The organism is Pseudomonas sp. P5_B3 (assembly GCF_056400405.1).
This window is the reverse complement of sequence record NZ_JBFULI010000036.1, coordinates 1-56,345: the sequence shown is the minus strand read 5'-3', so window position 1 is coordinate 56,345 and position 56,345 is coordinate 1. Positions and strand designations below refer to the sequence as shown.

Annotated in this window: 55 protein-coding genes, 1 tRNA gene and 2 pseudogenes (1 of these 58 running past the window's edge); 37 read left to right on the top strand and 21 right to left on the bottom strand. The window is 61.2% G+C overall.

The genetic code is table 11. The annotated features are described in order from the left end of the window. Nucleotides 1-514, top strand: the 3' portion of a protein-coding gene (locus AC1DRN_RS20475) for an OprD family porin (RefSeq protein WP_223462809.1). It extends 809 nt beyond the left edge of the window; 514 of the gene's 1,323 nt are visible here — the last part of the coding sequence; the start codon falls outside the window, past its left edge; it ends in the stop codon at nt 512-514. Nucleotides 515-575: 61 nt separating this feature from the next. Here the strand turns inward: AC1DRN_RS20475 and AC1DRN_RS20470 are convergent, their stop codons facing one another. Further along, nucleotides 576-1,064: a MarR family transcriptional regulator gene (locus AC1DRN_RS20470; protein WP_223462810.1), complete on the bottom strand. Its 489-nt coding sequence runs from the start codon at nt 1,062-1,064 to the stop codon at nt 576-578. Between the two features lie 214 nt (nt 1,065-1,278). Here AC1DRN_RS20470 and AC1DRN_RS20465 point away from each other — a divergent pair, with 214 nt between their 5' ends. The 5 genes from AC1DRN_RS20465 to AC1DRN_RS20445 all read left to right on the top strand — a co-directional run bounded on the left by AC1DRN_RS20465 (nt 1,279) and on the right by AC1DRN_RS20445 (nt 7,439). Beyond that, nucleotides 1,279-2,109 carry a p-hydroxycinnamoyl CoA hydratase/lyase gene (locus tag AC1DRN_RS20465; RefSeq protein WP_056722899.1) on the top strand — a complete coding sequence of 277 codons (831 nt, stop codon included), beginning with the start codon at nt 1,279-1,281 and terminating at the stop codon, nt 2,107-2,109. 83 nt (nt 2,110-2,192) lie between these two features. Further along, the gene (locus AC1DRN_RS20460; RefSeq protein ID WP_223462811.1) at nt 2,193-3,641 is read left to right on the top strand and encodes an aldehyde dehydrogenase; all 1,449 of its coding nucleotides are present in this window, start codon (nt 2,193-2,195) and stop codon (nt 3,639-3,641) included. A 90-nt stretch (nt 3,642-3,731) separates the two neighbouring features. After that, nucleotides 3,732-5,627 (top strand): feruloyl-CoA synthase, encoded by a 1,896-nt coding sequence (locus tag AC1DRN_RS20455; protein WP_223462812.1) that lies wholly within the window; start codon nt 3,732-3,734, stop codon nt 5,625-5,627. After that, the gene (locus tag AC1DRN_RS20450) at nt 5,624-6,865 is read left to right on the top strand and encodes a thiolase family protein (RefSeq protein ID WP_223462861.1); all 1,242 of its coding nucleotides are present in this window, start codon (nt 5,624-5,626) and stop codon (nt 6,863-6,865) included. The genes AC1DRN_RS20455 and AC1DRN_RS20450 overlap by 4 nt, the downstream gene beginning before the upstream one ends. 121 nt (nt 6,866-6,986) lie before the next feature. Then, on the top strand, nt 6,987-7,439 hold the full coding sequence (locus AC1DRN_RS20445) for a VOC family protein (RefSeq protein WP_223462813.1): 453 nt from the start codon (nt 6,987-6,989) through the stop codon (nt 7,437-7,439). A 50-nt stretch (nt 7,440-7,489) separates the two neighbouring features. Here the strand turns inward: AC1DRN_RS20445 and AC1DRN_RS20440 are convergent, their stop codons facing one another. Next, the gene (locus AC1DRN_RS20440; RefSeq protein ID WP_223462862.1) at nt 7,490-7,681 is read right to left on the bottom strand and encodes a helix-turn-helix transcriptional regulator; all 192 of its coding nucleotides are present in this window, start codon (nt 7,679-7,681) and stop codon (nt 7,490-7,492) included. A 170-nt stretch (nt 7,682-7,851) separates the two neighbouring features. On the opposite strand from AC1DRN_RS20440, the gene AC1DRN_RS20435 reads away from it, so the two are divergent. Next, complete coding sequence (locus AC1DRN_RS20435; RefSeq protein ID WP_263289858.1) at nt 7,852-7,980, top strand: hypothetical protein; 129 nt, start codon at nt 7,852-7,854, stop codon at nt 7,978-7,980. A 63-nt stretch (nt 7,981-8,043) separates the two neighbouring features. On the opposite strand, the gene AC1DRN_RS20430 is transcribed toward AC1DRN_RS20435, so the two are convergent. Beyond that, nucleotides 8,044-8,442, bottom strand: coding sequence for a hypothetical protein (locus tag AC1DRN_RS20430; RefSeq protein WP_223462814.1), 399 nt, complete (start codon nt 8,440-8,442; stop codon nt 8,044-8,046). Nucleotides 8,443-8,737: 295 nt separating this feature from the next. Between AC1DRN_RS20430 and AC1DRN_RS20425 the strand changes: the two are divergent. Next, a pseudogene (locus AC1DRN_RS20425) lies at nt 8,738-8,836 on the top strand (DUF6124 family protein); the annotation flags it as partial. A 166-nt stretch (nt 8,837-9,002) separates the two neighbouring features. Here the strand turns inward: AC1DRN_RS20425 and AC1DRN_RS20420 are convergent. From AC1DRN_RS20420 to AC1DRN_RS20405, 4 genes and pseudogenes are all read right to left on the bottom strand, one after another. Continuing rightward, on the bottom strand, nt 9,003-10,742 hold the full coding sequence (locus AC1DRN_RS20420) for a dipeptidase (RefSeq protein ID WP_458237156.1): 1,740 nt from the start codon (nt 10,740-10,742) through the stop codon (nt 9,003-9,005). Nucleotides 10,743-10,902: 160 nt separating this feature from the next. Then, nucleotides 10,903-11,202, bottom strand: a complete 300-nt coding sequence (locus AC1DRN_RS20415) for a hypothetical protein (protein WP_457266274.1) — start codon at nt 11,200-11,202, stop codon at nt 10,903-10,905. A 240-nt stretch (nt 11,203-11,442) separates the two neighbouring features. Further along, nucleotides 11,443-12,003, bottom strand: coding sequence for a lipid-binding SYLF domain-containing protein (locus AC1DRN_RS20410; RefSeq protein WP_457266273.1), 561 nt, complete (start codon nt 12,001-12,003; stop codon nt 11,443-11,445). A gap of 948 nt (nt 12,004-12,951) precedes the next feature. Continuing rightward, a pseudogene (locus AC1DRN_RS20405) lies at nt 12,952-13,287 on the bottom strand (helix-turn-helix domain-containing protein); the annotation flags it as partial. Between the two features lie 194 nt (nt 13,288-13,481). Between AC1DRN_RS20405 and AC1DRN_RS20400 the strand changes: the two are divergent. Next, on the top strand, nt 13,482-14,210 hold the full coding sequence (locus AC1DRN_RS20400; protein WP_223462818.1) for a helix-turn-helix transcriptional regulator: 729 nt from the start codon (nt 13,482-13,484) through the stop codon (nt 14,208-14,210). Nucleotides 14,211-14,232: 22 nt separating this feature from the next. On the opposite strand, the gene AC1DRN_RS20395 is transcribed toward AC1DRN_RS20400, so the two are convergent. Beyond that, on the bottom strand, nt 14,233-15,075 hold the full coding sequence (locus AC1DRN_RS20395) for an acyl-homoserine-lactone synthase (RefSeq protein WP_223462819.1): 843 nt from the start codon (nt 15,073-15,075) through the stop codon (nt 14,233-14,235). Nucleotides 15,076-15,337: 262 nt separating this feature from the next. On the opposite strand from AC1DRN_RS20395, the gene AC1DRN_RS20390 reads away from it, so the two are divergent. From AC1DRN_RS20390 to AC1DRN_RS20340, 11 genes are all read left to right on the top strand, one after another. Continuing rightward, nucleotides 15,338-16,606, top strand: coding sequence for a beta-ketoacyl-[acyl-carrier-protein] synthase family protein (locus AC1DRN_RS20390; protein ID WP_477786787.1), 1,269 nt, complete (start codon nt 15,338-15,340; stop codon nt 16,604-16,606). A gap of 2 nt (nt 16,607-16,608) precedes the next feature. Then, nucleotides 16,609-17,415 (top strand): MaoC family dehydratase, encoded by an 807-nt coding sequence (locus AC1DRN_RS20385; protein ID WP_223462820.1) that lies wholly within the window; start codon nt 16,609-16,611, stop codon nt 17,413-17,415. After that, complete coding sequence (locus tag AC1DRN_RS20380; protein WP_223462821.1) at nt 17,412-17,678, top strand: acyl carrier protein; 267 nt, start codon at nt 17,412-17,414, stop codon at nt 17,676-17,678. Before AC1DRN_RS20385 ends, AC1DRN_RS20380 begins: the two co-directional genes overlap by 4 nt. 35 nt (nt 17,679-17,713) lie before the next feature. Further along, a complete protein-coding gene (locus tag AC1DRN_RS20375; protein ID WP_223462822.1) occupies nt 17,714-18,613 on the top strand; it encodes a diiron oxygenase in 900 nt (299 codons plus the stop codon). Further along, entirely contained in the window at nt 18,610-20,133 is a 1,524-nt protein-coding gene (locus tag AC1DRN_RS20370) for a phytoene desaturase family protein (protein ID WP_223462823.1), read from the top strand. The genes AC1DRN_RS20375 and AC1DRN_RS20370 overlap by 4 nt, the downstream gene beginning before the upstream one ends. After that, nucleotides 20,130-20,969: an alpha/beta hydrolase gene (locus AC1DRN_RS20365; protein WP_108217407.1), complete on the top strand. Its 840-nt coding sequence runs from the start codon at nt 20,130-20,132 to the stop codon at nt 20,967-20,969. The genes AC1DRN_RS20370 and AC1DRN_RS20365 overlap by 4 nt, the downstream gene beginning before the upstream one ends. 36 nt (nt 20,970-21,005) lie before the next feature. Continuing rightward, the gene (locus AC1DRN_RS20360; protein ID WP_457266272.1) at nt 21,006-21,761 is read left to right on the top strand and encodes an SDR family NAD(P)-dependent oxidoreductase; all 756 of its coding nucleotides are present in this window, start codon (nt 21,006-21,008) and stop codon (nt 21,759-21,761) included. Between the two features lie 39 nt (nt 21,762-21,800). Beyond that, the gene (locus tag AC1DRN_RS20355; protein WP_477786786.1) at nt 21,801-23,306 is read left to right on the top strand and encodes a phytoene desaturase family protein; all 1,506 of its coding nucleotides are present in this window, start codon (nt 21,801-21,803) and stop codon (nt 23,304-23,306) included. A 42-nt stretch (nt 23,307-23,348) separates the two neighbouring features. Beyond that, the gene (fdxA, locus tag AC1DRN_RS20350) at nt 23,349-23,720 is read left to right on the top strand and encodes a ferredoxin FdxA (protein ID WP_457266270.1); all 372 of its coding nucleotides are present in this window, start codon (nt 23,349-23,351) and stop codon (nt 23,718-23,720) included. 21 nt (nt 23,721-23,741) lie between these two features. Then, nucleotides 23,742-25,379: a phytoene desaturase family protein gene (locus AC1DRN_RS20345; RefSeq protein ID WP_457266269.1), complete on the top strand. Its 1,638-nt coding sequence runs from the start codon at nt 23,742-23,744 to the stop codon at nt 25,377-25,379. A gap of 83 nt (nt 25,380-25,462) precedes the next feature. After that, a complete protein-coding gene (locus AC1DRN_RS20340) occupies nt 25,463-25,921 on the top strand; it encodes a hypothetical protein (RefSeq protein ID WP_457266268.1) in 459 nt (152 codons plus the stop codon). 329 nt (nt 25,922-26,250) lie between these two features. Here AC1DRN_RS20340 and AC1DRN_RS20335 read toward each other — a convergent pair. Beyond that, nucleotides 26,251-26,338, bottom strand: a tRNA-Ser gene (locus tag AC1DRN_RS20335). A 123-nt stretch (nt 26,339-26,461) separates the two neighbouring features. Here AC1DRN_RS20335 and AC1DRN_RS20330 point away from each other — a divergent pair. Then, nucleotides 26,462-27,133, top strand: a complete 672-nt coding sequence (locus AC1DRN_RS20330; RefSeq protein ID WP_108219910.1) for a Bax inhibitor-1/YccA family protein — start codon at nt 26,462-26,464, stop codon at nt 27,131-27,133. Nucleotides 27,134-27,192: 59 nt separating this feature from the next. Here the strand turns inward: AC1DRN_RS20330 and AC1DRN_RS20325 are convergent, their stop codons facing one another. Together AC1DRN_RS20325 and AC1DRN_RS20320 are read right to left on the bottom strand one after the other, a co-directional pair. Continuing rightward, nucleotides 27,193-27,522: a YceK/YidQ family lipoprotein gene (locus AC1DRN_RS20325; protein WP_457266267.1), complete on the bottom strand. Its 330-nt coding sequence runs from the start codon at nt 27,520-27,522 to the stop codon at nt 27,193-27,195. Between the two features lie 56 nt (nt 27,523-27,578). Continuing rightward, nucleotides 27,579-28,016 carry an Lrp/AsnC family transcriptional regulator gene (locus AC1DRN_RS20320; RefSeq protein ID WP_007987480.1) on the bottom strand — a complete coding sequence of 146 codons (438 nt, stop codon included), beginning with the start codon at nt 28,014-28,016 and terminating at the stop codon, nt 27,579-27,581. Between the two features lie 136 nt (nt 28,017-28,152). Here AC1DRN_RS20320 and AC1DRN_RS20315 point away from each other — a divergent pair, with 136 nt between their 5' ends. Further along, nucleotides 28,153-29,046, top strand: coding sequence for a DMT family transporter (locus AC1DRN_RS20315; protein ID WP_223462830.1), 894 nt, complete (start codon nt 28,153-28,155; stop codon nt 29,044-29,046). A 15-nt stretch (nt 29,047-29,061) separates the two neighbouring features. On the opposite strand, the gene AC1DRN_RS20310 is transcribed toward AC1DRN_RS20315, so the two are convergent. Continuing rightward, on the bottom strand, nt 29,062-30,102 hold the full coding sequence (locus tag AC1DRN_RS20310; protein ID WP_223462863.1) for an FUSC family protein: 1,041 nt from the start codon (nt 30,100-30,102) through the stop codon (nt 29,062-29,064). Between the two features lie 44 nt (nt 30,103-30,146). After that, nucleotides 30,147-31,772 (bottom strand): NADP-dependent glyceraldehyde-3-phosphate dehydrogenase, encoded by a 1,626-nt coding sequence (locus AC1DRN_RS20305; protein WP_223462831.1) that lies wholly within the window; start codon nt 31,770-31,772, stop codon nt 30,147-30,149. Nucleotides 31,773-32,262: 490 nt separating this feature from the next. Here AC1DRN_RS20305 and AC1DRN_RS20300 point away from each other — a divergent pair, with 490 nt between their 5' ends. The 14 genes from AC1DRN_RS20300 (at nt 32,263) to AC1DRN_RS20235 (ending at nt 47,728) form a co-directional block, all read left to right on the top strand. Continuing rightward, a complete protein-coding gene (locus AC1DRN_RS20300) occupies nt 32,263-33,150 on the top strand; it encodes a Dyp-type peroxidase (protein ID WP_223462832.1) in 888 nt (295 codons plus the stop codon). A gap of 16 nt (nt 33,151-33,166) precedes the next feature. Continuing rightward, nucleotides 33,167-34,135 carry a Gfo/Idh/MocA family protein gene (locus AC1DRN_RS20295; protein ID WP_223462833.1) on the top strand — a complete coding sequence of 323 codons (969 nt, stop codon included), beginning with the start codon at nt 33,167-33,169 and terminating at the stop codon, nt 34,133-34,135. A gap of 220 nt (nt 34,136-34,355) precedes the next feature. After that, complete coding sequence (locus AC1DRN_RS20290) at nt 34,356-35,108, top strand: GntR family transcriptional regulator (protein ID WP_223462834.1); 753 nt, start codon at nt 34,356-34,358, stop codon at nt 35,106-35,108. Then, complete coding sequence (locus tag AC1DRN_RS20285) at nt 35,105-36,835, top strand: fumarate reductase/succinate dehydrogenase flavoprotein subunit (RefSeq protein ID WP_477786785.1); 1,731 nt, start codon at nt 35,105-35,107, stop codon at nt 36,833-36,835. The genes AC1DRN_RS20290 and AC1DRN_RS20285 overlap by 4 nt, the downstream gene beginning before the upstream one ends. A 26-nt stretch (nt 36,836-36,861) precedes the next feature. Then, on the top strand, nt 36,862-37,107 hold the full coding sequence (locus tag AC1DRN_RS20280) for a 4Fe-4S dicluster domain-containing protein (protein ID WP_003180418.1): 246 nt from the start codon (nt 36,862-36,864) through the stop codon (nt 37,105-37,107). A 347-nt stretch (nt 37,108-37,454) separates the two neighbouring features. Then, nucleotides 37,455-38,861, top strand: coding sequence for an ABC transporter substrate-binding protein (locus AC1DRN_RS20275; protein WP_223462836.1), 1,407 nt, complete (start codon nt 37,455-37,457; stop codon nt 38,859-38,861). A 137-nt stretch (nt 38,862-38,998) separates the two neighbouring features. Next, on the top strand, nt 38,999-39,781 hold the full coding sequence (locus AC1DRN_RS20270; RefSeq protein WP_223462837.1) for an ABC transporter permease: 783 nt from the start codon (nt 38,999-39,001) through the stop codon (nt 39,779-39,781). After that, nucleotides 39,781-40,629 (top strand): ABC transporter ATP-binding protein, encoded by an 849-nt coding sequence (locus AC1DRN_RS20265; protein WP_223462838.1) that lies wholly within the window; start codon nt 39,781-39,783, stop codon nt 40,627-40,629. The genes AC1DRN_RS20270 and AC1DRN_RS20265 overlap by 1 nt, the downstream gene beginning before the upstream one ends. Further along, a complete protein-coding gene (locus AC1DRN_RS20260) occupies nt 40,626-41,588 on the top strand; it encodes a HEAT repeat domain-containing protein (RefSeq protein WP_223462839.1) in 963 nt (320 codons plus the stop codon). The genes AC1DRN_RS20265 and AC1DRN_RS20260 overlap by 4 nt, the downstream gene beginning before the upstream one ends. Beyond that, nucleotides 41,585-41,893: a DUF971 domain-containing protein gene (locus AC1DRN_RS20255; protein ID WP_223462840.1), complete on the top strand. Its 309-nt coding sequence runs from the start codon at nt 41,585-41,587 to the stop codon at nt 41,891-41,893. The genes AC1DRN_RS20260 and AC1DRN_RS20255 overlap by 4 nt, the downstream gene beginning before the upstream one ends. A gap of 103 nt (nt 41,894-41,996) precedes the next feature. After that, a complete protein-coding gene (gene lexA, locus AC1DRN_RS20250; protein ID WP_223462841.1) occupies nt 41,997-42,614 on the top strand; it encodes a transcriptional repressor LexA in 618 nt (205 codons plus the stop codon). Further along, a complete protein-coding gene (gene imuA / locus AC1DRN_RS20245) occupies nt 42,614-43,231 on the top strand; it encodes a translesion DNA synthesis-associated protein ImuA (RefSeq protein WP_223462842.1) in 618 nt (205 codons plus the stop codon). The genes lexA and imuA overlap by 1 nt, the downstream gene beginning before the upstream one ends. Nucleotides 43,232-43,238: 7 nt before the next feature. Further along, entirely contained in the window at nt 43,239-44,654 is a 1,416-nt protein-coding gene (locus AC1DRN_RS20240) for a Y-family DNA polymerase (RefSeq protein ID WP_457266266.1), read from the top strand. Then, a complete protein-coding gene (locus AC1DRN_RS20235) occupies nt 44,630-47,728 on the top strand; it encodes an error-prone DNA polymerase (RefSeq protein WP_457266265.1) in 3,099 nt (1,032 codons plus the stop codon). Before AC1DRN_RS20240 ends, AC1DRN_RS20235 begins: the two co-directional genes overlap by 25 nt. 133 nt (nt 47,729-47,861) lie before the next feature. Here the strand turns inward: AC1DRN_RS20235 and AC1DRN_RS20230 are convergent, their stop codons facing one another. From AC1DRN_RS20230 to AC1DRN_RS20200, 7 genes are all read right to left on the bottom strand, one after another. Continuing rightward, nucleotides 47,862-48,524, bottom strand: a complete 663-nt coding sequence (locus AC1DRN_RS20230) for a flavin reductase family protein (RefSeq protein ID WP_150673375.1) — start codon at nt 48,522-48,524, stop codon at nt 47,862-47,864. 12 nt (nt 48,525-48,536) lie between these two features. Next, nucleotides 48,537-50,024, bottom strand: coding sequence for an amidohydrolase family protein (locus AC1DRN_RS20225; protein ID WP_457266264.1), 1,488 nt, complete (start codon nt 50,022-50,024; stop codon nt 48,537-48,539). Beyond that, nucleotides 50,021-51,217, bottom strand: a complete 1,197-nt coding sequence (locus AC1DRN_RS20220; RefSeq protein WP_223462846.1) for an amidohydrolase family protein — start codon at nt 51,215-51,217, stop codon at nt 50,021-50,023. Before AC1DRN_RS20220 ends, AC1DRN_RS20225 begins: the two co-directional genes overlap by 4 nt. Nucleotides 51,218-51,356: 139 nt before the next feature. Then, nucleotides 51,357-52,409 carry an extracellular solute-binding protein gene (locus AC1DRN_RS20215; protein WP_457266263.1) on the bottom strand — a complete coding sequence of 351 codons (1,053 nt, stop codon included), beginning with the start codon at nt 52,407-52,409 and terminating at the stop codon, nt 51,357-51,359. 16 nt (nt 52,410-52,425) lie between these two features. Next, complete coding sequence (locus AC1DRN_RS20210) at nt 52,426-53,214, bottom strand: ABC transporter permease (protein ID WP_007995935.1); 789 nt, start codon at nt 53,212-53,214, stop codon at nt 52,426-52,428. Continuing rightward, entirely contained in the window at nt 53,211-54,128 is a 918-nt protein-coding gene (locus AC1DRN_RS20205; protein ID WP_457266262.1) for an ABC transporter permease, read from the bottom strand. Before AC1DRN_RS20205 ends, AC1DRN_RS20210 begins: the two co-directional genes overlap by 4 nt. Before the next feature lies 1 nt (nt 54,129). Further along, nucleotides 54,130-55,215 carry an ABC transporter ATP-binding protein gene (locus AC1DRN_RS20200; protein ID WP_223462849.1) on the bottom strand — a complete coding sequence of 362 codons (1,086 nt, stop codon included), beginning with the start codon at nt 55,213-55,215 and terminating at the stop codon, nt 54,130-54,132. 140 nt (nt 55,216-55,355) lie between these two features. Between AC1DRN_RS20200 and AC1DRN_RS20195 the strand changes: the two genes are divergently transcribed. Next, nucleotides 55,356-56,045, top strand: coding sequence for a GntR family transcriptional regulator (locus AC1DRN_RS20195; RefSeq protein ID WP_477786784.1), 690 nt, complete (start codon nt 55,356-55,358; stop codon nt 56,043-56,045). 71 nt (nt 56,046-56,116) lie between these two features. Here AC1DRN_RS20195 and AC1DRN_RS20190 read toward each other — a convergent pair. Then, nucleotides 56,117-56,345: integrase core domain-containing protein (locus AC1DRN_RS20190; protein ID WP_477786783.1), on the bottom strand; the 229-nt coding region annotated here is incomplete at its 5' end.

Below are 56,345 nucleotides of genomic sequence, written 5' to 3'. Positions count from 1 at the left end.
GCGCAGTTTTTTCAGCCGCGAGGATGGCCGCGCCAAGGCGGGTGAGGTGGACAACCGCAATCTCTCGGCATTGTTCGGCTACCGCTTTGGCGGGCACCGAGTGAGCCTTGGCTACATGTATTCCAGTGGCGACACGGCAACGCCGTACATCTCCGGCACCGAGCTGATGGGCATGAGCGAACTGACGATGAGTTCGGACTTTCTCAATGCCAGGGAGCGCACCTGGCAGGCCATCTACGACTACGACTTCGTCGCATCCGGCGTGCCTGGGCTGAAGGGGCGGTTGCGTTATGTGCGCGGCGACAACATCGAGTTGGCCGCCTTCAACGCCGATGACCGCAAGGAACGCGAATTCCAGATGGAGCTGGGTTATGTGATTCAGAGCGGCCCGCTGAAAAACCTCGGTCTGTTGGCGCGCAAGTCGATCTACCGCAATGACTTCCCGGCCGGCGCGGCATTCCGCGATGAAAACCAGACCCGCTTCCTGGTGCTCTATACCTCGCCGATCTGGTAAGCCCGGGTCCTTCGATGTTCTCCGCCGGCCGTCTCTTCTGGAGCGTGCCGGCAGCGCGCGTTCAGTCCTGGTAAACCTTTCTCAGCAAGCGCAGCAGCTCCTCGCGTTCCTCGCCGGTCAGCGATGAAGTGGAGTCGAAATCGCTTTGCGCGGCGATCTGCTTGAGCTCCTTGAGCAAGGTTTCGCCGGTCTTGCTCAGGAAGATTCCGTAGGAGCGTTTGTCCGGCTTGCAACGCACCCGCACCGCCAGCGCGCGGCTTTCCAGTTTATTGAGCAGCGGCACCACCTGCGGCGGCTCGATGGCCAGGGCCCGGGCCAGGTCGGCCTGCATCAGTCCCGGATTCTGCTCGATGATTGCCAGGGCCGAGAACTGCGCGGGGCGCAGGTCATGGGCTGACAGGCGACCGATCAGGTTCTGGAACAGCTTGAGTTGGGCGCGCCGCATCGCGTAGCCGATCAGGTCATCCAGTGCCGAATCCAGCGGTGCCTGCAGCTCGGCGGTGGCGGACGGGGACTCGCTCGGGGCGGCGAGGGGAGAAGGCTTGGCCATTGCGGGTGAATCCTGAACAGGTGGAGGTTAACAAGCGTATCCAGTTTGCCGGGGTTGGCCGCTGATAGCTATGCCCGCCGTTCATGGTGATGGGTTCGGAGGATATTTTCGGGTAGATAAAAAAATGGTTAATTCGATTAATAGTTAATTGACATAACTATATAGGTCCTTTAATTTCCAGTCATCTTCAAGCCAAGAACAAGAGAGCATCGCCATGAGCAACTACGAAGGTCGCTGGACAACCGTCAAGGTCGAAATCGAAGAAGGCATCGCCTGGGTCATTCTCAATCGCCCGGAAAAACGCAACGCCATGAGCCCGACACTCAACCGGGAAATGATCGATGTACTGGAAACCCTGGAGCAGGACCCCGCGGCCGGCGTGCTGGTGCTGACCGGTGCCGGCGATGCCTGGACCGCGGGCATGGACCTCAAGGAATACTTTCGCGAAGTGGACGCGGGCCCGGAGATCCTCCAGGAAAAAATCCGCCGCGAAGCCTCGCAATGGCAATGGAAACTGCTGCGCATGTACGCCAAGCCGACCATCGCCATGGTCAACGGCTGGTGCTTCGGTGGCGGCTTCAGCCCGCTGGTGGCCTGTGACCTGGCGATCTGCGCCGACGAAGCGACGTTCGGCCTCTCGGAAATCAACTGGGGCATCCCGCCGGGCAACCTGGTGAGCAAGGCCATGGCCGACACCGTGGGCCATCGTCAGTCGCTGTACTACATCATGACCGGCAAGACCTTCGGTGGGCAGAAAGCTGCCGAGATGGGTCTGGTCAACGAAAGCGTACCCCTGGCGCAACTGCGTGAAGTCACGGTGGATCTGGCGCGCAACCTGCTGGAGAAAAACCCGGTGGTGCTGCGTGCGGCCAAGCATGGCTTCAAGCGCTGCCGCGAGCTGACCTGGGAGCAGAACGAGGACTACCTGTACGCCAAGCTCGACCAGTCGCGCCTGCTCGACACCGAAGGTGGCCGCGAGCAGGGCATGAAGCAGTTCCTCGACGACAAGAGCATCAAGCCCGGTCTGCAGGCCTACAAGCGCTGAGACTGATCGCCGGGTGCATGTCCGCCCCGGCGCGCTCTATCGCTCGAATGCATTCCCGATAAAGACAATAAAGAGGAATCACCATGCTGGACGTGCCCCTGCTGATTGGCGGCCAGTCGCTGCCTGCCCGCGACGGTCGGACCTTCGAACGCCGCAACCCGGTGACCGGTGAACTGGTATCGAGGGTAGCCGCCGCGACCCTGGAAGATGCCGACGCCGCGGTGGCTGCCGCTCAGTCGGCGTTTCCCGCCTGGGCCGCCCTGGCGCCCAATGAACGTCGCAGCCGTTTGCTCAAGGCCGCCGAGCAGTTGCAGGCGCGCAGTGAAGAGTTCATTGCCGCGGCCGGTGAAACCGGGGCCATGGCCAACTGGTACGGTTTCAACGTGCGGCTGGCGGCCAACATGCTGCGTGAAGCGGCGTCGATGACCACCCAGATCAATGGCGAAGTCATCCCCTCGGATGTGCCGGGCAGTTTTGCCATGGCCCTGCGTCAACCCTGCGGTGTGGTGCTGGGGATCGCCCCGTGGAACGCCCCGGTGATTCTCGCCACCCGCGCCATCGCCATGCCGTTGGCGTGCGGCAATACCGTGGTGCTTAAGGCTTCCGAATTGAGTCCGGCGGTGCATCGGTTGATCGGCCAGGTCTTGCAGGATGCCGGGTTGGGTGATGGCGTGGTCAACGTCATCAGCAATGCCCCGGCGGATGCCCCGGCGATTGTCGAGCGGCTGATCGCCAACCCGGCGGTGCGGCGGGTCAACTTCACAGGTTCAACCCATGTCGGGCGCATTGTCGGCGAGCTTTCGGCGCGCCACCTCAAGCCGGCCTTGCTGGAGCTGGGCGGCAAGGCGCCGTTGCTGGTGCTCGATGATGCTGACCTGGATGCGGCGGTGGAGGCAGCTGCCTTCGGCGCCTACTTCAATCAGGGACAGATCTGCATGTCCACCGAACGCCTGATCGTCGATGCCAAGGTCGCCGACGCCTTTGTCGCCAGGCTGGCGGCCAAGGTCGAGACCCTGCGCGCCGGTGATCCTGCGGCGGCAGATTCGGTGCTCGGTTCGCTGGTCGATGCCAGTGCCGGTACGCGCATCAAGGGGTTGATCGACGATGCCTTGGCCAAGGGCGCGCGGCTGGTGGTCGGCGGGCAACTGGACGGCAGCATTTTGCAGCCGACCCTGATCGATGGCGTCAACGAGACCATGCGTCTGTATCGCGAAGAGTCCTTCGGCCCGGTGGCGGTGTTGCTGCGCGGGGAGGGCGATGAAGCGTTGCTGCATCTGGCCAACGATTCCGAGTTTGGTTTGTCGGCGGCGATTTTCAGTCGCGATACCGGGCGCGCCCTGGCGCTGGCCCAACGGGTCGAGTCGGGCATCTGCCATATCAATGGCCCGACCGTGCACGACGAAGCGCAAATGCCCTTCGGCGGGGTCAAGTCCAGCGGCTACGGCAGCTTTGGCGGCAAGGCGTCCATCGAGCATTTCACCCAGTTGCGCTGGGTCACCTTGCAGCATGGACCGCGGCATTACCCGATCTGAACAGCAGAAATAACAATAAAAAAGGCTGCAGCCACCACCATGCCCATTCGTGCGGCTTGGTGGTAGCGTGCCTTGATGGAGAACAAGCACGTGAGTTCCGAATTCAGATCGCAACCCCACACCCAGGCCGGCGCGTCGCGCTACCGTCACGTGTCCATCGGTCGCGCAGCGGTCGAGGTGACAGAACAGCAGGGCGCATTGCACATGCGCTCCCAAGAGCCATTGGCCGAGTATCCACCGCGACTGCTCGACCGTCTGGTGCATTGGGCCCGGGTGCGTCCCGAGCAGACCTTTATCGCCGCTCGCCAGGCCGACGGTGAGTGGCGTCGGGTCAGTTACGCGCAGATGCTCGACAGTGTCCGGGCCATCGCCCAAAGCCTGTTGAGCTACGACCTGTCGGCGGACAAACCGCTGGTGCTGCTCTCTGGCAATGACATCGAGCATTTGCAGCTCGCCTTCGGCGCCCTGTACGCGGGCATTCCCTACTGCCCGGTGTCGCCGGCCTATTCGCTGCTGTCCCAGGATTTCGCCAAGCTGCGTCACGTCTGCGACCTGCTTCAACCCGGCCTGGTGTTTGTCAGTGATGCCGCGGCCTACCAGCGTGCCATCGAGGCGGTGCTACCCGCTGAAACGCCCATGATTACCGTCCGGGGCGAAGTCGCGGGGCGTCGTCAGGTCAGCTTTGCCAGCCTGCTCGAGCAGCAGGGCTGGGCCGAGGCCGAAGCCGCGTTTGCCAGCACGGGGCCGGACAGCATCGCCAAGTTCCTGTTCACCTCCGGCTCGACCAAGCTACCCAAGGCGGTGATCACCACACAACGCATGCTGTGCGCCAACCAACAGATGCTGTTGCAGACGTTTCCGGTGTTCGGCGAAGAACCGCCGGTGCTGGTGGATTGGCTGCCGTGGAACCATACCTTCGGCGGCAGCCATAACGTCGGCATTGTGCTCTACAACGGTGGCAGCTTTTACCTGGACGACGGCAAGCCGACGGCGCAGGGTTTCGCGCAGACCCTGCGTAACCTCAAGGAAGTGTCGCCCACCGCCTACCTGACCGTACCCAAGGGTTGGGAAGAACTGGTCTCGGCACTGGAGCAGGACGCGGAACTGCGGGAGATCTTTTTCAAGCGCATCAGCCTGTTCTTCTTTGCCGCAGCCGGTCTGTCGCAAAGTGTCTGGGACCGCCTCGACCGGATCAGCGAACAGCATTGCGGTGAGCGTATTCGCATGATGGCCGGGCTCGGCATGACCGAGGCTTCGCCGTCCTGCACCTTCACCACCGGGCCGTTGTCCATGGCCGGTTACGTCGGCCTGCCGGCGCCCGGTTGCGAGGTGCGCCTGGTGCCGGTGGACGGCAAACTGGAAGGGCGTTTTCGTGGGCCGCATATCATGCCCGGCTACTGGCGGTCAGCGCAGCAGACCTTGGAAGCGTTCGACCCCCAGGGCTTCTACTGTTCCGGCGATGCACTCAAGCTCGCCGACCCGAGGGATCCGCAATTGGGGCTGATGTTCGACGGGCGCATCGCCGAAGATTTCAAGTTGTCATCCGGGGTGTTCGTCAGTGTCGGACCTTTGCGCAGCCGCGCGGTGCTCGAAGGATCGCCCTATGTCCAGGACCTGGTGGTGACCGCGCCGGATCGTGAATGCCTGGGCGCGCTGGTCTTTGCGCGGATGTTTGAATGTCGACGACTGTCAGGGCTGGCGGCCAGTGCCAGCGACGCCGAGGTGCTGGCCAGCGCACCGGTGCGCGAGTGGTTTGCCGGCTGGTTGCAGCGACTCAATCGCGAGGCCACGGGCAATGCCAGTCGCCTGGAGTGGATCGCCTTGCTCGACGAGCCGGCGTCCATCGACCGGGGTGAAATCACCGACAAGGGTTCGATCAATCAGCGTGCGGTATTGCAGTGGCGCGCGGAGCAGGTCGAGGCGCTCTATCGCGGGCTCGATCCGGCCATCCTGCGCGCCGGGGCGAAATCGGGAGCGAAGTCCTGAACACAGGCGGGCAGTACTCGGCCTTTGCCGATGCGGCGATTTTCGATGCGCTGCGCACGCCGTGGGTGGACCTCGGTGGTGCACTGGCCGAGGTTTCACCGATCGACCTGGGCATCAAGGTCGGGCGCGAAGTACTGGCTCGCGCGCAAGTCGACCCACTGGCGGTAGACAGCGTGCTGGCGGGCTCCATGGCCCAGGCCAGCTTCGATGCCTACATGCTGCCACGGCACATCGGCCTCTACAGCGGCGTGGCGCAATCGGTTCCGGCACTGGGGGTGCAACGCATCTGCGCCACCGGTTTCGAACTGCTGCGCCAGGCCGCCAGGCAACTGGATGACGGCGTGCAATTGGCCCTGTGCGTGGCCACCGAATCGATGTCGCGCAATCCGATTGCGGCCTATACCCATCGAGGCGGATTCCGCCTTGGTACAGAAGTGCAGTTCAAGGATTTTCTCTGGGAAGCCTTGTACGACCCGGCTCCCGGGGTGGACATGATCACCACCGCCGACAACCTGGCGCGGCGTTATGGGCTGAGTCGCGAAGCGGTGGACGCCTACGCCTGTACCAGTCACCACCGGGCGTTTGCGGCACACCAGGCTGGCTGGCTTGCACCCGAGATCGTTGCCGTGGGGCATCAGGTGTTTGAACTGCAAGGCTATCAGCCACGCAGCATCCGCCTGTCACGCGGTGTCGCCACGGTGAGTGAGGACAGCCACCCACGGCCCGGAGACATCGCGGCGTTGGCCCGGTTGCGCACTGTGCACGAAGGCGGGGTGCAAACCGCCGGCAACAGTTGTGCGGTGGTCGATGGCGCGGCAGCGGCCCTGGTCGGGCGCGCTTCGGCCTGTCGGGATACACCGCTGGCCTTGTTGCGGGCCAGCGCGGTGGTCGGGGTGGCGCCAGAGTTCATGGGCATCGGTCCGGCACCGGCGATTCGCCTGCTGTTGCAGCGCAGCGGCTTGAGCCTGGAGCAGATCGACCGCTTTGAAATCAACGAAGCCCAGGCCGCCCAGGTCCTGGCGGTGGCTCAGGAACTGGAGCTGGATCCTTCGCGTCTGAACGTTAAGGGCGGTTCGTTGGCACTCGGCCACCCCTTGGCCGCCAGTGGCTTGCGCCTGGTGCTGACCCTGTCCCGACAACTGCGTGAGCACAATCTGCGTTATGGCGTCGCCGCGGCCTGTGTTGGCGGCGGGCAGGGCATGGCGCTACTGATCGAGAATCCCGCCTGGCGTGCCTGAGGCAACATCGGTTGAGCGGGGGGATCCGCTGGTCTGTTTATTTTGTCGTCTTGCCCGGGAATGCCAAGCTAGGTGTTCGGCTACTACGTTGGACGGCTAAGTTGGACAGCAAGGAGACATCATGACGGTCAAGCGCATGGACAACATCGGCATCGTTGTAGAAGACATCGACGCTGCCATCGAATTCTTCACCGAACTTGGCCTCGAGTTCGAGGGGCGCGCACCCATCGAAGGCGACTGGGCAGATGGCGTCACTGGATTGCGCGACATGCGCGTCGAGATTGCCATGATGCGTACGCCGGACGGTCACAGCCGGCTCGAGTTATCCCGATTCCTCGCACCACCTGTGATCGCCGATCACCGCAACGCCCCGGTGAACGCCCTCGGTTACCTGCGTGTCATGTTCACCGTGGAAGACATCGCCGACACGCTTGCCAGGCTCTACAAACGCGGCGCGAAGCTCGTCGGCAAAGTGGCCCGGTACGAAGATATGTATCTGCTCTGCTACATACGGGGGCCCGAAGGCATTCTCATCGGGCTTGCCCAGGAACTCGGGCAGCACGCTGCTCGATGAGTTCATCGCTGGATGCTTGCCTCTCTGCCCAAAACATCAGCGGCAGTCGACTACCCCAATGACGCCACGCTATTGAGCAAAGTCTTGACCAGTTGCGCCTTGCGCGTGGCGCCGGTCTTGGCGAACACTCCGCGCAAGTGGGCGCGCACGGTGTTGCGCGAAACCCCGAGCGCCTCGGCCGTCTTATCGAGGGGCTGGCCGTCCATGACCAGCATGGCCACTTCGGTTTCCGTGCGGGTCAGTTGGAACAGGCTGCGCAGCAGGTCGCGGGAGGCTTGTGGCGAGTCGGCGGTTCAGCGGCGTGTTGGCCAACCAGTTGGCGGCCCGTGCGCCGCGCAAGGCGATCGGCTTGCTCAGCGCCAGGGCGGACGGCGACTAGGCGTTCAGCCTGCGGGTACCGGAAGAGGCCGGGATGACGGCGGATGCCTTCTGCCGGCAGTTTCCAACGGGGGGAGGGCGCAAGCGTGCTGCCGGGATCAATCGTCTGGCGGAGGAGCAGTTGAAGGAAGTCGCCGCACGCCTGCTCGATTGCTATCGCTGAGAAAAGAGCAACGTCCCGAACGGATGGCTCGGGGCGTTGCGCTGCATGGCGAGGGCGTTAGCACTAGCGCCGATAGTAGCGGCGATCGTCCTCGTAGCGGTACCGCATGGCCCGATCCTGGTGGCGTTCCCAATCACGGCGGCGTTCTGCTTCTCGGTAGGCTTGCTCTCTGCGCCAGTTATCCCTACGCCAGTCGTCCCGGCGCCAATCGTCTCTGTGAGAGTGCCAGCGGCCGTCATGCCAGTATCGGTCGTCATGGGCAAGCAACGGCCCTGGCTGCTTGCCGGCCATACTGGCCAGGGTCGGCCAAGGGTTGCCGGCAGCCTGGACCGGAACCTGAACGGCTGTGACTTCAGGTGCGAAAACAGGGGTTGAGGTCTTCATCTGTGTTGCTGATGCCGAGCCCACTGCCGCGAACGCGAACAGGCCGAAGAGCACCATCCGTGGGTCATGGAATTTCATGAATGAAGACAACCTCTGATTGATTTCTGGGCGTGTGGCCAACCGGTTGCGGGTTCGCGCTTAGCGAGCGGATGTGCCTATGCACATAGACCGATAAACAGGAAAAAGTTCTAGGGAGCCGCTGTTTAAATAGTTAACGGCGTCAGTGTGCGGCCCCTTTGAGGTTTGCTCTCTCGATGTCTGGTCTTGGCTGATTCTGTTGAAAAAGTCGGTCTGCTCAAACTGCCTGACCATTGACTGGTGAAAACGCCTTTTTTGCCCGCTTCTACGTGAAATCCGAGTCCGGAAGCCTCTGCTGGACGGTGGGTCGTGCAATGCGCTGCTGGGCATTTCCAACAGTGTGATGCTGGCGGAGATCACGGCGAACCGAGTGCTGGATCAAATCGATCCGTAGGAGCGAGCTTGCTCGCGATGGAGGCCAACGAGGACGCGGGAAACCAGACTTACCGCGGCGTCCTCTGGTTTTTCGCGAGCAGGCTCGCTCCTACAAGGGCCGGCATGTGACTTGGGAATGGGAGTGAAAGCAAAGGACCCGCCAGGGCGACGGGTCCGAAGGGGGATCAGAGTTTCGGCAATTGCCCGATGCGGCCCATCATCTCGGTCACGATCTGCAGGTCCAGCAGGAACTGCGCGGTGGTCTTGAACTCGTTGTCGTTGTGACCGGTGTATTTGACCTCCGGCATGGCCAGGCCGAACTGCACGCCGTTGGGCAGTTCATGCACGGACGTGGCGCCGGCGGAGGTGCCGAACTTGTGTTCCATGCCGAGGTTTTCGCTGGCCACCGCGAGCAGGGCCTTGACCCATTCACCCTCGGGGTTGCGGAACATCGGTTCGGCAATCGACAGGTCAAAGGTTGGTGCGATGCTGGTCTTCTTGCTCCAGGCGTCCAGTTTTCCGGCGATTTCGGATTTGAGCACTTCCGGCGTCTTGCCCTTCGGCACGCGCAGGTTGACCGCGAGTTTGAAGGCTTTGTCGTCCATCCCGACATAGGTCAGGGACGTGGTCAGCGGGCCCATGAATTCATCGGCAAAACCGACCCCCAACTTGCCACCCAGGTAGTCCAGCCCCCAGTTGTCGGCGGCGTAGCGGGCGGCGTCAGTGATCTGGTTGTGCTTGAGCGCGACCTTGCCGTCGAGGCTATTGATGAAGTCGAGCATCCTCGCCACCGGGTTGACGCCGGACTCGGGCTCGGAGGAGTGGGCGGACACACCGGTGACCGTCAGTTTGACGTCCTTGCCGTCGACTTTGGCGGCGACCTCGAAGTTGCCGCCATTGCGCTTGGCATAGTCGGTGCCGGCCTTTTGCAGGCTGACGGCCAGTTCGGCGGGCTTGTCGGTCACCAGGGTCGCGACCGATGTCGACGGAATCTGGTTGGTGGCCAGGCCGCCGGTCATCGAGGTGATTTGCGCACCTTTGCCTTGAGCCTTGCGTTTGGCGAAGCTGGCCATGACCGTGCCGTAGCCTTTCTCGGCGATCACTACCGGGTAGCCGCCATCCAGCGCCAGGTTGTAGTTGGGGGTCGGGTTGCGTTCGAAGTAGTAGGGGATGGCGTCGCCCGTTGTCTCTTCGGTGGTGTCGACCAGCAACTTGAAGTTGCGGGCCAGCGGCAGCTGCTCTTCCTTGATGATCTTCATGGCGTAGAGCGCCACCACGATGCCGTTCTTGTCATCCTCGGTGCCGCGGCCATACATGCGATCACCGATCAGGGTGACCTTGAACGGATCGAGGCGGGTGCCGTCCTGCAGCACCCAGTTTTCCGGCGTCACCGGCACCACATCGGCATGGGCGTGAATGCCCACGACTTCATCGCCAGCGCCTTCCAGGGAGATTTCATAGACGCGGTTATCGATGTTGCGAAAGTTCAGGTTGAACGCCCGGGCGAGGCCCTTGATCTTCTCGGCAATCTTGAGAAATTCAGGATTGTCGTGCTGGTCAACACCTTCCACGCGCACGGTTGGAATGGCCACCAGCTCCTTCAAGGTTTCGGTGGCCGCGCTGCCGTATTTCACACGGGCATAGAGGCCAAGCAGGCGATGGATTTCGTTTTGCTGCCCGGCGCTAAGCGTCTTGTTATCGAGGAATGCACGGATGGCCGGGCCGAGGTTGTCGGTTTTGGCGATATCGCTCTTGGACAAGTCGTCCAGGAACTGTCTGAAATCCTTGACCGATGCATCACTGAAGGTCTTGAGGATGATCGCGCTCTGTTGCGGCGTGTTGTTGGCGTGGGCAGCGGTGGTGAACGATGAAAGGCTGGCGAGCATAAGGCTGGTCGCAGCCAGGTGCTTGAGGGAAAAATCCATTGCTGGGGGCATTCCTTTGCAGGTGGTTTGTAAGAAATATCTGATCGTTTGATCAGAAACATTTGCAAACTACCACCACGAGCGTGTGAAACGGGAGCCCCTGAAGTGGGATCTGTCGCACAGAAATGCAAAAGCGGCGCAGAAATGAAAAAACGCTCTATCAATGCTTACATTCTGCCATCACCACTTGGCAGGTATTCGGCGTGCCGCCGGATCGGCCCGCATAGCGGATGCAATTATCCAGGGATTTCTGGCGAGCCATGTCCAGGGTCTCCGCCCAGGCGAGGCCGCCTTCGCCGACAGTCGGGAGGGCTTTTGCATAGCAGGTTGAACCCGTGTTTGGGGCGGGATAGCGAGCCGTGGCGGCTTTGCCTGAACATCCCGCTGTCAGTGCCAGGTCGATGGCGAGCAGGAAAAGCAGGATCCATGGCGAGCATTGGTGCGCAGTTTTCCCCGTCATCTCGGTTCCCCTGTAGCAAGAGGCGTATTTGAGATCGTACCTGGCCAGATCAGGGCTGAGGCACACTCTTTCTTTGAGCCTATCCTTGCGGCATCGATCCTGCTGCTCCTTTCGTCTGCTTCCCGATCATCAGCTACGTCCGTGCGCCAGGCGTGAGGACAGCCTGGCCTGAACGGGAAAACCCATCCGGGTTGGCATAGGCCGCCATTACGCTCCCGATGGTCAATCAAACGGCTGACGCTAGCGCTTGATCTGAGAAATCTTCGTTCCCTCGATGCTGACCCCCGCCATCAACCCTTGCTGGTCGAAGATGAACGCGTAGGCGTCGTCTTTGAGCGTCGAGCTGGACAGGTTCTTCGCAACCCCTGCATTCACTAAAACAACCGTTGGTCCTACACCGATTTCCCAGCCCTTGGTGTCGGCTACATATTTCACGGCTTTATCGGTCATCAGGAAAACCACATAGCCATACGATTGGGCGCCGATCTGCAGCCCCCATGAACCGCTGACGGAGTTGTAGTAACTCTCGACTTTCGAGCCTTTCATCAGTACGCCTTCGCCATAGCTGCCGCCGAACACAAGACCGGCCTTTATGATGTTCGGGAAAACAAGCACCGCTTTGGCGTTGTGCGAGATGGTTTCGGAAAAAGGATTAGTCTTGTAGAGCGTTTGCAACGCTTGTCGAGAGTCGGCATTCAGATCCACGGCGGTGGCCGCTCCTGCGGTGTTCAGGAGACCGGCCGATGCCAATGATGCCGTCACGAGGAAGATCAACAGGAAGAACCGCATTGATTGAGTCATTTGCCTACTCCGCTGAGGGAGCATTGGATGAGAGCAGTGGCAAGCGCCTGCGTCAGGCAGGAACCGAATCCGCTGAGGTTATCCGGCGCACCCTGAAGTGTGTGAATTGCAGGCATCGCTCTTGAATGAAGTTGGTTTGCGACCTTGGTCTGCGGCCACTGAACATTTGCGCTGCCATCATCTGTTGTGACCACAGCGTAATGGCCGGGTTCGCTGTCAGTTCTGCTTCTGGCCGCCAGTTTCATCTTGTGAAGGATTGAAATTGGTTCCTCACGCGCTCAATCCAGGCAGCAAAAGGCCCGCTCAATGGCGGGCCTTCTGTTTGGGGTCAAATCCTTTTGTTCATCCAATCTGCGCTCCATCTTGTGAGCGTTTCGTGAAAAACATGTCGTAGCAATGAAAAAGCCCGGCGTCGGCCGGGCTCTCTGTAGATGGGCCAAATCCTTTTGGCTGATGCCATTGTGCTGGGTGGATGTGACGACGATATGACAGGGCTGACACGAAGAGCTGATCGCTGTCGGGCTGGTCAATTTAGCGGAAGCTATAATTTTCTTGAGCAAATTATGGAACGCTTGTCGAGCGGCGAGATTTTCGCCAAACACCGGAAACGACAAAGCCCTGAATAATCAGKGCTTTGTTGTATAAAGATGGCGGAGGCGATGTCCGCTATTTTGACGTATTTTGAGTTCTATTGCTGTCTGATTGCTTGATAAAAAATCCTTATAAAGCATGTGGATACTTGATTTTTGTCTTTTGTATTCCAACTGATGTTACCGGAAGCCATCATCCAGGGTGTGGGCTGGAGTGTGGGCTGGAGCTGATTTGGATCAGGTCATCATCCTTAAAAAGATGATCTCTTGGAGGAGTCACCGATCACTTACGAAGAACTGCTTCGGCATGACGAGGTGATCGCTCAACTGCTCGATCTGGGCTGTAGCAAGTTGAGTGAATGTCGTTGGCGGCCCATATCCGCTGGACGCTGGCCGGTGAAATGCCGGCGACTCGAGCCATGCTTCGACAGCTCCAGCGAGGCTGACCGATACGCGGCTGAGTGACTTGCTCAAGGGTTCGTTTCAACGCTTCGGCCGGCAAGGATGGCTTGCGACCTTGTCCGGGCAGATCCACCAGGCCTTGCAGACGCAGCTCTTGAAAACGCTTGCACCAGCGCGTGACTGACACAACGCAGAGACCGGTCAACCGGGCAATCTCGTTGCGCGAACGGCCTTGAGCCGCCAGTAAAATCACCCGCGCCCGACGACCGTCGCGCTGACTGATCGTGGCCGAGCTGGATGGCGACGCGTTCTTCAACGCGGAGTTTGCCTTAGGTCATAGTCGAATATAGCCCGCCAGCGTACCGGAATTAACCGCCTTGTATGTCAGTGCTACGCACTCACGCGCCAGGTATAATGAAAAATCTTGCATTGTCTTCGCCGTTTCCGCAGAGTCGAGGTAATCCTGGAGGATAATGAGCTCATAACATGGATAGTCAATTCAAATACTCTGATTTCGTCCCGGCCGACGAGAGTCATTCAAGCGTCTGTTTACAATCCGAACTTGAAAACCTGTTGGGGGACCTTCAGGGATTAAGCTATGCCTACTTTGCTGTTCCTCGAAATCGTGAAGCGGCTCCCCTTATTGTTTCAAATTATCCATCGCCCTGGCTGAAAGCCTATAAGGGAGCCAACTATCATTTGATCGATCCGATCATTCATCACGGTCTTAAAAGTTGCGCGCCATTTTCTTGGAGTGATGCGCTCCAGGCCGTTTCCTGTGACAAGAGTCGGGAGTTGTTTCGACGTTCCAGCCAATACCGGATCTGCTCCGGCGCCACCTTTATCCTGCATGACCCCTGTGGAGTGTTCAGTTCGTTGAGTCTTTGCAACGGCGGGCAGCAAGCCGACTTCGATCGCCGCATGGCCGACCAGCAGGGGCAGATACAGATGGCACTGATCCGCTTTCATAGCCGACTGTTGAGCCTGCGGACGGTGGATGAACTGTTTTCCAAACTTCAGAGTGGGCCACTTTCGGGCAAGGAGATGGAGGTGCTCAAGTGGGTGATGATGGGCAAGTCCTACCGGGAAATCGCGCTGATCTGCGCGATTTCCGAGCGTACGGTCAAATTTCACATGTCCAACATTTCCGGAAAACTGCAGGTCTGCAATGCCAAGCAGGCGGTTTATGAGGCTCAGCGCCAAGGCATCCTCTGATTCAGGCGCTGATCCGCTTGGGCTAACCGAGCGGTGTGTCGCGGATGTGCAGACGATGCGGCCACTGGCTTGCCTGCGTGGATGACAAGGGTTGCTTGCGCGCAATACTGGACATCAGCCGCTGACGATTGAACTCGGTTACCGGCATGTTCAGCAGCAGCACCTTTTCCCCCGGAGAGGCTTCGCCGGTATCCAGCACTTCATAGTGCCAGCCGGCGTTGCGTACGACCCGTCCCATGGCATTGCTGACCACGGTGATGATCGATTCCAGGCCACTGCCTGCGGCATAGTTGTGCATGCAAAAAAGCAGCATTTCGGTCAGCGGTACCTGGGCCAGGCCGTGTTGGCGTGATCGGACCTTGTCGACGAAGAAGCGACTGGACTCGGCCATCAGCGCGTGCTTGGGCGGCTCGCAGCGGAAAAAATCACGGAACGGCCCTTCGACCATATAGGGATCCAGAGTGCTGATCAGGCGCAGGCCGGCCAAGGGGACACCCTCCCAGGTACCGATCAGGTAGGTCGTCCGCTCGCTGTCGTATTCATCGAACTCGATGCCGTTATTTATATTGACCTTCCAACTTAAACGATCAGCGAATACTTCCTTGCGCAGGCGATACAAGTCGGCGACCCAAGCGTGGGGCGTCGCACTATAGTCAAGCGCGTGAAACTCGATAGCTTTCATGTTATTAACGTTCTTCCATGGGAACTGGTACTTAAGTACTAAGTGGTGCGGCTCGTACAGGTCGCGGGGAATGAACTTCCGGGTACGAAAAATCAATCGCGCGACCATTGTTAGTTTATCAATGTCCGCCCAGCGGCAACCTGTACTTAGGTGCAGTTGCAGGTTGCATAATTTGATTTTCATCGCGCTATCTGTACCTAGATACAGTTGTTCTCTCTGGGTAACTACGGCAACTTATGCCGGGCAGTGGTTAAGCCCCCTATGACGCCGCAGCGCTGAACATTCTCAATGTTGGACAAATGTTCCAGCCAAGGCGTCATGGCTTGTACTTGCGAGTGCTCCACTTGCCTATATCGCCGAACATGCCAATGACAGTCTGAGCGTCTGGATCAGGCTTCTTCACGCTGTGCGGCATTCCAGTCAAGACATCGAAACAGGGAAGATCATGGAAAAGTCCGCTTCTTCAGAACCGCGCCGGGTCGTTGTAACCGGTTATGGCGCCATCTGCTCGCTCGGCGAGAATGTCGACGCTATCTGGGACGCAATGATGGATTACCAGGTCGGTTACCGTCAGCACAGGTTCGACGATCCGAGCATCCATGCGCGTTACTTTGGCTTTATCGATGACTTCGGTCGTGAAGCGATGCGTCCGTTTTCGAAGAAAATCTCCAAGATGTTGCCGTTGTTCGCCAAATACAGCCTGGTGGCCACCCACGAGGCGATCCGCATGGCGTTCGGTGATACGCCCCTGGATGAGATCGTCTCGCCCTTTGATCGCGGCGTGATCCTGGGCACCGGTTGGGGTGGGCTCRACACCGCCAACTGCAATAACAACGAATACCGTAAGCACGGCATCTCCACTTCCTTCGCCACCGTCATGTCGATGTGCAATGCCGCAACCGCCGGTATCACCATGAACTGGAACATGCGTGGTATCCAGAACAGCCCGGTTGCAGCCTGCGCCACGGGCACCATCGCCATTGGTGAGGCTTACGAGGCGATTCGCAGCGGCCGCGCCAAGGTGATGATCGCTGGTGGCAGTGAGTCCTTGAAAGAGCAGTTCAACGTCTGGTCGGTGGATGTCATCCAGGCCCTGAGCAAAGAGCAGGAAAACACGCGCCTGGCCTGCTGCCCGTTCAGCAAGGGACGCAGCGGCTTCGTGCTCTCCGAGGGCGCGGCTGTGTTATGCCTGGAGGACTATGAGTCGGCCCGGGCACGGGGCGTGAAGATTCTCGGCGAGATCACCGGCTACGCTAACTATTCGGACGCCTACGACATGACAGCCCCGGCCGAAGACATGCAGGCCCGGGTACGGGTGATCAATGACGTCTGCAAGCAGGCAGGCGTGCAGGCATCGCAGATCGACTACGTCAACCTGCACGGCACCTCGACACCGCTCAACGATGTCAACGAAACCCGCTCGATCAAGCTGGCCCTGGGGGACGCCGCATACGGCATTCCGATGTCCAGCACCAAGTCCTACACCGGCCACCTGATCGGTGCCGCCGGTTCCATGGAGGCGGTCTTCTGCCTCAAGGCCATGGCCCGTGGCACCATCCCGGCGACTATCCACATGGATGAGGCCGATCCTGACTGCGACCTCAACTACGTGCCCAACGAGCATCTGCATGGGCAGACCCTGAATAACGTGCTGAACCTGAGCTTCGGCTTCGGTGGTGCCAACGCCGGCATCATGCTGCGCAAGGTGGTCTGATCATGCAGTTGCAATTCGGAGCCGAGCAGATCGAGGCCTGGGCCGGCCTCTCCGGTGATCGCAACCCGATCCACTTCGACCGTGAGGCGGCGCGCCGCATGGACGCAGCCGATGTGGTGGTGCATGGCATGCTCGCGCTACTGCCGGTCAAGCATCGCATGGGGCGCGTCAATCAGGTGCTGCCCCAGGACTGGATGCAGTTCAAGGCGCTGCTCAAGGCTCCGGTGCTGCGCGACAGCCCGGTAGCCCTGTCGACCCGCGAGCGCAGCGACAGCACGGGGTTCAAGTTGCACTCGAGCGGCGGCGACAGTGAACACATGATCGGCCATGTACGTATCGTCGAAGCGCCGGTCTGGTTATCCACAACCCCGGGCTTCCTGCTGGCACGCGAGGAGGTCGCGGCCTGGCTCGCACAGTTTCGTGATGACCTGGGCCGGGGGGTCGATGATTGGGTCGCGCTCGATGCACTGATCTTTTCCCACTTCATTCGTAACCATCTGGGAGTGATCTTCGATTGCCTGTCCCCGCAGTTCCGTCAACGACAGCGGCCGGAGCGGCTTGAGGAACTGTCTGATCACCTGGTGGTGCAGACCAGTCACCAGATCACCTTCTGCACGTCGCTGCGCTCGCTGGGCAAGTTGCAGACCGATATTCGCTGTGAGATCGACAACATCCACCTGATTGAAAGCCCAGGCAAGGCCGTGGGCACCCTCGATCTTGGGGTGCATGTCAGCGATCGCCACGTGATGACCATCACTCTCGGGCTGATGGCAAAGACACTTTCAACCCACCAAGGAGCTGTGCAATGACCACTGTAGAGAAAGTATTTACTGTTGTTCGCGACCTCATTCTGGAACTCAAGGATGTCGACGAAAACGATGTGACCCTCGATACCAACATCGAATCGATGGCGTTCGATAGCCTGGACTTCGTCGAGATGCAGCTGGTGGTGCAGAAGAAGATCGGCGTGGCGCTGGATCCCGATTCGTTCGCCAGCCGCAAGATTTCCACGCTGCGCCAGCTGTGCGAGTTCGTGGTCGAGTTCAAGGAATCGGCCGCCGTCCCTGCCTGACTGGCAGGGCTACCGTTACGGATAGGAGCAAGGGAATGCCCACGCAGACCAATAGTGTATTCACCATTTCAGAAGCAAGGGAATCGAAGGTCCGCAAGCTGAGCGAGGTCTCGCACCACAAGACCATGGACCACGCGACCGTATTGCCCTGGGACCAGGAGGTCGATCGCAGCCTGTACCCGAAGGACCCCGATCATCTGTGGATCAACGGCACTCGTTTCTGTGAAGGCCTGAGCGAGGCACAGAAGCTGGAACTGGCCTGGCTGGAAACCGGCCGTGACATCTCCATGTTCATCTGGCTGGAGCAGACTATTCCGCCGCTGTACATGGGTTATGTCACCCAATTCCACGATCGCATCTCCCAGGACCTGCAGGAGTACCTGATGATCTTCTCCAAGGAGGAGATCGTTCACACCCTGACCTTCAAGCGCTTCATGGGCAAGGCCGGCCTGCAATTGTGGAACCCGCCGGTGGGTCTCTACGAATTGCTGACCGAGACACTGCCGAAAATGGAGCCCGCGGTGGGCGTGCTGTTCACTCTGCTGATCGAGTGGGTCGCGGAAATGGGTGCGATGCACACGTCCCAGGGCCCAGGCATCGAACCTATGACCCGTACCATGTTCCGTGAGCATCATCATGACGAGGCCCGGCACATCGCCTTCGGTCGCTGGATCAGCGAGTCGTTCTTTGAAACGGCCAGCCCGGAGTCCATCGCCCAGGTGAAGGCCATGAGTCGCAGAATCATTCCGGCGTTGATCGACATGTTCACCTATAACCCGGAAATCGCCCGGCACACCTCGTTTGAGTTTCCGATCGCGGTGGATGACAAGGCGAAGATCGAGGAGGTCTGGCGCTCGGCCCACAACGCCCGGCTCAATGCCATGCGCTTTGCCGAGATCTACGCCTGGGTCGACAAGTTGGGGCTGCGCCAATGAGCCAGCCGTCCTGGGATGCGATCTTCGTCGGTGCCGGGATCACCAGCCTGGCCTGTGCGGCCATGCTGGTCAAACGTGACCCCGGGGTGCGCTTGCTGGTAGTCGACAAGCATATTGTTGTCGGCGGGTATGCCTCCACGTTCAGTCGGCCGAAACAGGACGCGGTGTTCGACTGCAGCCTGCATAAGCTCAGTGGCATGGCCGAGGGCGGCAACCTGATCCGTATCCTGCGTAATCTGGAGCTGGAAGAGACACTGGACCTGGTCTATCCCCAGGACTACTTCTGCGCCTACCAGGACGGCATGGCGCTGCCGCTGGCCAATGACGCGGACGGTGTGCAACAGCTGTTGGTCGAGCGCTTTCCCCATCAGGCCGAGGCCATCGCGACCTTCTTCGAGCACGTTCGAACTTACGGGCGCAACGGCTACTACCAGTTCCAGATGCTGGACGGCACCTTTGAGCCGGACATGGCCCAGTTGCGTTTCGCGCATCGCAACCTGAAGCACAAGACCGTGCGTCAGGCGTTGCACGAGCTGTTCGACGATCCGTACCTGATCGAGATCCTGGCGGCACCGGGAATCTACGTCGGTGGCTACTCGGAAGACCTGGGCTACCTGTACTACCTGCATGTGGTGTACGCCACGCTCAACCGTGGCAACGCCTATGTCAAGGGCTCCTCCCAGCACCTGTCCAATCTGCTGGCGCAGCGGATTGAACAGGCCGGTGGGCAGATCCTGCTCAGCACAGGTGTCGATGGGGTGCTCACCGATGGGCAAGGCAATGCCACGGGCGTCAGCACCAATCGTGGCGTATTCCATTCTTCGCGGGTGTACATCAACGCTTCACCGCACTACGCGGTGCAGTCGCTGTTCGCGGCGGATGTGGAGCTGGCGGCCACTCGGGAGAAACTCACCGCGCTGAAACCGGCACGCTCGACCACCACGGTGTACCTGGTGACCGACCTGCCACCGGCGCAACTTGGCCTGTTGCATAGCGAATCGATGCTGTTCGCCGGTGATCCGGCGGCAGGCGCCGAGCTGCGCATGGCCGCCGAACGCAGCGGTTATGAGGCGGCGCTCAGTGAGCGGGCATTCTGGGAGATGTCGCCGATCGAGGTCACCAACTATCACGCCCTGGACCCGGCTGCGGGCCTGGTGGTGTGTATCAACGTGCTCGACTCGATCGCCCATTGGCCGCAGCGCCGCACAGCGCAATACCGCGCCAAGAAACAACGGGCCAGCGACACCCTGGTGGAGCGTCTGTTGAGCCAGGTGCCGGGGCTGCGCGGACATGTGCTGCATACCGAGGTTGCCACGCCCCACACCTATGTGCGCTTCACCAACAACACCGACGGTTCGGGTTATGGGGCGATGGTGGGTACCGATCTCAGCGGCCATGTATTCCATCACGGCTTCCCGGTGCAGGGCGTGCAGTTCCTCAGCGCCTGGGTGGCGGGTCCCAGTTACGAAGCGGCATTCGGTTATGCCGAGATGAAGGCCAGACAATGGAAGCGAGCATGAGCAAAAACGAGCAATCGACCGGTTGGCTGGGTGTCGCCATTTCCAAGCTGTTCATCCGGACAATGTTCCGCCAGGTACAAGGCTGGAAGCGCGACGTGCCAAGTCGTGCGGCAGGCTTTGTCGAAGTCGCACGCGACGGCAGCCGGCTCGAGGGGGCGTCCCTGCGCACCACCGCCATGCACCCTCGGGGCGTGGTGCTCTTGTGCCATCCGTTCCTCAAGTACGGCATGCATTACTTTTTCGAGAACAAACTGGATCAGGCGTTTCTCGACCAGGGTTATCACGTGGTCGCCTTCAACTTCAAAGGCTTCGGCCGCAGCACCATCGGCGGCCACGCGTTTGCCGACGATGTGCTGGCGATTGCCCGGCGAGTGATCCGGGACAACCCCGGCCTGCCCATCCACCTGGTGGGCTGTTCGTTTGGCGGCTATCACCTGTCCCATGCCCTGGCGCGCGATACCACGCCCTTTACCTCGGCGGTGCTGGACAGTGTGCCGGTTTCGGTGCGCAGCTACTTCACCCGCGGACCGCTGCGACTCGCTATGCGCTGGATCAGCGGCAGCCGTCTGGCGGTCCCCACGGGGACCTGTGCCATTGATCACTCGTTGCAGGGCGTGCGCGATCTACCGATCGCCTATTTCTACGGGCTCAACGACCGCTTTATCCCGGCTGCCAGCGTGGCGGGGCTCAGCCTGGATTGCGAGGCGCTACATATGGTCGGTTTCGAGGGCTGTCGTCACTTGGAAAACCACAAGAAGCATCGGGACCGCTACTTCGAGGAAATCTTCGATTTCTTCAATCGTGCAGAAGCTCAAACACCCGTCGTGCCCGCGTAACAACGGCAAGGACCATCAGGCTAAAGGATGTAGATCATGGATGTTCAGCAGTCTTCAAACGGCAAATGGGTGCTGGTCAGTGGCGGCAGTCGTGGCATTGGACGCGCACTGGTCTCGGCCCTGGCACGGGAAGGGTATCAGGTCGCTTTCACCTACCAGTCCTCGGCCGACGCGGCTTTGCAACTGGAGCGGGAAGTGGCGGCCAGCGGTGGCTGGGCCCTTGGGCATGCCTGTGACGGGCGGGACCACGGTTCGGTCGAGGCGGTGTGTGCACAGTTGGTGGAGACCCTCGGCGAGCCCTACGGCTTGATCAACAACATGGGGGTGACCGGCGATCAGCTGTTGCTGAAGTTCGATATCGAGCGTTACCGCGATGTGGTTGCGACCAACCTCGATTCGGCGGTGTATTTCAGTAAATGCCTGGCGCCGGCGATGGCCGCCGAGCGTCGCGGCAAGATCTTGCACATGTCCTCCGTCAGTGGGTTCAAGGGTAACAAGGGACAGTTGAGTTATTCAGCGACCAAGGCGGCGATGATCGGCATTACCAAGACCATGGCCCTGGAATTGGCGCGGTTCAAGATCAACGTCAACGCCATCGCCCCAGGTTTCATTGCCACGGAGATGGTCGAGCAGATCGCCGACCCGGTGCGCAAGTCGATCACTGACACCATCCCCCTCAGGCGCTTCGGTGAAGTGCGTGAAGTGGCGGCCTTGGCCAGCTTTCTGCTGTCGACCCGGGCCGACTACATCACCGGTCAGACATTCGTAATCGACGGCGGCCTGACGGTCTGATTTAGCTGTCCGGATCTGGCCGCAGAGCCTGGAAATGTAATGAATCAAGAATACGATACCGTTTTCGTCGGCGCGGGCCTTGGCGCGCTGGCGAGTGCCAGCCTTATGGCGCAGCGAGGCCAGAAGGTACTGGTGGTGGAAAAGCACAATGTACCCGGCGGTTATGCCAGCAATTTTCGGCGCAAGGATTTCAACTTCGATGTTTCGCTGCATTCGTTCGACGGCGTGGTACGTGGCGCCGAGTCGTTCAATGTCATCGAGGCCTGTGGCGTGGCGGACAAAGTCGAGTTTCTTCATCACCCGACCCTGTATCGCTATCGCTCTCAGGACATCGACATAACGGTTGGACACCGAGACCTGGAAGGTTACAAGCGCGAGTTGTTCCGTTTCTTTCCAGAGGAAGTCGACAACATCAATCGCCTGTTTGCCGAGTCTCAGCGCAACTACAAGGACCTGTGCGGCTTTCTGTATTCGCGCAAACCTTTCTGGATGAGGTTGGTGGCCACGCCCATGATCTATCCGCGGGTGCTCAAGTATGGCCATGAAACGGTGGATCACTACTTCTCGCRTTTCACCTCCAACGAACGCTTGAAGGAAGTGCTGTCGGCGCAATGGAGCTACTACGGTCTACCGGCCAAGGACCTGGCGTTCGGGTACTTTTCCTATCCCTTTATCGACTATCTGGAGAACGGCGGCTATTCGATCAAGGGCGGCTCCCAGGCATTGTCCAATGCCCTGGTCGAAGTGATCGAGCAACATGGCGGCCGGGTCGAGCTGGAGTCAGCGGTCAACCAGATCGTGATTGAACGCGGGCGAATCGGCGGCGTGGTAACGCGCAAGTCGGGCAGGGTCAAGGCGCGCAATGTTGTGGCCAATATTTCGCCCCATGCGGTCGTGGCACTGGCTGGCGAGCAGCATTTCGACGCCAGGTACCGCTCGCGACTGCGCCGGCTCAAGTTGTCGGTGTCCGGGTTTCAAGTCTACCTGGGGCTCGATTGCCCGCTGAGCGAGTTGGGAGTGGGCCCCGAGGAGTACATCCACTTCTTCGCCCCGCAGAAAACCCAGCGCGAACAGTTCGAGCATATCCAGGCCGGGGAGCTGCATGGCGACAACACCAGTTGGTCGATCAACTACTTCTCCAACGTCGATGCGTCGATGGTACCGGCCGGAAAGTCCAGCCTGGGCCTGTTCACGCTGACGGGCGCCAGCGAGTGGCACTCGCTGGGCAAACTCGACTACAGGCGCAAGAAGCTTGAACTCACCGAGCTGCTGATCGCCAACGCCGAACGAGTCATTCCAGGCCTGAGTCGGCACATAGAGGTCTGCGAGAGCGGCTCGCCACGCACCATGACCAAGTTCACCCATAACCCGGAGGGCGCGATCTACGGCTTCGAGCAGAACACCCGACAATCCGGCCTGTTCAACCGTTTCCCGCAGAAATACCCGGTCAAGGGGCTGTACCAGGTCGGGGCCTGGACATTCCCGGGCGCAGGTTTCATCGGGACGATGTTGTCGGCGCGTTTGTTGGTCGACMGCTACTTCTGAGTGGCGACTTTCCCGTCAAACCAGATTTTTACGAGACGCACCATGACCTACGTAGTGACTGACAACTGCATTCAATGCCGCCACACCAGCTGCGTCGATATCTGCCCCGCGGATGCTTTCCACCTGGGGCCCAACTTTATCGCCATCAACCCTCAGGAGTGCGTCGACTGTGGCCTGTGTCTGCCCGAGTGTCCGGAGGAAGCGATTCAGCCGGAGAACCAGCTCGATGACAGCAACCGGCATTTCATCGAACTCAACGCCGAGCTGGTCAAGCACTGGCCGGTGATCCTGCAGCGGATTCCGCCATTGGCGAACCATGAACACTGGAGCCGCAAGCCGAACAAGCTGCCCCACCTGATACGTGAGGCCGAGGCGGTCGATCCGACCCGCGACCACCACCTGGCCCATGCCTGATGCGCGACTGGAACCTTATCCATGCAAAGTTTTGATCGATTCAAGACCCTCGAAAGCGACACCTTTGACGTGATCGTGGTTGGCGCCGGCATCGGTGGCCTGACGGCTGCCGCGACCCTGGCCAATCGCGGCAAGCAGGTACTGGTGCTCGACATGCACTATGAAATGGGCGGCTGTGCCACGGTGTTCCACCGCAAGGGCAACGACTATGAGTTCGACGTCGGCCTGCACTACATCGGTGACTGTGGCAAACACGGTCTGATTCCGCGGATTTTGCGGGGTGCAGGTATCAATGATGGTGAAATCAAATTTATCGAGCAGGACCCGGAGGGGTTCGAAACCCTGTGTTTTCCCGACTTCCAGTTCGCGGTTCCCCGTGGCTATGAACGCTTTCGCGAGAAGCTGCTGGAGGCGTTTCCCAAGGAGCGAGCGGGAATCAACCGCTACTTCAAGATGCTGCAGCAGGTCTGGGATTTCATGGGCATCCACTCGCGGCCGCTGACCGCGCTGTGGGTGCTGCCACGCTCTTGGATGCTGATGCGGCATGCCAAATCGACGGTGGCGCAGTTCCTCGACACCTGTACGCAGAATCAACGCCTTCGGGCCATCCTGACCGGGCAGCTGGGGGTCTATCACCAGCCGCCGAGCCGCGCGACCATGGCTGGCCATGCCGCGGTGGTCAACCACTTCCTGCAGGGTTCCTATTACCCCTCGGGTGGCGGCCAGATGTTCTCCGACAAGTTGGGCGAGGTGGTCGAGCGCAAGGGCGGCAAGATCCTCCTGCGATCCAAGGTCGAACGTATCCTGATCGAGAACGGTCATGCCGTGGGCGTCGAGTTCAGCAACAAGCACTTGGGCAAGCGGGTGGTCAAGGCGGACGCGGTGATCTGCAACGCCGATATCAAGCAGGCCCTGCTTGGCCTGATTGGCCGTGAACACCTCAAGCCACAGACCGTGCGTCGTGCCGAACAGTTCGAGATGTCACCGGCCATGGGCGTGGTCTATCTCGGCATCGACATGGACCTCAAGGCCATGGGTCTGAAGAACACCAACTACCGCATCTACCCTGGCTGCGATTATGAGAAGGCCTACCGCGAGGTGTTCGCCGGAGAGTTTCCCGAGGAGCCCCATCTGTTCATCGGTAACGCAACGATGAAAGACCCGGATAACCCGGCCATCGCCCCGCCAGGCATCTATAACCTGCAGCTTATGTCGGCGGTGCCTTCCACCCCGCAAAGCTGGGGCGTGACCCAGGCCGAACTGACGGATGGTAGCTACCGGAGCAACCCTGTGTACCTGGAGAAGAAAGAGTGGTACGCCCGCCAGCTGATTGCCCTGGCTGAACGGGTGATTCCGGGAATGTCGGGCCACATCGTGTATCAGGAAGTCTCGACCCCTTTTTCAGTGACGCGCTTTATCGGCTCCGAAGGGGGCACGTCCTACGGTCTGGCCTTTACCCCGGAGTACTTCCTGCACAACAGGCCAGGGGCCAAAACTGAAATCCGCAACCTGTACCTGTGCGGCGCATCGACCCGTACCGGGCATGGTATTTTTGGCGCCATGACTGGCGGGGTGGAAGCGGCCGCTGCGGTCTGCGGTCGTCACGTGCGCTACCAGGTGATGGACGTCGGCACCCGCGCCGAAGCGGCAACCAGCTGAGTACGTGGTCAAGGCGGGCCCTGCCGACACGCCACGACGTCTATGGGGCGCACCGTGGCGCATTTGCATCAAGGAGCGATGGAATGGCAAACGAATACAACATGGCGCTGGTGATCGGCGCCGGGCTCAGCCTGCTGGCGGCCCTGATGCATGTCGGGGTGATCATGGGAGGGCCTTCCTGGTATCGCTTGTTTGGCGCTGGCGACCGCTTTGTGCGTGCGGCCCAGGCCGGTCGCCGGTTTCCCGCGGTGGTCACGACGGGGATTGCCCTGGTGCTCGCCGCATGGGCGGCGTATGCACTGTCCGGTGCCGGGGTGATCGATCCCTTGCCCCTGCTGCGCCCGGCATTGTGCGCAATCACCTTGGTCTACCTGCTGCGCGGCCTGTTGGGACCGTTCGCGCTGGCAGGCACTGGGCGTAGTATTCGCTTCATCGTGATCAGCTCGGCGGTCTGCCTGGTCTATGGGCTGGTGCATCTGTTTGGCCTGGTGCAAGTGTGGGATTCCCTTGCCTGGTGTCCTGTCTCGGAAATGAATTTCTAGCCTGAGCCATGCTTCTGTGGTCAGTCAGTGCCTGGAGTGATCACATGAACTCTCAGGACATCGTGCTTAGTGAAGACGAACAAATTGAATTGAGTCGACGCATAAGGTCGGCCACGATCAGTCCTCTTCGCTTTCGGGAATTTTTCCGAGAGCATCAGTTCCTTAGTCGGTGCTTCAGAATTACAGGGACAAGAGACCATTCGAAAAACTAGCCGCTGGTCGAAAAGCAAGACTCCACCCAGGGTGAGGGCTGAAGTGTGGGCTGGCAGGTTTTTCCAAAAGCAAGAAACGACAAAGCCCTGAATAATCAGGGCTTTGTCGTATAAAGATGGCGGAGGCGATGGGATTCGAACTCATGGACCTGTTACAGTCGACGGTTTTCAAGACCGTTGCCTTAAACCACTCGGCCACACCTCCGTTTGCGTTGCGGGCGCCATAATACCTGAATGAAACACACTGTCAAACTCTCTGCGTAGCTTGTTACAGAGCGTCTGCTATGATCTTTGCGACTGAACGTTTCAAACCAACAGGAGTGTCGCCATGCGCGAACAGGATTACGCAGTTAATAACAGCGTGCAGGCTGAGCAGCTAGAGGTTAGCCGCGTCCTGCGCAACACATACGGCTTGCTCGCCCTGACCCTCGCATTCAGTGGTGTGACGGCCTACGTTGCCCAGCAGATGCATGTTGGCTACCCGAACATTTTCGTGGTGCTGATCGGCTTCTACGGTCTTTTCTTCCTCACCAACAAACTCCGTGATTCGGCCTGGGGCCTGGTGTCGGCATTTGCCCTGACCGGTTTCATGGGTTTCCTGCTGGGCCCGATCCTCAATCGTTACCTGGGTATGCAGGGCGGCGCTGAAGTGGTCAGCTCGGCTTTCGCGATGACCGCGCTGGTGTTCGGCGGTCTGTCGGCGTATGTGCTGATCACCCGCAAGGACATGAGCTTCCTCGGCGGCTTCATCACGGCAGGCTTCTTCGTGCTGCTGGGTGCGACGCTGGCGGGCATGTTCTTCCAGATCAGCGGCCTGCAACTGGCGATCAGCGCAGGTTTCGTGCTGTTCTCCTCGGTCTGCATTCTGTTCCAGACCAGCGCCATCATTCATGGCGGCGAGCGTAACTACATCATGGCCACCATCAGCCTGTATGTATCGATCTACAACCTGTTCGTCAGCCTGTTGCAGCTGTTCGGCATCATGGGCCGCGATGATTGATCGTCGGCACTGAATGAAAAACCCGCTCAGGCGGGTTTTTTATTGCCTGGAATTCAGGATTACTCCGAAATGACAATGCTGCCGTCGGCTTGCTGGCGGTAGATGGTGTAGGGCAGCAACAAGGTGTCGAGCGCGCCGGAGATGACCACGTCGATCAGCACAATGGCAGGGGCACTATCATGCACCTGCGCATCGCGGCCTTTTTCCAGGGGGGCATTCAGCGTGCAAAAGTCGTAGGTCACGCCGCTGTAGATTCGCGGTACTGCGCCGCAATAACTCTTATGGTCCTTCAGGCTCTTTGCAGCCACTTCGTCACCGCGCACAACCGTTTGAATCGTGCCGCAACCTGCAAGCAGCATCACCATGAGTAGCATTGCCTGAGCTTTCATACCGTCAATCCTTCGCCGGAAACCGCCAACCTACTTCAGTCTGAAACAAATATCACTCACGCCATGGGCGGCAATCGGCGCTTGACCGGAGTTTTCTTGACGATCGCCGTATTGGTTTCAGCGTGGGTGTTGAGGCGGTCCAGCAGGGTGTCCAGTTGTTCCATCGAGCGCACATGCAGGCGCGCAATGAAACAGTCGTCGCCGGTGACCTTGTCGCACTCGGTGAATTCGGGAATGGCCATGATTTGCCGTTCCACTTCCTGCAATTGCCCCGGCAACGGGCGAATACGCACGATGGCCTGGAGCTGGTAGCCAAAGCATTTCGGGTCGATCTCTACGGTGTAGCCCTTGAGCACGCCACGCTCTTCCAGGCGGCGCAGACGCTCGGCGACGCTGGGGGAGGACAGGCCGCTGATTTGCGCCAGGGCCTTGAGCGAGCGTCGCGAGTCTTCCATCAGCGCCGTGATCAGCACCTGGTCGATGTCATCGGTCATGGCGAAATCCTCTGTTAGGCGTTTTTTCGAAACGGCCTTGATAAAAAAGGCAGATCCCGAGTTTAGCCTGCTTTTTGCTCTGGAGTAGCGCCCAGGTTCATTGGCATACTTTGGCCACAAACACAGGAGTCTGATGATGGACAAAACCCTACGCCGCGGTTCGTTCGAAATGACGGCCGCCATGCTGATCTCCGGCACCATCGGCTGGTTCGTACTGGTTTCCGGGCAACCGGTGCTGGATGTGGTGTTCTGGCGCTGCCTGTTCGGTGCTGGCACCTTGCTGCTGATTTGCGCGGCTTTCGGCTTTCTGCGCCCCGGCATTTTGACCCGCACGACCTTCCTGCTCGCGGTGCTCAGCGGTGTGGCGATTGTCGGCAACTGGGTGCTGTTGTTCGCGTCCTATTCCCGGGCGTCGATTGCCATCGGCACTGCCGTCTATAACGTCCAGCCGTTCATGCTGGTCGGGCTGGCGGCGCTTTTCCTTAACGAAAAGATCACCGCGCAGAAACTGACCTGGCTGGGCGTGTCGTTTCTCGGGATGCTGGCGATTGTCAGTGCCCATGGTAGCCAGGGCGAAAGCGGCAGCGATTACTTGTTGGGCATTGCCCTGGCGTTGGGCGCGGCGTTTCTCTATGCGATTGCCGCGCTGATCATCAAGCGCCTGACCGGAACCCCGCCGCATTTGATCGCGCTGATCCAGGTCAGCACGGGCGTGTTGTTGCTTGCGCCATTCGCACATTTTTCGGCACTGCCTCAGGCGCCGAGCGCGTGGACCAGCCTGGTGACGCTGGGCATGGTGCACACCGGTGTGATGTACGTGCTGCTGTACGGCGCGATTCAAAAGCTGCCGACTGCGCTGACGGGGGCGCTGTCCTTCATCTACCCGATTGCGGCGATTTTCGTCGACTGGTTTGCCTTCGGCCATCGCCTGGAGCCGCTGCAATGGATCGGAGTCGCGGCGATTCTGCTGGCCGCTGCCGGCATGCAACAAGGCTGGTCGCTGAAGTTTCGGCGCACGGTTACGCCGTAACCCGCTAGCCAGGCGTCAGATGTTCCAGCGCGGCGCATTGCTGGCCAGTCGCTGGCGCATCTCGCCGACGTTGGCGGCCAGTTGTTGGGTCAACAAACGATAGCCGTCCAGCGTGTTGTAGACCGGCGCATCGAGGCTGACCAGCGGCATATCCATAGGGCGATTGAGCCGCTGGGCCGCACCGGATTTCAACGCCCGGGCCATACCGATCAATTGCACGCGAATCTGGCGATGCTCGGCTTTCAATGCCGTTTGCATCAGCGACATCGCCTCGAGGTCATTGGCATCCGGTCGGGTATTGCCGAGGATTTCCAGGGTGCTGACGCACATGCGCAGGTTGCGCTGGATGGCATCCAGCTCGGTCATGGAAATCTTCACTTCCTTGGACACCGACGGCATCAGTGAGCGAAGTTGCACCATCACCGCGTTCAGGCGGGTCATGAGCTTGAGGTGTTCGTCGGCGGTGATGGCCTGGCCATCGATGATGCGCCCATAGACTTTCGCGCAATCACGCAGCGCATCGGCCAGGTTGTAGCGCCAGGAATACACCGCGTACAGCGGCAGGGCGAAGGAAAACGCCAGGGCCAGGGCAATGCCGATCAGGATGTCCACTCCGCGCCACAGGCCATCGGTGACCGGGTTGTCGCCGTGCCCCGCAACGATAAACACGGTAATCGCTGACAGCAGCGCGGTGTAACCACCCTTGCCGATGGCGTGATACGAGAAAAACCCGCAGACCACCGACATCGCGAAATAGGTCAGCCAGGGCATCCCGAGCCAGGCCTGTTGTGCCACCAACGCAAGGCCGACGCCGGCGCCGATCAAGGTGCCAATGGCACGCTCGGCGGCTTTCTTGCCGATGTTGCCGTGATGCTGCAAGCCGCCGATCACCACCAGCATCGTCACCGACGCCCACTCACCGTGGGGCAGATGGATGCCGGTGGTCAGCAGGATGGTCGCCAGCAACCCGAGCGACACCCGCACCGCGTGGATCACCCGGGCATGGCGGTAGCGCCGGTACGGGTCCAGTAACGGACGCAGCAGTCGGCGCAGCAGCGGTGGCAGTCGATGGGCTCGGGATGTACTCAGGCTGGCTCTCCTCAGAAGATGTAGTCGGTGGTCAGGAAGCTCGAACTGCGGCCGCTGATGATCTCGCTGATCAGGTCCTTGTTGGTCTCCTGGAACTTGGTGGCCACCAGGGTGCGGATCGAAAACACCCGCAGTGCGTCATGGACCGACAAGGTGCCTTCGGCGGAGTTCTTGCGACCATTGAAGGGATAGGTATCCGGGCCGCGCTGGCATTGGGCATTGAGGTTGATGCGCCCGACCTGGTTGGCAAAAGTGTCCACCAGCCGGCCGACCGCCACCGGGTTGGTGCCGAAGATGCTCAACTGTTGGCCGAAGTCCGACTCCAGCACGTAATCGATCACGGTATCCAGATGGCGGTACGGCACGATGGGGATGACCGGGCCGAATTGTTCTTCCTGATAAACGCGCATCTGCGGCGTGACCGGGTACAGCACCGCCGGGTAGAAGAACGACGCACGAGCCTCACCACCGTTGGGGTTGACCACCTTGGCGCCTTTGCTTTCGGCATCCGCCACCAGAGAGTGCAGATAGTCGACCTTGCCCGATTCCGGCAGTGGCGTCAGGGCCACGCCACTTTCCCAGGGCATGCCGGGTTTGAGGTTGGCGAGCCTGGCATTGAATTTGTCGATGAAGGACTCGACCACGTCCTCGTGCACAAACAGGATCTTCAGCGCGGTGCAGCGCTGGCCATTGAATGACAGCGAACCGGTGACCGCTTCACTGACCGCGTTGTCCAGATCCACTTCCGGCAGGACTATCCCTGGGTTTTTCGCATCCAGGCCCAGCGCCGCGCGCAAGCGGTGGGGTCTCGGATGGAGTTTTTTCAGGTCGCTGGCGGCCTTGTTGGTGCCGATGAAGGCAAAGATGTCGATCTTGCCGCTGGCCATCAGCGCACTGACCGTCTCGCGGCCGCTGCCATAGATGACGTTGATCACCCCGGCCGGGAAGCTGTCGCGGAAGGCTTCCAGCAGCGGGCGAATCAGCAGCACGCCGAGTTTGGCCGGCTTGAACACCACGGTGTTGCCCATGATCAGCGCCGGGATCAGCGTGGTGAAGGTTTCGTTCAACGGATAGTTGTAAGGCCCCATGCACAGGGCGACGCCCATCGGCACGCGGCGGATCTGGCCGAGAGTGTCCTGTTCCAGTTCGAAACGGCTGGAGCGGCGGTCGAGTTCTTTGAGCGCGTTGATGGTGTCGACGATGTAGTCGCAGGTGCGGTCGAACTCCTTTTCCGAGTCCTTGAGGTTCTTGCCGATTTCCCACATCAGCAACTTGACCACGGCGTCGCGCTGCTCGCGCATGCGTCCGAGGAAGGTTTCGACGTGCTGGATGCGCTCGGCCACGCGCATGGTCGGCCACAATCCCTGGCCCCGGTCATAAGCACGGACGGCAGCGTCGAGGGCGGTCAATGCGGTGTCGGCATCGAGCAGCGGCGTGCTGCCGAGGATCACTTGCTCGTCGCCATTGGCGCCGGCCAGGTACACCGGGCTACGGACTTGGGCCAGTGGCCCGTTCCAGGTTCTCAGTACGCCATCGACCAGGTACTCACGCTGCTCGGTCTGGCCGTCGAGGCGGTACTTTTCCGGGATGTCGGCGGGGCTCGGGAACAGGTTCTGGAGACTATTGGCTGTGGTCATGTCGCTACCCCTCTGGATTGGATGATGCGCTGATGAATCGTTTTAGCAGACCTCAGCAACCCTTGTCATGACTCATTTCAGCGTTTTGCCGCACAGCGTGAAGGATCGCGGATTCATCGACTCCCATCAGTCATGGCCTCAGAAGCGCCCCTTGTTGACCCCCCAATGCCCTCAACCCGCCCACACCGGGTGCCTTAGTGTTGACCTCGCCTTGATCACAACAAAAAAGGTGCACCCGGCTGGCCGGGCTACCAATGAGAGTACAGCCATGCGGACAAGCCGATTAACTGAAAAGCCTAGCCTTTGTTTGGCCTTGGTGGGGGGCGTCTTTGCGGCGTTGCTGGCGGGGTGCGGTGAAGAGCCGAAACCCCGCCGACCCGTAGCGAAAGCCCCAGCACGGTCTGACCCTTTGCCACAGGCTCCTGGCCTCTGACGCCACACAAACCCTCGTACTCCGGTTAAACTCCGTGCTCTTTTTCAAGGAGTTCATATGAGCTATTACCAGCCGGGCATTCTCGCCACCCCCGTACCGCCTCAAGCCCGCCATATGTTCTTCGCCCTCGAATCCGTCGAGGCATTGCCGGTCGCGCTCGACAACTTGATGCAACTGGTGGACGGGAAATCGGCTGTCGTCGGCTTCGGTGAATCGCTGGTCAATGCGCTGCACGCTCAGATCGATGGCCTGCGAACCTTTCCGGCGTTGACCGGTGTGGGCGTAGAAAATCCGTCGACCCAGCATGCGCTCTGGTGCTGGCTGCACGGTGAAGACCGTGGTGAGTTGCTCAACCGCAGCAACGTCATCGCCGCCGCATTGGCCCCGGCATTGCGCCTGGTGCAGATGAACGAAACCTTCCGCCACATGACCGGCCATGACCTGACCGGCTACGAAGATGGCACCGAGAATCCCCACGACGAAGCCGCTATCGCCGCCGCGCTGTTGAGCGAAGGCGCTGAAGGCATGGTCGGTGGCAGCTTCGCCGCGATCCAGCAGTGGCAGCATGACTTGAAAGGTTTTCATGGGCTGTCGGCGGATGAGAAAGACAACATCATGGGTCGCCGCTTGAGCGATAACGAAGAGATCGACGACGCGCCGGTTTCCGCCCACGTCAAACGCACCGCCCAGGAAAGCTTTGCACCCGAGGCCTTCGTGGTGCGCCGCTCGATGCCATGGATCGAAGGCGACCGTGCCGGTCTGATGTTCCTGGCCTTCGGTTTTTCCCTCGATGCCTTCGAAGCCCAACTGCGCCGCATGAGTGGCCTGGAAGACGGCATCACCGACGGTTTGTACCGCATCAGCCGTCCGGTCACCGGTGGCTACTACTGGTGCCCGCCGCTCAAGGACGGTCGACTGGACCTGCGCGTATTGCGCATCGGCTGAGCAGCAAGGAGAGCCTATGAACCTGGTGCGTTGGGGCATGATCGGTTGTGGCAGTGTCGCGGAACGCAAAAGCGCGCCGGCCTTCTACAAGGCACCCGGATCGGCGTTGGTGGCGGTGATGGGCCGGCGCCTGGAAGCCGTCACCGACTACGCCGCGCGCCACGGCATCACTCGGGTATACACCGATGCGCAAGCGCTGATCAATGACCCCGAGGTCGACGCGGTGTACATCGCCACGCCGCCCGACAGCCATCATGCCTATGCCTTGCAGGTGGCCGCCGCCGGCAAGCATTGCTGCGTCGAAAAACCGATGGCGCTGAACGCCGGGCAAAGCCGCGAGATGCAGCAGGTGTTTGCCGATGCGGGGCTGCACCTGTTCGTGTCCTATTACCGACGTTCGCTGCCACGTTTCCGGCAAGTGCGGCAATGGCTGGAGGAGGGGCGGATCGGCGAGGTCCGGCACTTGAGCTGGACCCTCACCAAAGCGCCGTCGGCAGCGGACCGGAACGGCAGTGATAACTGGCGCACCGATCCGGCGATTGCCGGTGGAGGTTACTTCGCCGATCTGGCCAGCCATGGCCTGGACCTGTTTCAGTATCTGTTAGGCGATATCGTCGAAGTCGCCGGGTTCACTGCACGGCAGGCCGGGATGTATGCCGCCGAGGATGCCGTCAGCGCCTGTTGGCGGTTCGCGTCGGGAGCGATGGGCATGGGTTGCTGGAACTTTGTTGCAGACCGTCGCGAAGACCGGGTCGAAGTGATTGGCAGCAAAGGCCGGATCACCTTTTCAGTGTTCGACGAACACCCGGTCGAGCTGCACGCTGATCAACACCTCAGCCTGACCATCGAGCATCACGCACACATTCAGTGGCACCACGTATTGGGCATGAATGCGCATATTCGCGGCGAGGCGCAGCACCCGGCCGTGGCCGAGCAGGCGCTGAAGACCGATTGGGTGATGGACCAGATCCTCAAGCGCCACTGACTCCTCAGACCACACAAATCCCCCGTAGGAGCGAGCCTGCTCGCGATAGCGGTTTCACATTCAACATTGAAATCGACTGACCCGCCGCCATCGCGAGCAGGCTCGCTCCTACAGTGTTGGATTGCGTTGCGCATCTAACCTTATGCGCATTCGGTATTTCTCAATCGACATCACGGCTCTCTAAGATCACGTCATAACTCGTTATAACAAGTGATCTGCCATGACCGATAACGTTCTATCCCTGAGCAGCGTTCCGTTGCATACCCAGCTGCGAGACGTGCTGCGTACCCGTATCCTCGACGGCAAATACCCGCAAGACAGTCAGATGCCTTCCGAAAGCGAGCTTGGCACGCTGTTCAAGGTCAGCCGCATCACCGTGCGCCAGGCCTTGGGTGACCTGCAAAAAGAAGGACTGATCTTCAAGATCCACGGCAAGGGCACCTTCGTCGCCAAACCGAAAACCTTCCAGAACGTCAGCACCCTGCAAGGCCTGGCCGAGTCCATGACCGGTCGCGGCTATGAGGTGATCAACCGCCTGCGCAGCTTCAAGTTCATTGCCGCCAACAAGCTCGTCGCCGAGCGTTTACAGGTCGCCGAAGGCGAGGTCGTGGCGCAGATCAAACGGGTGCGCCTGATCAATCGCGAGCCGATTTCCCTGGAAATCACTTACCTGCCCAAGGCCGTTGGCGAGCGCCTGGAAAAAGCCGACCTGGTCACCCGCGACATTTTCCAGATCCTGGAAAACGACTGCGGTCTGACCCTGGGGCACGCCGACCTGGCCATCGATGCGGTGCTGGCCGACAGCGACCTGACTCGGGCGCTGAACGTCGAACCCGGCTCGCCGATCATGCGCATCGAACGCTTGACCCACGATGTCGACGGTTGGCCGCTGGACTTCGAACACCTTTACTACCGTGGCGATGCCTTCCAGTACCGCCTGCGGATCGACCGGAAAAAAGGGGAGCAGGCATGACGCGCAGCACGTTGGAGCAGGAATACGACATCGTTGTCATTGGCGGCGGCACCGCCGGTCCCATGGCCGCGATCAAGGCCAAGGAACGCAACCGTGATCTGCGGGTGTTGTTGATCGACAAGGCCAACGTCAAGCGCAGCGGCGCGATCAGCATGGGCATGGACGGCCTGAACAACGCGATCATTCCCGGCCACTCGACGCCGGAGCAATACACCAAGGAAATCACCATCGCCAACGACGGCATCGTCAATCAGGCCGCGGTGTACGCCTATGCCACCCACAGCTTCGAAACCATCGAGCAACTGGACCGCTGGGGCGTGAAATTCGAGAAGGACGAAACCGGCGACTACGCGGTGAAAAAGGTCCACCACATGGGCGCTTATGTGTTGCCGATGCCGGAAGGGCACGACATCAAGAAAGTCCTCTATCGGCAGCTGAAGCGCGCGCGGGTGAGCATCACCAATCGCCTGGTCTGCACCCGATTGCTGACGGACGAAGAGGGCGCGGTCAATGGTGTGATGGGTTTCGATTGCCGCACCGCTGACTTCCATGTGATCAAGGCCAAGGCGGTGATCCTCGCCTGCGGTGCCGCCGGACGCCTGGGGTTGCCGTCTTCGGGCTACCTGATGGGCACCTACGAAAACCCGACCAATGCCGGCGACGGCTACTCGATGGCCTACCACGCCGGGGCCGAACTGGCGAACCTGGAATGCTTCCAGATCAACCCGCTGATCAAGGACTACAACGGCCCGGCCTGCGCCTACGTCACCGGCCCCTTGGGTGGCTACACCGCCAACAACAAGGGCGAACGCTTCATCGAGTGCGACTACTGGAGCGGGCAGATGATGTGGGAGTTCCACCAGGAGCTGGAAAGCGGCAATGGCCCGGTGTTCCTCAAACTCGATCACCTGGCCGAGGAAACCATCCAGAACATCGAGGAGATCCTGCACAGCAACGAGCGTCCGAGTCGCGGCCAGTTCCATGCCAATCGCGGCACCGACTACCGCACGCAGATGGTCGAGATGCACATTTCGGAAATCGGCTTTTGCAGCGGGCATTCGGCGTCGGGGGTGTGGGTCAACGAGAAGGCCGAGACCTCGGTCAAGGGTTTGTACTCGGCCGGTGACATGGCCGCCGTGCCACACAACTACATGCTTGGCGCGTTCACTTACGGTTGGTTCGCCGGCCATAACGCGGCGGATTTTGTCGCCGGGCGTGAGTTTTCAGCGCTGGATGCCGCGCAGATCGAAACCGAAAAACAACGGGTCTACGCGCCGCTGGACCGCGAACACGGCCTGCCACCGGCTCAGGTCGAGTACAAGCTGCGGCGCTTCGTCAACGACTACCTGCAACCGCCGAAAGTGACGAAGAAGATGCAGATCGGCCTGCAACGCTTCAGCGACATCCAGCGCGACCTCGACCAGCTCAAGGCCCACAACGCCCACGAGCTGATGCGCGCCATGGAAGTCAGCATGATCCGCGACTGCGCCGAAATGGCCGCCCGCGCTTCATTGTTCCGCGCCGAAAGCCGCTGGGGGCTGTACCACCATCGCGTCGATCACCCGCAACGCAACGACCGCGACTGGTTCTGCCATTGCCACCTGAAGAAAGACCAAAACGGTTTGATGAGCAGTTTCAGGAAAGCCGTCGAGCCTTACATCATCCCGCTGGATGCCGACGAGATGCAGGCCTACGACCGGTTGCGGGTCGGTGCCGATGYGGCTTGATGCCGACAACAAAAGAGAGACCGAACATGGCTTACCAACCCCAGGAAATCTTCTTTCGCTCCAACGCACCCGTCACGGTCGATGAAGACAAATGCATCGCCCACAAAGGCTGCACCGTGTGCGTCGACGTTTGCCCGATGGACCTGCTGGCGATCAACCCGGCCACGCAAAAGGCCTACATGGCGTTCGACGAATGCTGGTACTGCATGCCCTGTGAAAAGGACTGTCCGACGGGCGCTGTGAAAGTCGAGATCCCGTACCTGCTGCGCTGAAACACAAATCAATGTAGGAGCGAGCCTGCTCGCGATGAAGCCAGCACAGGCGACATCTCCATTGACTGCAAGAACGCCATCGCGAGCAAGCTCGCTCCCACAGGGGATCGAGGCCAGTGGCAAATCTTGTGTACACCAAAAAAACTGGGGGATCGAGGGCAGACGCAAGTCCTGCATACACCAGAAAAACCTGTGGGAGCGAGCTTGCTCGCGATGAGGCCAGCCCGAACAACCCAAAACGCCATCCGGCACCACCGGACGCCTGATTCAAGACACCCCTCGTTTCCCACCACGCCCTGATCGTGGCGGAGACGAACATCCAATAAATGATTCGAGGGGAAACACTCATGATGTTGCGTGCAGCTCTGGCCGGTCTGGTACTGGCTTCATTCACCCTGTCGGCCTCGGCCGAAACCATCCGCATTGCCATCGGCACCCAGGACACCACCATCAATTGCGCCGCTGGCGGCCTGTTGATTCGTGAGTTGGGCCTGCTGGACAAATACCTGCCCCACGATGGCCCCTACAAAGACGCCCAATACGAGGTGCAGTGGAAAAACTTCACCAGCGGCGCCCCCCTGACCAACGAAATGGTGGCCGGCAAACTCGACTTCGGCGCCATGGCCGATTTCCCCGGCGCGTTCAACGGCGTGGCGTTCGAAACGGCGGGCAAGCACAGCCTGTTCATCAGCGTGCTGTCGGGCAGCATCAAGGGCAGCGGTAACGGCATCGTGGTGCCAAGCGCATCGGGCGTGCAGTCGCTGGCAGAGCTCAAGGGCAAGACCATTTCCGTGCCGTTCGCTTCCACCGCCCATGGCATGCTGCTGCGCGCCGTGGCGGCCCAGGGCTGGGACCCGCTCAAGGACGTGAACATCATCGCCCAGCCGCCGGAAGTCGCCGGCTCCGCGTTGCAGGCCGGCAAGATCGATGCTCACGCCGACTTTGTGCCCTTCGCCGAACTGTTCCCCAGCCGGGGTTTCGCCCGCAAGATTTATGACGGTTCCCAGGCCAGCGCGCCGACCTTCCACGGCGCGCTGGTCGATCAGGCCTATGCGAAAAAATACCCGGAAATCGTCGTCGCTTACCTGCGGGCGAGTATCGAAGCCAACCAGCTGCTGGTGGCTGAGCCGGAGAAATACAGCGAGTTGATCGCCAAGGTCACCGGGGTCGATGCCGAGGTCAATTACCTGTTCCATGGCCCCCTCGGTGTGCAGACCCGCGACCTGAGCTGGAAGCCGGAATACCGTCAGGCCGTGGGCACCGCCATCGATACCCTCAAGTTGTTGAAGAAGGCCGATCGCGGTCTGGATCTCAACACCTTCATCGACGACCAGTACATCCGCGCCGCCTTCAAGGCCTCGAACCTGGACTACAGCGCGCAGCTTGCGAATTACCAGCCGACACCGCTCAAGTCCGTTGATGCCGCCAGCGGCCAAGCCATCACCGACTTCAGTCACGTGGCGGAAATCTGGGTGCGCGGTGAGCCGAAAGTCCGCCAGTACGCCTCGGCGCAAGCGGCGTTTGCCGCGCTGGCCAGCCTCAAGCAGGAAGGCAAGAACATCCGCGCGGTGTACGCCCAGGCCAGCGACAGCGGGATCAAGTTGCTGGCGGATCAGGCGTGGTTTGCCACCGATGGGAAAGGACAACTGAGTGCGTTCCTGCTCAAAGGCCAGGCCCAACAGTTCGCCACGGCGAAGGGCGGCAAGGTCTTCGACTTCACTGATGCCACTGCCCAGGCTGTGGCTGTTCGCTAATCGTCGAAACACCACAGTCCCTGTGGGAGCGAGCTTGCTCGCGATAGCGGACTGACATTCAACATCGAGGTTGAATGTGATGACCTCATCGCGAGCAAGCTCGCTCCCACAGGATTCTCGGGTTGAGAGGAAAAATTGTGTACCGATCATATTCACGCTGGATTCCCAGAGCCGCATCCTTGCTGCTCTGTCTCGTATTCTGGCAACTCGCCGCCAGCCACCACTGGAACCTCGGTCTGGTGACCTTCGCCAACGTCCCGACACCTCTGGCGGTCATTGAAGCCGCCCTAGGCCTCGGCGACTCCGGCAAGCTCGCGCAGCACCTGGGCAGCAGCCTCGGCCGGGTGTTCGCCGGTTACCTCGCGGCGCTGATCATCGGCGTGGCTCTGGGCCTGGCCATCGGCCGCTCGAAATGGGCCGAAGATCTGTTGCTGCCACCCCTGGAAGTGCTGCGCCCGATCCCGGCCGTGGCTTGGATTCCCCTGGCGATCCTGATGTTTCCCTCCTCGGAACTGTCGATGGTGTTCATCACCTTCACCGGCGCACTGTTCCCGATCCTGCTCAACACCGTGCACGGTGTCGAAGGCGTCGACCCACGGCTGATCGCCTCGGCGAAAAGCCTGGGGGCAGGGCGCCGGGCCATCCTGCTGGAGGTCGTTCTTCCGGGGGCTGCGCCCAGCATCATCACCGGCCTGGCCATCGGCATGGGCACTTCGTGGTTCTGTCTGGTGACGGCGGAAATGATCTCCGGCCAATTCGGCATCGGCTACTACACCTGGGAGTCCTACACCATCCAGAACTACGCCGACATCGTGGTCGGCATGTTGCTGATCGGCGTGCTCGGGATGGGCAGCAGCCTGTTGATCAAGCGTCTGGGCGGACTGCTCACGCCCTGGCATCGACCACGAGGAAAAGCCTGATGAGTGTTTTTCAACACCTGCAAGGGCGTATCGATATTCGCGGGCTGTCAATCAGCCTGGGCGAGGGGCTCGAGGCTTTCGAAGCAGTGCAGGGCCTCGATTGCCAGATCGAGCCTGGGCAGTTCGTGTGCATTCTCGGGCCATCCGGTTGCGGAAAATCGACCTTGCTCGGCGCCCTGGCCGGCCACCTGCAACCGCGCACCGGTACGCTGGATGTCGATGGCGCAGCGGTGTCGGGCCCATCGCCTCAGCGCGGCATGGTGTTCCAGCAGCACACCCTGTTTCCGTGGCGCACGGTGCGCGACAACGTGGCGTTCGGCTTGAAAATGCAAGGCATCGACAAGGCCGAACGGCACAAGGCGGCGGATGAAATCCTCGCCCTGGTGGGCCTCGAAGGTTTTGCCGAGCGCTGGCCCGATCAACTCTCCGGCGGCATGCAGCAACGGGTGGAAATTGCCCGGGTGCTGGTCAACCGTCCGCGCCTGTTGCTGATGGACGAACCCTTCGGTGCCCTCGATGCCCTGACCCGGTTGAACATGCAGGAACTGCTGCTGGACATCTGGACGCGCATCCGCACCACAGTGGTGTTTGTCACCCATGACATCGACGAAGCGCTGTTCCTCGCAGATCGCCTGCTGGTCATGAGCTCGCGCCCCGGCCGAATCATCGAAGACCTGCGCCTGGACTTCCCCAGGCCGCGCAGCACCGAACTGGTAACCCGCCCTGAATTCTCGCACCTCAAGCGCCATTGCCTCGAACTCCTGCGGCACGAAGACGGTCGGCAACTGCCGCGCCTGAACCCGCTCGGACTTCCCCCTGAAAACAAACTGCCGCGATTTGCCCTATGACCTCACTATTCGATGTAACCGATAACGACGACATTCTTGCCCTGCAACCACGCCTGACCGACGAGGATGCCGGTGTACGCCGGATCGCGCTGATCGAACTGGCCGATCTCGAGGAGCCGGACGGCCTGCAGTGGTTAATCAATCGACTGGTCGAAGACCCGATTGCAGACGTTCGCGCCGAAGCCGCGCGCCTGCTGGAGGCCTGGGAGGACGCGCCCGTGGTCGAGGCGTTGTGCCAGGCCCTGACGGATCCATCCCCGGCGGTGCAGGCGGCCGCTGCGCAAAGCCTCAGCCTGCTCAAGAGTGAAGCGGCGGGCCGGGTCATTCTGCCGTGGACCGGGCACGCCGACAGCGGCGTACGCACCGCCGCGTTCAGGGCGTTGCGCGAGTTGCGTTGCCCCGATGCCGCCGATGCGGCGGCCCGGGCACTGATTGATGAAAGCGCCAGCGTGCGCCGCGAGGCGGTGGGCGTGCTCGGCTGGCTCAAGCAGCTTGATGCCTTGCCGGCACTGGCGCGGCTGGCCAGCGCTGACCCGGACACTGAAGTTCGGCGTGCCGCCACCGGGGCCTTGGGCCTGGCGTCTGACACGCAGGTGCTGCCGGCCCTGCGCCAGGCCTTGCGGGACGCTGCCTGGCAAGTCCGCGAAGAAGCCGCCACCACCCTGGGCAAGGTCGGCCACCCCGACGCCGGCCCGGCCCTGATCGACGCCCTGGGCGACGATTACTGGCAAGTGCGTCTGCGCGCCACCCGCAGCCTCGGTCGCTTGCGTTTTGTACCGGCGCTCGAAGCACTGATCGACACCCTCGGCCACCGCATCAGCAACCTGCGCAAGGAAGCCGCGTTGGCCCTCGGCGAATTGAACGACCCAGGGGCCATTGCGGCATTGCAGGACGCACAAGACGACGGCGACCCTGAAGTGCGCAAGGCCGTGCGCATTGCCTTGAGCCAACTGCAATGAACCCAATGGCGATTGGCAATTCCCGCAGCAAACAGCAATTGAGACTGAACTGGCCGGATGGTCGCGAGCAAGTGTTCGAACACGCCGAATTGCGCCGCCAGTGCCCGTGCTCGCAGTGCCGGGCGTTTCGGTTGCGGGGGATGGCGCCGATGGTGGATGAGCGGGTTCAGGTGATCGAATTGCACTCGCAGGGGTATGGTTTGCAACTGGTCTTCAGCGATGGGCATGAGCGGGGGATTTATCCGTGGGCCTACCTGGCACAACTCAACCCTGTAGGAGCGAGCCTGCTCGCGATAGCGGACTGACATTCAATATCGATGTTGACTGTGCTGGCCTTATCGCGAGCAGTCGAGCGTCGACCGGCTGCTCCTACATGGTCCTTGCCAGGAAAAAGCCAAAAGAGTACAAATGTACTCCATGACGACTCTGACTCCCCGCCGTACCGCCATCCTGACCTTTATCCGCGATCGCATCGCCGAGCACGGTCAGCCTCCGAGCCTCGCCGAGATCAGCGAGGCGTTCGGTTTCGCCTCCCGCAGCGTGGCGCGCAAGCATGTGCTGGCGCTGACCGAAGCCGGGTTTATCGAGGTCAACCCGAATCAGGCCCGGGGCATTCGCTTGCTCGGGCAGCTGCCGCGTCCCGAGTTGCTGGACATCCCGGTGCTCGGTCGGGTCGCGGCCGGTGCGCCGATTGGTGTCGATGCGCAAATCCATAGCCGCTTGCTGCTCGATCCGTCGATCTTCTCGCGGGTGCCGGACTACATGTTGCGGGTGCGCGGTGATTCGATGATCGAGGACGGCATTCTCGACGGCGACCTGGTTGGTGTGCACCGCAGCCCCGAGGCCGTTAATGGCCAGATCGTCGTGGCGCGGCTCGACGGCGAAGTCACCATCAAGCGCTTCGAACGGGTCGGCGATGTGGTTCGCTTGCTGCCACGCAACCCGGCCTACCAGCCGATCATTGTCGAGGCCGACCGGGACCTGGCCATCGAGGGTGTGTTCTGTGGCCTGGTGAGGCAAGGCTGATGGGTGCCGTCGTTGCGCTGGATACGCTGTTCAATGGCGGCCAGGTCTGGAAGGGCCGGCCTGCGCCACCGGCTGCCAGCCCGCAACCCACCGGGCATGCCGCGCTGGACGCCGCATTGCCCAGCGGTGGCTGGCCGGAGGCGGCGCTGACGGAGATCCTGTTGGCCGGGCAGGGCGTGGGCGAGCTGCAACTGGTGTGGCCGACGCTGGCACGGCTGTCGGCGGCGGGCGAGCGCATCGTGCTGGTGGCGCCGCCTTGTGTGCCGTACCCCCAGGCGTGGCAGGGCGCCGGGGTCGATCTGCGTCAGTTGTCGATCATCCAGGCCAGCGAGCGCGATGCGCTGTGGGCCGCGGAACAATGTCTGCGCTCGGGCAGTTGCGGCGCGGTGCTGTGCTGGCCGCACAAGGCTGATGACCGCGCCTTGCGCCGCTTGCAGGTGGCGGCGGAAACCGGCCAGACCCTGGCCTTCGCCTATCGTCCCCTCGGTGAAGCGATCAACCCTTCGCCGGCGGCCTTGCGCATTGCCATCGATGCCCGACCGGCACAACTGCGCGTGCTCAAGTGCCGCGGCGGCCTGGCCCGTTCGGCGCCGATTGCCTTCGCCGTGGGGCATTGAGGTTGCCATGCGCTGGGTCTGCATTGTTTTCCCGCAATTGGCGCTGGACGCGGTACTGCGTCAGCGCGCCGATCCCGATGAACCCCTGGCGTTGCTGACTGGCCCGGCCCAGCGCCGGGTGCTGCAGGCCGTCAACGGTGCGGCGCGGGCGCTGGGTTTGCGTCCCGGCCAGTCCATGGGCGCGGCACAGGCCTTGAGCAAAGGCTTTGTCACGGCTGAATACGACGCCGCTGAAATCGAACACTGGCAGCAGTTTCTCGCCGCCTGGGCCTATCGCTTCAGTTCCCAGGTCAGCGTGCATTACCCCCGGGCCGTGGTGTTCGAGATCGAATCCAGCCTCGGCCTGTTCGGCGCCTGGCCGCAATTCGAAGCGCTTCTGCGCCGTGAGCTCGGCGAACTGGGGTTTCGGCACCGCATCGTGGCCGCGCCCAACCCGGTGGCGGCGCGGGTGCTGGCCAACGCCTATGACGGTCTGGTGGTCCCGGACGATCAAGCCTTGCAGCATCACCTGGGGCAAATGCCCGTCGACCGGATCGGCCTCGAAGCCTCGGTCGCCACGGCCTTGTCGCGCATGGGCTTGCGCACCTTGAGCCAGGTGCAGGCGTTGCCCCGGCATAGCCTGGCCCGGCGTTTCGAGGCCCAGGTGCTCAAGCATCTGGATGCCCTGTTCGGTTCGCGGCGGCTGGCCCTGACGTTTTACCTGCCGCCGGACCGCTTCGATGTGCGTATCGAGCTCAATTTCGATGTGCAGTCCCATCAAGCCTTGCTGTTTCCGTTGCGCCGGTTGACCGGCGACCTGTCGGCGTTCCTCTGCGGTCGCGACAGCGGCGTACAGCGTTTCGACCTGCATCTGGAACACGCCGGGTTGCCGGACACACTCATCAAGGTTGGCCTGCTCAGCGCCGAGCGCGATCCGGCGATGCTCTTCGAGCTGGCCCGGGGGCGGCTGGAGCAAGTCCAGGTCGAGGCGCCGGTGCGCGGCTTTCGCCTGCGCGCCGAGGATTTGCCGACCTTCGTGCCCCAGCATCAGGAACTGTTCGACGACCGTCCGCAGCAGTCCTTGCCCTGGGAGCAACTGCGCGAACGCCTGCGTGCGCGGCTGGGGGATGACGCGGTGCATGGCCTGGGCTTCCAGGCCGACCACCGCCCCGAGTGTGCGTGGCAGGCCAGTGCCGACAGCCAGCCTTGCACGGTGCCGGCCGCGGTGAAACGGCCGGGATGGCTGCTGACTGAGCCGCTGGCCGTGCATCAGGGCTCGGCGCGCATCCTCATGGGGCCGGAGCGTATCGAGTCCGGCTGGTGGGACGGCGACGACGTGCGCCGTGACTATTACCTGATCGAAACCCGTGCCGGCCAACAGGGCTGGGCCTACCGGGCGGTCGGTGAGGACGGCCCGCTGTGGTTGCAGGGCTGGTTCGCATGAGCATCGACTATGCCGAATTGCACTGCCTGTCGAACTTCAGCTTCCAGCGCGGTGCCTCCAGTGCCCTGGAGCTGTTCCAGCGCGCGAAAAAGCAGGGTTATCAAGCCCTGGCGATCACCGACGAATGCACCCTGGCGGGCATCGTTCGGGCCTGGCAAGCAGCGAAGTCCGTGGAGTTGCCGCTGATCGTCGGCAGTGAAATACGCATCGAGAACGGTCCGAAACTGGTGCTGCTGGTGGAGAGCCTCGAGGGCTATCAGGGGCTGTGCCGATTGATTACCCGCGCCCGGCGTCGCACGCAGAAAGGCCAGTATCAGGTGCTGCGCGAGGACTTCAGCGAACCCTTGCCGGGGCTGTTGGCGTTGTGGGTGCCGGACGCTGTCGATGCCTTTGCACAGGGCCACTGGCTCAGGCAGGTCTTCGCCGAGTGCCTGTGGCTGGCCGTGCAGTTGCATCGCGGTCAGGACGATGCCCGGCGCCTGGACGATCTGCTGACCCTGGCCAGGGAGTTGTGTATTCCTGCGGTCGCTTGCGGCGATGTGCACATGCACGTGCGCGGCCGGCGCGCCTTGCAGGACACCATGACCGCGATCCGCCATCACCTGCCGGTGGCCGATGCCGGGTTGCGCCTGCATCCCAACGGCGAACGCCATTTGCGCAGCCTCGACGTGCTGCAGGCACTTTATCCGCCAGCCTCGCTGGCAGAAACGCTGAACATCGCCCGGCGCTGCACCTTTGATCTGGGCCAGTTGCGTTACCAGTACCCCCGCGAACTGGTGCCGCAAGGGCACTCGGCCACCTCGTGGCTGCGTCATTTGACCGAGGAGGGCATCGAGTGGCGCTGGCCAAAAGGGCCGAAAAGCGAAGTGCTGGTGCAGATCGACAAGGAGCTGCAACTGATCGCGGAGCTGGGCTATGAAAGCTATTTTCTGACGGTCCACGACATCGTCCGCTTCGCCCGCCAGCAACAGATTCTTTGTCAGGGTCGTGGTTCTGCCGCCAACTCGGCAGTGTGCTTCGCCCTGGGGATCACTGAAATCGATCCGGATCGCACCACGTTGCTGTTCGAGCGCTTTCTGTCCAAAGAACGCAACGAGCCGCCGGACATCGACGTCGATTTCGAGCATGAACGCCGCGAAGAAGTCTTGCAGTACGTGTTCCAGCGTTATGGCCGGGCCCGCGCCGCGCTGACGGCGGTAGTCAGCACTTACCATGCGGCCGGCGCGGTGCGTGATGTGGCCAAGGCCTTGGGCTTGCCGCCGGACCAGATCAACGCCCTGGCCGATTGCTGCGGTCACTGGAGCGATGAGACACCACCCGTGGAGCGTCTGCGCGAGGGCGGGTTCGACCCCGAGAGCCCGATGCTGCACCGGGTGCTGAGCCTGACAGGGCAATTGATCGGCTTCCCCCGGCATTTGTCCCAGCACCCTGGCGGTTTCGTGATTTCCGAGCAGCCGCTGGACAGTCTGGTGCCGGTGGAAAATGCCGCCATGGCCGAGCGCACCATCATCCAGTGGGACAAGGATGACCTCGATGCGGTCGGTTTGCTCAAGGTCGATATCCTGGCGCTGGGCATGCTCAGTGCGATTCGCCGATGTTTCGATCTGCTGCGCCGGCACCGGGGCCTGGACTTGAGTCTGGCGACCATCCCGTCCGAAGATGCGGCCACCTACGAAATGATCGGTCGGGCCGACACCATCGGCGTGTTCCAGATCGAGTCCCGGGCGCAGATGTCGATGCTGCCCAGGCTCAGGCCGAAGACGTTTTACGATCTGGTGATCGAGGTCGCCATCGTTCGGCCGGGGCCGATCCAGGGCGGCATGGTGCATCCGTACCTGCGGCGACGGAACAAGGAAGAACCGGAGGCCTATCCGTCGCCGGAACTGGAAGTGGTGCTCAAGCGCACCCTCGGTGTGCCGCTGTTTCAGGAACAGGTCATGCAGATCGCCATCGTCGCCGCCGACTACAGCCCCGGCGAGGCCGACCAGCTACGTCGCTCCATGGCCGCGTGGAAACGCCACGGCGGGCTCGAACCGCACAAGGAAAGGCTGGCCGCCGGGATGAAGAAAAACGGCTACACCGCCGAGTTCGCCGCGCAGATCTTCGAGCAGATCAAGGGCTTTGGCAGCTACGGTTTTCCCGAGTCCCACGCGGCCAGTTTTGCTTTACTGACTTACGCCAGTTGCTGGTTGAAATGCCACGAGCCGGCGGCCTTCGCCTGTGCGCTGATCAACAGCTGGCCAATGGGGTTCTACAGCCCGGACCAGATTCTGCAGGATGTTCGGCGTCATCATTTGCAGGTTCGTCCGGTGGACGTGCGCGCCAGCGATTGGGATTGCAGCCTGGAACCGATCAGCGCTGCGCAACCGGCGATTCGCCTGGGCCTGCGCATGATCAAGGGCTTTCGCGAGGACGATGCCCGACGCATCGAGGCGGCCCGCTCCAAAGGCGCGTTTGCCGACATCGCCGACCTGGGCGAACGGGCGCGACTCGATGCCCGCGCCCAGGAGCAACTGGCCGATGCCGGTGCGCTGCGCGGGCTGGCCGGTGACCGGCATCGGGCGCGCTGGGAAGTGGCCGGGGTACAAAAGCAGCTGGGTTTGTTTGCCGGCCTGCCGAGCCAGGAGGAGGACGTGGTGACGTTGCCCAAGCCCACCGTGGGCGAGGACCTGCAAGCCGATTACGCCAGTGTCGGCACCACCCTGGGGCCGCATCCGTTGGCCCTGTTACGCGCTGAGTTGAAGGCGCGGCGCTGCCGCAGTTCGAAGGAGTTGCTGGACGTCGAGCACGGTCGGCCAGTCAGCGTTGCCGGGCTGGTCACCGGCCGACAACGCCCGGCCACCGCCAGCGGCGTGACGTTCGTCACCCTTGAAGATGAGTTCGGCAACGTCAATGTGGTGGTCTGGCGTGACCTGGCCGAGCGGCAGCGCCAGGTGTTGGTCGGCTCGCAATTGCTCAAGGTCGATGGGCGTTGGGAGAAAGAGGGCGAGGTGCGGCATCTGATTGCCGGGCGGTTGAGTGATCTGAGTGCGTTGCTGGATGGGATCAGCGTGCGCAGCCGGGATTTTCACTGACACATACATTCCCCCTGTAGGAGCGAGCTTGCTCGCGATGGACTTGAGAGCGCCGCGTTCAATCAGAAAGCCCGCGTTATCGTTATCCACCATCGCGAGCARGCTCGCTCCTACAGGGTTGTGTCATTGCGTGCTACTTGGCCAGCGGCCAAAACCGCTCCCCACCCCCCGGCGCATCCGTCCAGGCCTGCAACGACCGCGTCGGCAAGTCGAAGTAATCCCGCGTGCGCGCATAGCCATGCCCGCCCATGCGTCCGATCGCATCCAGCCCCAGTTGATCGATGTACAGGGTTTTCGGGTCGATCAGTTCGTCACGCACATGGGCCATCAGCACTTCACCAAAAATGATCTCCCGGGATTGGCCGATGGACAGCGCCATCATCCGTCGGCACTCCAGCGCCACCGGGGCTTCGCCGATGCGCGGGCATTTGACCGTGGTGCCGGGGATGGCAGTGAGGCCGGCAGCGGTCAATTCGTCGAAGCCGGGGGCGAAGGGCACGGCGCAGACGTTCATGGCTTCCACCAGGGCATCGCTGACGATGTTCACGGTGAATTCCTGGTTGAGCTGAATGTTGCGGGTGGTGTCCTTGGGGCTTTGGTCGCCGTAGTTTTCCACGCCCAGGGCGAGGATGGGCGGATCGGCCGACAGCGCATTGAAAAAGCTGAACGGCGCCGCATTGATCCGGCCTTCGCCGTCGACGGTGGTGACCAGGGCGATCGGCCGCGGCACGACGCTGCCGATCAGAATTTTGTATTTGTCCCGCGGGCTCAATTGGCTGAAGTCGAAGCTTTGCATGGGCAGAAATCTCTAGAGAAGTGGATCAATCGCGCTCAGTGGCGAATGTGCGCTGTAGTTGTCGGCGAACGGGATGGCTGGCTGGAACAGGCTTTTCCAGTCCGGCTGGCCAAAGGCCCGGTCGCTGTGGCTGCGCATCAGTTTTTCGAATTGGCGTTGGGCCTGGCGTTGCAGGGCGGGGAAGTCGATGCCCTCGACCTGGCCGTCGTGCATCACGCAGCGGCCGTCGATATAGCTGGCGATGCAGTCGTCGCCACGTCCGGCCAGCACAAGGTTTTTCAGCGGATCGAATAGTGGCCCCAAGTGCATGCCGCGCAGGTTGAACACGGTGATGTCGGCCTTGCACCCCGGCGCCAGCCGACCGAGATCGTCGCGGCCCAACGCCTTGGCGCCGCCGAGGGTCGCGGCGTTGTACAGGTCCAGCGTGCTGGTCAGGTCGTTACCGCCCTCCATAAGGCGGGCGATGTTCAAGCCCTGGCGCATGTTGTCCAGCAAGTCCGCCGGCCAGGTGTCGGTGCCCAGGGCGAAGTTGATGCCCTTGGCCCGATAGCGGCCAAACGAATTCAGTGCCTCGCCGTCCCGGGCAAACACCACCGGGCAATGCACCAGGCTCGCGCCGCCATCGATCACCAGTTGCAGGTCGTCATCGCCTCGGGTGTAGATACCGTGGGGCAGCAGGCTGCGCGGGTTCAACAGCCCAAGCTGCTGCAACCAGCCCAGTGGCGAGGTGCCGCGCAGTTGCTCGACCATTGCCACTTCACCGAGGCCCTGGCAGCAGTGCAAGCGCATCGGTGCGTTCAGCTCCCGACTCAGCGCAGCGGTGCGCTGCAGCAGCGCCGGCGTGCAGGTCTGGATACGATCGGGCAGCAGCGCGCCGCGAGTCAGGCCGTTGTGCGCGCCATCGAAATCCTGGAAAAACCGTTCGGCGGCATCGAGGCCGGCCATGCCCCGGACTTCGTCCCAGTGGTGCGCCAGGGCTCCATCGGTGCGCCAGTAACTCATGCCACTCATGTAGCAGGGACCGAGGTAAGTACGCAGCCCCAACTCGGCCGTCACTGCGGCCACCGCCGCAAGCTCGTCATAGGTCTCGGCCCACTCGCGGTAATACATCGAGGTGATCGGCATGGCCGTGGTGATGCCGTTGCGGATCAGTTGCGTGAAGGCGTAGCGGTATTTGAAGACTTCTTCTTCGGGGCTGTAACTTTCCCGCGATCCACGCGCCAGATACTCCGCCGACCACATCCGGCCCATGGCGCGCTCGTCGCCGTTGTCCAGGGTCAACACGGTGGAGTCGAGATCGCCGAGGGCATCCAGATCGATGAAGCCGGGGCCGATCAGCGCATTACCGTAATCAACCCACTGATCTACCGGCCCCGGATAACCGCGCCCGACAAACTCGATGCGTGAGCCTGCGAACACCACTTCGCCGTCGCGCCAAAGCACATGCTGCGTGCCGTCGAAGCCGACCACGCAACTGGCCCGCAAACCGATGCGCTTCACAGACGGCTGTCCAGCAAACGGCCGCCTGCAGCAATCAATCGACCCGCACGATAGACCTGACGCAATGGCCGCGAAACCACGGCTTCGCCCAGCGTTTGCACCGGCATCAGCAGGAAGTCCGCCAGTTGGCCGATTTCCAGGCGGTTGGCTTCGCACCCCAGCGCCTGGGCGCCGTTGACGGTTGCCGCCGCGAACGCCGCCGCCAGTTCTTCGTCCTTGCTCAGGTCGAAACGAAACGCCAGCAGCATTGCACGCTCGAGCATGTCGCCGTTGCCCATGGGCGACCAGGCATCACGAATGCCGTCCGAGCCCAGGCACAGATTCACCCCGGTTTCGCGCAAGGCCAGGAACGGTGGCACCGCACAATCGGCCGGGGCCGAACTCATCAGCGAAATACCCAGCGTCGCCAGGCGCTCGGCCATCGGTTTGACCTGGCTCCACGGCAACATCCCCAGGCAATACGCGTGGCTGATCATCACCCGGCCCTGGCGGCCGTAGCGCTCTGTGTAGTCGGCGATCAGGGCGATCTGCCACAGGCCCAGCTCACCCTTGTCGTGCAGGTGAATGTCGACGCCACGGTCGAACTCGCTGGCCAGTTTGAACACGAAATCCAGTTGCGCGACAGGGTCGTTGTCGATGCCGCACGGGTCCAGGCCGCCGACGTTCTCCACGCCCAGGGCCATGGCTTCGCGCATCAGTTCGGCGGTGCCGGGGCGACTGATCAGGCCGGTCTGCGGGAACACCACCAGTTGCAGGTCGATCAGGTCGCGGTAGTTTTCGCGCAGTTGCTGCATGGCCTCGACATGGCGCAGGCCGAATTCCGGGTCGATGTCGACGTGGCAACGCATGGTCAGCGAGCCACGGGCGATGCAGTTTTCCAGCAGGGCACCGGCTCGTTGCGCAATCGGTGTTGTGACTTCGCGCAGGATGCGCCGTTCGTTGGTGATGTAGTCCTTGAGGGTCGGGCCAGCGCTGTTGGGGCGCCAGGGTTGGCCCCAGAGGGTCTTGTCCAGGTGCACGTGGCTTTCCACCAGGGCGGGGGTGAGCAGTTGGTTCTGGCCGTCGATGTCGGTGACCAGCAGCTCGGTGGTCGAGGCCGGGCGGCGTTGGCTGAAGCGACCGTTTTCGATCAGCAGGTCTTCGGCGGGGGCGCCGTAGGGGCGCACATTGCGCAGCCAGCGGGGTTGGGTCATACAAACCTCAAATTCAGTGTTGTGTGAGAGGGCCTCATCGCGAGCAGGCTCGCTCCTACAGTGGATCTTCGGCGGTCACAAAATCCCTGTAGGAGCGAGCCTGCTCGCGATGGCCGCGACTCGGTTTCAAGTCAGGCAATCAACCCTTGAGCTTGGCCCAAATGCGGTCCTGCAGTTCCCGCGCCTTGTTGCTGCATTCCTTTTCCGGGCGCAGGCGCGAGGCGAATTCGTCGGGCATGTTGATGGCGTCCATGACCCGCCACTTGGCGTCGATCAGCTTGTCGCTCTGGATGCCATTGGCGTAGGCGATGGCGTTGGACACGGCGGCGGCGTTTTCCGGTTTCATCATCCAGTCGATGAAGATTTTCGCGTTGCCGGGGTGTGGCGCGCTTTTCGGTACCGCGAAGTTGTCCTGGAACATCGCCAGGCCTTCCTTCGGATACACATACTTGATGGTGCTCTTCTGCAAGGTGGCCCGCGCTGTAGAACCGTTCCAGTTCTGCATCATGATCACTTCACCGGAGGCCATGCGGTCGACGGTGTTGTCCGAGCTGTACATCTTCAGGAAGGGTTTCTGTTTTTGCAGCAGTTCGAGGATGCGCTTGGCGTCCTGGGGGTTCTCGCTGCATTCGTCGACATTCAGGTAGTGGCTGGCGGCGTTGATCACGCTGCTGGAGGTGTCGAGGGCCGCGAGCTGGCCTTGCAATTCCTTGCGCGGTTCGAAGAACTCTTTCCACGAGTCGTCGAGCTTGCCGCCGGGCACCCGGGCGCTGTCATAGGAAAACCCGGTGGTGCCCCACAGGTACGGCGCCGAGAACTTGCGCCCCGGGTCGAAGCCCGGGTCGCGGAACGCCGGTTTTACGTACTGGAAGTTGGGCAGGGCCGAGGCGTTGATTTCCAGCAACAGGTCCTGGTTGATCAAGGTGCGCATGATCGATTGCGACGGCACGATCACGTCATAGGCCGCGCCACCGGCCTGCAACTTGGCCAGCAGGGTTTCGTTGCTGTCGTAGCCGTCCATGGTGACCTTGATCCCGGTCTCCTTTTCGAACTTGGCCAGCAACTCGACCGGGTAGTAGTCGGTCCAGTTGTAGAAGAACAGTTCCTTGGGCTCGGCGGCCTGGGCGGTGAAAACGGTGAAGCAACTGAGGGCCAGACCGGCGACGCCGTAACGCATGCTTTTCAGGATCATTGTTAACGCTCCAGGCTTATTGTTGTTTGCCGCGCTGTCCCAGCCAGAAGGCCAGCACCACCAGCACGATGGATATCACCAGCATCAGGGTCGAGATCGCGTTGATCTCCGGCGTCACGCCGGCCTTGATGGCCGAGAAGATGTACACCGGCAAGGTGGTCGAACCGGGACCTGCGACGAAGAAAGTCATGATGAAATCGTCGAGGCTGACCACGAACGCCAGCACCGAACCGGACAGCACCGCCGGCCACAGCAGCGGCAAGGTCACCCGACGAAACACCTGCCAGGGGTTGGCGTACAGGTCGTTCGCCGCTTCCAGCAGGCTCTTGTCCAGGTCGTTGAGCCGCGCACGGATTGGCAGGTAAGCGAAGGGAATGCAGAAGCCGATGTGGGCGACGATCACCGTCAGCAAACCGAGCTTGATCCCCAGCGCCATGAACAGCAGCAGGGTGGCGACGGCGGTGACGATCTCCGGCAGGATCAGTGGCAGGTTGATTCCGCCCTCGACCATTTTCTGCCCGTAGAACGGCCGATAAGTTGCCAATGCCGCGAGCAATGCAATGGCTGTGGCACAGACCGTGGCGATGCTGGCGACGATGATCGAGTTCAGCGCCGCGGTCTGGATCGACGGGTTGGCCAGGATCCGTCCGTACCAGGCGAACGAGAACTCGGTCCACACCGTCGCCGAGCGGTTGGCGTTGAAGCTGTAGGCGATCAGCACGAAAATCGGCAGGTACAGATAGGCCAGCATCAACAGGCTGACTTCGCGGGTCAGGGGCAGTTTCTTCAGGTGCAGGGCGATCATGTTCGGGCTCCTGGGCGTTGGGTTTTGGCGGCATTGCGGCTATAGAGGGCGTAGAGCACCAGGGACAGCAACATGATCCCCAGCAACAGGAACGACAGCGAACTGCCCAGCGGCCAGTTGCGCGCGGTGCCGAATTGTTGCTGGATCAGGTTGCCGATCATCAGCGTCTTGCCGCCACCGAGGATTGCCGGGGTAATGAAGGCACCCAGGCTCGGTACGAACACCAGCAAGGCCCCGGCGATCACCCCCGGCATCGACAGCGGCAGGATGATCCGGCGCAACGCATGCCAGCGGTTGGCACCCAGGTCATAGGCTGCCTCCACCAGGCGCCAGTCGAGTTTTTCCAGGGTCGAGTAGATCGGCAGGATCATGAACGGCAGGAAGCTGTAGACCAGGCCGACGCTGACCGCGAAGTCGTTGTAGAGCAGGGTGATGCCCCCGGCTTGCGGCAACAGCGCGTTGAGGCTCTGGGCGACCCAGCCGTGTTCGCGCAGGATGATCAGCCACGCATAGTTGCGGATCAGCAGGTTGGTCCAGAACGGGATGGTGATCAGCAACACCATCAGGTTGCGTCGACGGGGCGTCAGGCTCGACATCCACAGTGCCACCGGGAAGCCGAACAGGAAACACAGGACCGTAGTGCCACCGGCCTGGAACACCGAGCGGATCAGTGCCTGGGCGTAGACCCAGTTCAGTTCCAGTTCACCGTCGAAACCTTCCTGGAAAAACAGCTGAACGTAACTTTGCAATTGCCAGTTGGCCTGCCAGTCGACGCCACCATAGACGTTGCGTGGCAACAGGCTGATGTAGCCCATGATGCCCAGCGGAATGGCGATCAGGGCCAGCAGGGTCAGGACCACCGGGCTGAGCAGCAGCGCACGGTTGAGGGCTGGAGAAGTGCTGCTGACGCTCATCTCAGGCCTCCATCAACAGGCAGGCATGGGGCGGCAGGTTGACCGCGACGCGATCACCCACCACCCGGCCGTGGTTCAGGCCTTCGTTGTTCTCGCGCAGCATGACCTTGATGTCGTTGTTCAGGCGGCATTGGTAGAGCGTGGCCGTGCCGACATACAGCACGGCTTCGATCACGCCGCGCAGGTGATGGGGCTGCGTCGGCTCGACCAGTTGCGAACGTTCGGGGCGAAACGCCAGTTGCACCTTGCTACCGTCGAAGCCCTGGGCCGGGCAGGGGATTTCCACTGGCATGCCGTTGGGCACAAAAAGCTTTTCGTTCTGCTGGCCGCGTTTGAGGTGGCCGGGGAGGAAGTTGATGTCGCCGATGAATTGCGCGACGAACTGATGCTGCGGCCGTTCGTAGATCTCGTTGGGCGTGCCGATCTGCAGGATCTTGCCGGCGGACATCACGGCGATGCGATCGGACAGGGTCAGCGCTTCTTCCTGATCATGGGTGACGAAAATGAAGGTGATCCCGGCTTCTTTCTGCACACGCTTGAGTTCGACCTGCATTTCCTTGCGCAGCTTGAGGTCCAGGGCCGACAGCGGTTCATCCAGCAAAAGCACTTTGGGTTTCGGTGCCAGGGCCCGGGCCAGAGCCACCCGTTGCTGTTGCCCGCCGGATAGTTCGGCCGGTTTGCGCTTGGCCAGGTGCTCCATTTGAACCAGTGCGAGCATCTCATTGACCCGCTGGGGGATCAGTTTGCGATCAAGGCCCTGCATCTCGAGGCCGAAGGCGATATTCTGCGCAACACTCATGTGCGGAAACAGCGCGTAACTCTGGAACACGGTGTTGACCCGACGCTTGAACGGCGGCAAATCGTTGACCGGCTCRCCCGCGAGGCGGATCTCTCCGTCGCTGACATGCTCGAAACCGGCAATGGTGCGCAGCAGGGTGGTTTTGCCACAGCCAGAGGGGCCGAGCAGGGTGAAGAATTCGTTGTCGGCAATGTCGACCGAGACGTTGTCCAGGGCTGGCGCCAGCCCCGGATCGTCGGAATATCGCTTTGAGACGTTTCGCACTTCGATTGCTATTGGATGACCCATTATGGTGCATTCCTCTAATTATTGTATGCAAAATATGGATGCAATTTAGAAATACCCGGATTAATCTGCCCGTGCAAGCCCCTTTTTCAAAGGCTGTTCAGTCGCCAGGGTTGGTTGCGCAGGGCGCGAGGAGTTGATGAATGACGGAAAAGAAACTGGAAACCACGGTCGACCGCGTCTACCAAGGGGTTTACGAGGCGATCAGCAAACGCTCGTTGCGTCCGGGCATGAAACTCGGCGAAGCCTCACTGGCCGAGCTATTCAATGTCAGCCGCACGTCCGTTCGGGCCGCGCTCAAGCAACTGGAAGCCGATGGACTGGTCACCACCGAGCCCAATAAAGGTGCGTCGGTGTCGTTGCCGAGTGACGAAGAGATCCGCTCGTTGTTCGAAACCCGGCGTCTGATCGAGATCGGTATCGTCAGCGAACTGTGCCGTCGTCGCGATACGGCGGTGACCCAGGACCTGCGCGATCATTTGCTGCTGGAAGATGAAGCGCATCAGAGCGGTGATCACGAACGGCTGATTCACCTGCTCGGCGAGTTCCACATCAAGCTGGCCCGCAGCCTGAACAACCCGGTGTTGCTCGACTGGTTCCAGAAGCTGATTTCCCGGGCGTCGCTGTATGCCGCCGCACTGGATGACGACAGCCACGAGGCCTGCCGCGACGACGAACACCGGCGGCTGATCGAGTACATCGAAGCGGGCAACCAGAGCGCGGCCATCGAACTGACCTGCATGCATTTGAATGGCATCGAGAAGGCGATCCTCGACGTCGCGGCCACCCTGAAAAGCAGTTACAACCCGCTCAAGCATTTGATTGAGGTCTAGACCCCTCTGAACACCAAACTGTAGGAGCGAGCCTGAACTGGTCAACTAATTTTGGACACCAGTTACGGTTTTCATGCCGCCAGTTTTTCCATAGCTACCGGTGAACGATAGCCGTTGTAGCTATGGAGCCTGACGTTGTTGTAACGCATCACGTAGCGTTGCACGTCTATGCGGGCTTCATGCTCAGAGTTGTAGCCATCTTCTGGCACCCACTCTGATTTAAGGCTCCCAAAGAAACGCTCCATCGGGGCGTTATCCCAGCACAAAGAAACGCTCCATCGGGGCGTTATCCCAGCACTC

Coding starts and splice junctions, on each gene's coding strand:
- AC1DRN_RS20325 (WP_457266267.1), bottom strand. CDS start 27,522: ATGAAAGCTCAGGCAATGCTACTCATGGTGATGCTGCTTGCAGGTTGC.
- AC1DRN_RS20280 (WP_003180418.1), top strand. CDS start 36,862: ATGGCTTACCAACCCCAGGAAATCTTCTTTCGCTCCAACGCACCCGTC.
- AC1DRN_RS20320 (WP_007987480.1), bottom strand. CDS start 28,016: ATGACCGATGACATCGACCAGGTGCTGATCACGGCGCTGATGGAAGAC.
- AC1DRN_RS20360 (WP_457266272.1), top strand. CDS start 21,006: ATGGATGTTCAGCAGTCTTCAAACGGCAAATGGGTGCTGGTCAGTGGC.
- fdxA (WP_457266270.1), top strand. CDS start 23,349: ATGACCTACGTAGTGACTGACAACTGCATTCAATGCCGCCACACCAGC.
- AC1DRN_RS20215 (WP_457266263.1), bottom strand. CDS start 52,409: ATGATCCTGAAAAGCATGCGTTACGGCGTCGCCGGTCTGGCCCTCAGT.
- AC1DRN_RS20470 (WP_223462810.1), bottom strand. CDS start 1,064: ATGGCCAAGCCTTCTCCCCTCGCCGCCCCGAGCGAGTCCCCGTCCGCC.
- AC1DRN_RS20330 (WP_108219910.1), top strand. CDS start 26,462: ATGCGCGAACAGGATTACGCAGTTAATAACAGCGTGCAGGCTGAGCAG.
- AC1DRN_RS20400 (WP_223462818.1), top strand. CDS start 13,482: ATGGATAGTCAATTCAAATACTCTGATTTCGTCCCGGCCGACGAGAGT.
- AC1DRN_RS20240 (WP_457266266.1), top strand. CDS start 43,239: ATGCGCTGGGTCTGCATTGTTTTCCCGCAATTGGCGCTGGACGCGGTA.
- AC1DRN_RS20220 (WP_223462846.1), bottom strand. CDS start 51,217: ATGACCCAACCCCGCTGGCTGCGCAATGTGCGCCCCTACGGCGCCCCC.
- AC1DRN_RS20260 (WP_223462839.1), top strand. CDS start 40,626: ATGACCTCACTATTCGATGTAACCGATAACGACGACATTCTTGCCCTG.
- AC1DRN_RS20380 (WP_223462821.1), top strand. CDS start 17,412: ATGACCACTGTAGAGAAAGTATTTACTGTTGTTCGCGACCTCATTCTG.
- AC1DRN_RS20395 (WP_223462819.1), bottom strand. CDS start 15,075: ATGAAAATCAAATTATGCAACCTGCAACTGCACCTAAGTACAGGTTGC.
- AC1DRN_RS20345 (WP_457266269.1), top strand. CDS start 23,742: ATGCAAAGTTTTGATCGATTCAAGACCCTCGAAAGCGACACCTTTGAC.
- AC1DRN_RS20340 (WP_457266268.1), top strand. CDS start 25,463: ATGGCAAACGAATACAACATGGCGCTGGTGATCGGCGCCGGGCTCAGC.
- AC1DRN_RS20210 (WP_007995935.1), bottom strand. CDS start 53,214: ATGATCGCCCTGCACCTGAAGAAACTGCCCCTGACCCGCGAAGTCAGC.
- AC1DRN_RS20275 (WP_223462836.1), top strand. CDS start 37,455: ATGATGTTGCGTGCAGCTCTGGCCGGTCTGGTACTGGCTTCATTCACC.
- AC1DRN_RS20255 (WP_223462840.1), top strand. CDS start 41,585: ATGAACCCAATGGCGATTGGCAATTCCCGCAGCAAACAGCAATTGAGA.
- AC1DRN_RS20365 (WP_108217407.1), top strand. CDS start 20,130: ATGAGCAAAAACGAGCAATCGACCGGTTGGCTGGGTGTCGCCATTTCC.
- AC1DRN_RS20195 (WP_477786784.1), top strand. CDS start 55,356: ATGACGGAAAAGAAACTGGAAACCACGGTCGACCGCGTCTACCAAGGG.
- AC1DRN_RS20305 (WP_223462831.1), bottom strand. CDS start 31,772: ATGACCACAGCCAATAGTCTCCAGAACCTGTTCCCGAGCCCCGCCGAC.
- lexA (WP_223462841.1), top strand. CDS start 41,997: ATGTACTCCATGACGACTCTGACTCCCCGCCGTACCGCCATCCTGACC.
- AC1DRN_RS20385 (WP_223462820.1), top strand. CDS start 16,609: ATGCAGTTGCAATTCGGAGCCGAGCAGATCGAGGCCTGGGCCGGCCTC.
- AC1DRN_RS20375 (WP_223462822.1), top strand. CDS start 17,714: ATGCCCACGCAGACCAATAGTGTATTCACCATTTCAGAAGCAAGGGAA.
- AC1DRN_RS20415 (WP_457266274.1), bottom strand. CDS start 11,202: ATGACGGGGAAAACTGCGCACCAATGCTCGCCATGGATCCTGCTTTTC.
- AC1DRN_RS20445 (WP_223462813.1), top strand. CDS start 6,987: ATGACGGTCAAGCGCATGGACAACATCGGCATCGTTGTAGAAGACATC.
- AC1DRN_RS20370 (WP_223462823.1), top strand. CDS start 18,610: ATGAGCCAGCCGTCCTGGGATGCGATCTTCGTCGGTGCCGGGATCACC.
- AC1DRN_RS20230 (WP_150673375.1), bottom strand. CDS start 48,524: ATGCAAAGCTTCGACTTCAGCCAATTGAGCCCGCGGGACAAATACAAA.
- imuA (WP_223462842.1), top strand. CDS start 42,614: ATGGGTGCCGTCGTTGCGCTGGATACGCTGTTCAATGGCGGCCAGGTC.
- AC1DRN_RS20465 (WP_056722899.1), top strand. CDS start 1,279: ATGAGCAACTACGAAGGTCGCTGGACAACCGTCAAGGTCGAAATCGAA.
- AC1DRN_RS20205 (WP_457266262.1), bottom strand. CDS start 54,128: ATGAGCGTCAGCAGCACTTCTCCAGCCCTCAACCGTGCGCTGCTGCTC.
- AC1DRN_RS20265 (WP_223462838.1), top strand. CDS start 39,781: ATGAGTGTTTTTCAACACCTGCAAGGGCGTATCGATATTCGCGGGCTG.
- AC1DRN_RS20315 (WP_223462830.1), top strand. CDS start 28,153: ATGGACAAAACCCTACGCCGCGGTTCGTTCGAAATGACGGCCGCCATG.
- AC1DRN_RS20410 (WP_457266273.1), bottom strand. CDS start 12,003: ATGACTCAATCAATGCGGTTCTTCCTGTTGATCTTCCTCGTGACGGCA.
- AC1DRN_RS20435 (WP_263289858.1), top strand. CDS start 7,852: ATGACGGCGGATGCCTTCTGCCGGCAGTTTCCAACGGGGGGAGGGCGC.
- AC1DRN_RS20460 (WP_223462811.1), top strand. CDS start 2,193: ATGCTGGACGTGCCCCTGCTGATTGGCGGCCAGTCGCTGCCTGCCCGC.
- AC1DRN_RS20420 (WP_458237156.1), bottom strand. CDS start 10,742: ATGGATTTTTCCCTCAAGCACCTGGCTGCGACCAGCCTTATGCTCGCC.
- AC1DRN_RS20430 (WP_223462814.1), bottom strand. CDS start 8,442: ATGAAATTCCATGACCCACGGATGGTGCTCTTCGGCCTGTTCGCGTTC.
- AC1DRN_RS20290 (WP_223462834.1), top strand. CDS start 34,356: ATGACCGATAACGTTCTATCCCTGAGCAGCGTTCCGTTGCATACCCAG.
- AC1DRN_RS20300 (WP_223462832.1), top strand. CDS start 32,263: ATGAGCTATTACCAGCCGGGCATTCTCGCCACCCCCGTACCGCCTCAA.
- AC1DRN_RS20295 (WP_223462833.1), top strand. CDS start 33,167: ATGAACCTGGTGCGTTGGGGCATGATCGGTTGTGGCAGTGTCGCGGAA.